General features: G+C 28.3%; 36 protein-coding genes. 13 read left to right on the forward strand and 23 right to left on the reverse strand.

The window, feature by feature from the left end:
- Window positions 1-130: 130 nt before the first annotated feature.
- Window positions 131-1,318 carry a bifunctional phosphopantothenoylcysteine decarboxylase/phosphopantothenate--cysteine ligase CoaBC gene (gene coaBC, locus B5F09_RS09945; RefSeq protein WP_087373915.1) on the forward strand — a complete coding sequence of 396 codons (1,188 nt, stop codon included), beginning with the start codon at window positions 131-133 and terminating at the stop codon, window positions 1,316-1,318.
- Window positions 1,312-2,094, forward strand: a complete 783-nt coding sequence (locus tag B5F09_RS09950) for a type III pantothenate kinase (protein WP_087373920.1) — start codon at window positions 1,312-1,314, stop codon at window positions 2,092-2,094. Before coaBC ends, B5F09_RS09950 begins: the two co-directional genes overlap by 7 nt.
- Before the next feature lie 23 nt (window positions 2,095-2,117).
- On the opposite strand, the gene B5F09_RS09955 is transcribed toward B5F09_RS09950, so the two are convergent.
- The 7 genes from B5F09_RS09955 to B5F09_RS09985 all read right to left on the reverse strand — a co-directional run bounded on the left by B5F09_RS09955 (window position 2,118) and on the right by B5F09_RS09985 (window position 10,053).
- A complete protein-coding gene (locus tag B5F09_RS09955) occupies window positions 2,118-2,813 on the reverse strand; it encodes a DUF421 domain-containing protein (protein ID WP_087373921.1) in 696 nt (231 codons plus the stop codon).
- 80 nt (window positions 2,814-2,893) lie between these two features.
- Window positions 2,894-3,403, reverse strand: coding sequence for a flavin reductase (locus tag B5F09_RS09960; protein ID WP_087373923.1), 510 nt, complete (start codon window positions 3,401-3,403; stop codon window positions 2,894-2,896).
- 16 nt (window positions 3,404-3,419) lie between these two features.
- Window positions 3,420-4,997, reverse strand: a complete 1,578-nt coding sequence (locus B5F09_RS09965) for a WG repeat-containing protein (RefSeq protein WP_087373925.1) — start codon at window positions 4,995-4,997, stop codon at window positions 3,420-3,422.
- Between the two features lie 15 nt (window positions 4,998-5,012).
- Complete coding sequence (gene malQ / locus B5F09_RS09970; protein WP_087373926.1) at window positions 5,013-6,422, reverse strand: 4-alpha-glucanotransferase; 1,410 nt, start codon at window positions 6,420-6,422, stop codon at window positions 5,013-5,015.
- Between the two features lies 1 nt (window position 6,423).
- Entirely contained in the window at window positions 6,424-7,065 is a 642-nt protein-coding gene (locus B5F09_RS09975; RefSeq protein ID WP_087302492.1) for a lactate utilization protein, read from the reverse strand.
- A gap of 177 nt (window positions 7,066-7,242) precedes the next feature.
- The gene (locus B5F09_RS09980; RefSeq protein ID WP_087302494.1) at window positions 7,243-9,699 is read right to left on the reverse strand and encodes a heavy metal translocating P-type ATPase; all 2,457 of its coding nucleotides are present in this window, start codon (window positions 9,697-9,699) and stop codon (window positions 7,243-7,245) included.
- Between the two features lie 12 nt (window positions 9,700-9,711).
- The gene (locus B5F09_RS09985) at window positions 9,712-10,053 is read right to left on the reverse strand and encodes a metalloregulator ArsR/SmtB family transcription factor (RefSeq protein ID WP_087302496.1); all 342 of its coding nucleotides are present in this window, start codon (window positions 10,051-10,053) and stop codon (window positions 9,712-9,714) included.
- A 110-nt stretch (window positions 10,054-10,163) separates the two neighbouring features.
- Between B5F09_RS09985 and B5F09_RS09990 the strand changes: the two genes are divergently transcribed.
- The gene (locus B5F09_RS09990) at window positions 10,164-10,688 is read left to right on the forward strand and encodes a cysteine hydrolase family protein (RefSeq protein ID WP_087373928.1); all 525 of its coding nucleotides are present in this window, start codon (window positions 10,164-10,166) and stop codon (window positions 10,686-10,688) included.
- 19 nt (window positions 10,689-10,707) lie between these two features.
- Here the strand turns inward: B5F09_RS09990 and B5F09_RS09995 are convergent, their stop codons facing one another.
- Window positions 10,708-11,127 carry a PTS sugar transporter subunit IIB gene (locus tag B5F09_RS09995; RefSeq protein WP_087302500.1) on the reverse strand — a complete coding sequence of 140 codons (420 nt, stop codon included), beginning with the start codon at window positions 11,125-11,127 and terminating at the stop codon, window positions 10,708-10,710.
- Between the two features lie 187 nt (window positions 11,128-11,314).
- Between B5F09_RS09995 and B5F09_RS10000 the strand changes: the two genes are divergently transcribed.
- Complete coding sequence (locus B5F09_RS10000) at window positions 11,315-12,379, forward strand: branched-chain amino acid aminotransferase (protein ID WP_087302502.1); 1,065 nt, start codon at window positions 11,315-11,317, stop codon at window positions 12,377-12,379.
- A gap of 31 nt (window positions 12,380-12,410) precedes the next feature.
- Here B5F09_RS10000 and B5F09_RS10005 read toward each other — a convergent pair whose 3' ends face one another.
- Together B5F09_RS10005 and B5F09_RS10010 are read right to left on the reverse strand one after the other, a co-directional pair.
- Window positions 12,411-13,772, reverse strand: a complete 1,362-nt coding sequence (locus B5F09_RS10005; protein ID WP_087373931.1) for a hypothetical protein — start codon at window positions 13,770-13,772, stop codon at window positions 12,411-12,413.
- Window positions 13,773-13,846: 74 nt separating this feature from the next.
- Complete coding sequence (locus tag B5F09_RS10010; protein ID WP_087373934.1) at window positions 13,847-15,184, reverse strand: citrate synthase; 1,338 nt, start codon at window positions 15,182-15,184, stop codon at window positions 13,847-13,849.
- A gap of 181 nt (window positions 15,185-15,365) precedes the next feature.
- Here B5F09_RS10010 and B5F09_RS10015 point away from each other — a divergent pair, with 181 nt between their 5' ends.
- Window positions 15,366-17,735, forward strand: a complete 2,370-nt coding sequence (locus B5F09_RS10015; RefSeq protein ID WP_087373936.1) for an HAD-IC family P-type ATPase — start codon at window positions 15,366-15,368, stop codon at window positions 17,733-17,735.
- A 55-nt stretch (window positions 17,736-17,790) separates the two neighbouring features.
- Window positions 17,791-19,104 carry an amidohydrolase gene (locus tag B5F09_RS10020; protein ID WP_087302510.1) on the forward strand — a complete coding sequence of 438 codons (1,314 nt, stop codon included), beginning with the start codon at window positions 17,791-17,793 and terminating at the stop codon, window positions 19,102-19,104.
- A gap of 46 nt (window positions 19,105-19,150) precedes the next feature.
- Here the strand turns inward: B5F09_RS10020 and B5F09_RS10025 are convergent, their stop codons facing one another.
- Window positions 19,151-19,657: a hypothetical protein gene (locus B5F09_RS10025; protein WP_087373939.1), complete on the reverse strand. Its 507-nt coding sequence runs from the start codon at window positions 19,655-19,657 to the stop codon at window positions 19,151-19,153.
- 100 nt (window positions 19,658-19,757) lie between these two features.
- On the opposite strand from B5F09_RS10025, the gene B5F09_RS10030 reads away from it, so the two are divergent.
- Window positions 19,758-20,210, forward strand: coding sequence for a GAF domain-containing protein (locus tag B5F09_RS10030; RefSeq protein ID WP_087373941.1), 453 nt, complete (start codon window positions 19,758-19,760; stop codon window positions 20,208-20,210).
- Between the two features lie 10 nt (window positions 20,211-20,220).
- Here the strand turns inward: B5F09_RS10030 and B5F09_RS10035 are convergent, their stop codons facing one another.
- Together B5F09_RS10035 and B5F09_RS10040 are read right to left on the reverse strand one after the other, a co-directional pair.
- Window positions 20,221-20,625, reverse strand: coding sequence for a hypothetical protein (locus tag B5F09_RS10035; RefSeq protein ID WP_087373944.1), 405 nt, complete (start codon window positions 20,623-20,625; stop codon window positions 20,221-20,223).
- A 53-nt stretch (window positions 20,626-20,678) separates the two neighbouring features.
- Window positions 20,679-21,872: an Mbeg1-like protein gene (locus B5F09_RS10040; RefSeq protein ID WP_394335299.1), complete on the reverse strand. Its 1,194-nt coding sequence runs from the start codon at window positions 21,870-21,872 to the stop codon at window positions 20,679-20,681.
- 202 nt (window positions 21,873-22,074) lie between these two features.
- On the opposite strand from B5F09_RS10040, the gene B5F09_RS10045 reads away from it, so the two are divergent.
- Window positions 22,075-24,405 carry an HAD-IC family P-type ATPase gene (locus tag B5F09_RS10045; protein ID WP_087373946.1) on the forward strand — a complete coding sequence of 777 codons (2,331 nt, stop codon included), beginning with the start codon at window positions 22,075-22,077 and terminating at the stop codon, window positions 24,403-24,405.
- 8 nt (window positions 24,406-24,413) lie between these two features.
- On the opposite strand, the gene B5F09_RS10050 is transcribed toward B5F09_RS10045, so the two are convergent.
- The 8 genes from B5F09_RS10050 to B5F09_RS10085 form a co-directional block, all read right to left on the reverse strand.
- Window positions 24,414-24,800: a hypothetical protein gene (locus tag B5F09_RS10050; protein WP_087302681.1), complete on the reverse strand. Its 387-nt coding sequence runs from the start codon at window positions 24,798-24,800 to the stop codon at window positions 24,414-24,416.
- Between the two features lies 1 nt (window position 24,801).
- Window positions 24,802-27,372, reverse strand: a complete 2,571-nt coding sequence (locus B5F09_RS10055; RefSeq protein WP_087373948.1) for a translation factor GTPase family protein — start codon at window positions 27,370-27,372, stop codon at window positions 24,802-24,804.
- Between the two features lie 201 nt (window positions 27,373-27,573).
- Complete coding sequence (locus B5F09_RS10060; RefSeq protein WP_087373950.1) at window positions 27,574-28,419, reverse strand: DUF89 domain-containing protein; 846 nt, start codon at window positions 28,417-28,419, stop codon at window positions 27,574-27,576.
- 52 nt (window positions 28,420-28,471) lie between these two features.
- On the reverse strand, window positions 28,472-28,954 hold the full coding sequence (locus tag B5F09_RS10065; protein WP_087373954.1) for a GNAT family N-acetyltransferase: 483 nt from the start codon (window positions 28,952-28,954) through the stop codon (window positions 28,472-28,474).
- 81 nt (window positions 28,955-29,035) lie between these two features.
- Window positions 29,036-29,977 (reverse strand): GTP-binding protein, encoded by a 942-nt coding sequence (locus tag B5F09_RS10070; protein ID WP_087373956.1) that lies wholly within the window; start codon window positions 29,975-29,977, stop codon window positions 29,036-29,038.
- 138 nt (window positions 29,978-30,115) lie between these two features.
- Window positions 30,116-31,006 carry an alpha/beta fold hydrolase gene (locus tag B5F09_RS10075; protein WP_087373959.1) on the reverse strand — a complete coding sequence of 297 codons (891 nt, stop codon included), beginning with the start codon at window positions 31,004-31,006 and terminating at the stop codon, window positions 30,116-30,118.
- 98 nt (window positions 31,007-31,104) lie between these two features.
- Window positions 31,105-31,815, reverse strand: a complete 711-nt coding sequence (locus B5F09_RS10080; protein ID WP_087373961.1) for an acetylglutamate kinase — start codon at window positions 31,813-31,815, stop codon at window positions 31,105-31,107.
- Between the two features lie 44 nt (window positions 31,816-31,859).
- A complete protein-coding gene (locus B5F09_RS10085; RefSeq protein ID WP_087373963.1) occupies window positions 31,860-33,488 on the reverse strand; it encodes a hypothetical protein in 1,629 nt (542 codons plus the stop codon).
- 575 nt (window positions 33,489-34,063) lie between these two features.
- Between B5F09_RS10085 and B5F09_RS10090 the strand changes: the two genes are divergently transcribed.
- The 4 genes from B5F09_RS10090 to B5F09_RS10105 all read left to right on the forward strand — a co-directional run bounded on the left by B5F09_RS10090 (window position 34,064) and on the right by B5F09_RS10105 (window position 38,566).
- Window positions 34,064-35,506 (forward strand): APC family permease, encoded by a 1,443-nt coding sequence (locus B5F09_RS10090; protein ID WP_087373965.1) that lies wholly within the window; start codon window positions 34,064-34,066, stop codon window positions 35,504-35,506.
- A 73-nt stretch (window positions 35,507-35,579) separates the two neighbouring features.
- Window positions 35,580-36,896 (forward strand): M18 family aminopeptidase, encoded by a 1,317-nt coding sequence (locus tag B5F09_RS10095; RefSeq protein WP_087373967.1) that lies wholly within the window; start codon window positions 35,580-35,582, stop codon window positions 36,894-36,896.
- Window positions 36,896-37,549 carry a hypothetical protein gene (locus B5F09_RS15220; RefSeq protein WP_239404314.1) on the forward strand — a complete coding sequence of 218 codons (654 nt, stop codon included), beginning with the start codon at window positions 36,896-36,898 and terminating at the stop codon, window positions 37,547-37,549. Before B5F09_RS10095 ends, B5F09_RS15220 begins: the two co-directional genes overlap by 1 nt.
- Window positions 37,550-37,897: 348 nt before the next feature.
- Window positions 37,898-38,566, forward strand: a complete 669-nt coding sequence (locus B5F09_RS10105) for a Crp/Fnr family transcriptional regulator (RefSeq protein WP_087302702.1) — start codon at window positions 37,898-37,900, stop codon at window positions 38,564-38,566.
- 8 nt (window positions 38,567-38,574) lie between these two features.
- Here the strand turns inward: B5F09_RS10105 and B5F09_RS10110 are convergent, their stop codons facing one another.
- Complete coding sequence (locus B5F09_RS10110; RefSeq protein ID WP_087373971.1) at window positions 38,575-41,025, reverse strand: FAD-dependent oxidoreductase; 2,451 nt, start codon at window positions 41,023-41,025, stop codon at window positions 38,575-38,577.
- 364 nt (window positions 41,026-41,389) lie between these two features.
- Here B5F09_RS10110 and B5F09_RS10115 point away from each other — a divergent pair, with 364 nt between their 5' ends.
- Window positions 41,390-42,232, forward strand: a complete 843-nt coding sequence (locus tag B5F09_RS10115; protein WP_087373974.1) for a CorA family divalent cation transporter — start codon at window positions 41,390-41,392, stop codon at window positions 42,230-42,232.
- A 203-nt stretch (window positions 42,233-42,435) separates the two neighbouring features.
- Here the strand turns inward: B5F09_RS10115 and B5F09_RS10120 are convergent, their stop codons facing one another.
- Window positions 42,436-42,927, reverse strand: coding sequence for a hypothetical protein (locus tag B5F09_RS10120; protein WP_087373977.1), 492 nt, complete (start codon window positions 42,925-42,927; stop codon window positions 42,436-42,438).
- Window positions 42,928-43,125 lie beyond the last annotated feature (198 nt).

Consider the following 43,125-nt stretch of genomic DNA (forward strand, 5'->3'; position numbering starts at 1 on the left):
ATAGATTGATTTCATGGGGAAATTAATCAAAATATATAAAAACCAAGGTAGAATGAGGTTTTAAGTTAATTTATATATAAAATAAACTAACTATTTTTGACACTACCATATACTAAGAGAGGAAGTTAAAATGAAAACTATTGTTGTTGGAGTAAGTGGTAGTATTGCTGCTTACAAAGTCTGTGATTTATTACGAGCATTAAAAAAATTAGATTATGACCTTGAAGTTATTATGACTAATAATGCTACTAAATTTATTAGCCCTTTAACAATCGGAGCCTTAATTAATAAGCCGGTACTACTTGATGATTTTGATGAAGAAGGTTATCAAATTAAACATATTAGCTATGCTAAAAAAGCTGATTGTTTTGTTATTGTACCAGCAACTGCTAATATTATAGGAAAAATCGCTAATGGTATTTGTGATGATATTGTCACTTCGACATTTATGGCAGCAACATGTCCTAAGCTAATTGCTCCAGCAATGAATGTAAATATGTATGATAACTTAGCAAATCAACGTAATATTGAAAGATGCAAGACTTATGGCATCAAATTTGTAGAACCAGGCTATGGTTTGTTAGCTTGTGGCGATGTTGGTCGTGGTAAATTAGCTGATTATCAAGATATTATTACAATGATCGAATATTGTATGAATCCTAAACCATTAAAAAATAAATATGTTTTAATAACTGCTGGTCCTACTCAAGAAGCGATTGATCCCGTAAGATATATTACTAATCATTCAAGTGGAAAAATGGGTTATGCTTTAGCTAAACAAGCATTTTTATTAGGAGCAAGAGTTACTTTGATTACTGGACCTACCAATCTAAAAGTTCCTTATGGTATTAAAAGTATCAATATTACATCAGCTAGAGAGATGTTTGAAGCTGTAAAAGAAAACTATCATGATCAGGATTTTATTATCAAAGCAGCTGCAGTTGGTGATTATCGCCCTAAAGAAACAGCAGTAAATAAAATAAAGAAAAAAGACGATAACTTAGTTTTAGAATTAATAAAAAATGATGATATTTTAAATTATTTAGGTCAACATAAAACAAATCAAATTATTTGTGGTTTTGCAATGGAAACAGAAAATTTGATAAAAAACGCTAAAGATAAATTTATCAAAAAAAATTGTGATTTATTAGTTGCAAATAGTCTTAAAGAATCAGGAGCTGGTTTTAAAGGTGATACTAATAAAGTTACTTTGATTACGGCAGATGAAATTGAAGAGAAAAATATAATGACTAAAGATGAAGTTGCTAAAACGATCTTATACAAATTAATAGAAATTAAAGGAGAAGAAAAATGTTAGTTGTAATTGATATTGGTAATACAAATATTACAATGGGTCTATTTGATGGAGATGAAATTATTGGAAATTACCGTCTAACAACAAAATTAGAAAGAACTTCTGATGAATATGGTTTTATGCTGTTAAGCTTTTTAAATGCTTCTAATATTGATGTTGAACAAATTCAAGATGTTATAATTGCTTCAGTTGTACCTAAAATCATGTACTCATTTACAAATTCAATCAAAAAATATTTTAATAAAGAACCAATTATTATTGGACCAGGAATAAAAACTGGAATTAGAATCAAAATCGATAACCCAAAAGAATTGGGAGCTGACCGTTTGGTTGATGCTGCGGGTGCTTATTATATTTATGGTGGTCCATGTTTAGTGATTGATTTTGGAACAGCAACAACTTTTGATATTATCAATGATCATGGCGACTTTTTAGGTGGAGCTACGGCACCAGGGATTGGAATTAGTGTCAATGCCCTTTCAAGTCAAGCTGCTAAATTACCAGAAATTGAAATCAAAAAGCCAAAAAATATTATTGCTAAAAACACTGTATCTAGTATGCAGGCTGGTATTGTTTATGGTTATATTGGATTAACTGAAAATATAATTTGTGCATTAAAGAATGAATATGGTGATAATTTAAAAGTTGTTTCAACTGGTGGTCTAGGTAGAATTATTTTTAATGAGACTGATTTAATTGATATTTATGATCCTGATCTAACTTTTAAAGGATTAAAAATAATTTATGATATGTATAAAAAAAATAATCAAAAAGCATAAAAGTTGTGGATTTCCACAACTTTTTAAATATATTTTCTTTCAATATCATTAACTGTATATATAATTAAGTTAGTATTATCTTCTTGATACATTAATAAAACATCATTTATTTTTACGCCTAGTACTGCTAACTCACGCTCTAACCATTGGGTATCTCGATTGATCAAGTTTAAGTTTTCATAAATTATTTTTCCTTCTTTAATTAATAAAGATGGTAATTCTATTGGTGTTATTTTTAAATTTAAATCTTCTGCTGTTACTTGTTGATATTGCTGTTTTGGATAAAAACTAAGCCGGCCATTAGTTTCTAAAATCACTAATGCTAATTCTTTTAACTTAAAATATCCTGCAATTCGACATTGCATTAAAAACTCATCAAGATCTAATTTTGCTTTTTTTAATTCTTGATAATATATTTTATCATTTTCATATAAAACAACCGCCTGTCCATCAATTAGTTTTCTTATCTTTAAAGAATTTCTTGTTAATTTCGATAATAAAATAATTAAAATGCCATAAATAAGCATTGCAATTAATGGCTGTAAAAAATCATCAAACTCTCCTATTGCCAGTTCGCTTGCAATACTACCGATTGTTATACCATTGATATAATCATACATATTTAATTGGCTAACCTGCCGATAGCCCATTAATTTAGTTATAATAAATAAAACTGCTAATGATAATAGTGGGAAAATAATAAATTCAACTAATTGCATCTAATCACCACATTTATTTTTAACAGTTTTATTTTAATTAAACAGGATATTAAATTGTTAATATTTAAAACGAAAAAGAATTAATCTTTTTCGTTTACATATACTTCTTCAATTTCTCCAATATAAATATAATGGTAATCATGATTTGGATAATTTTTAATATCTAAATCTTTGTCAATAAATCCTTCAGGTTCGATTTTTCCACGATATAATTTTTTACAAGTAAAACACATTGTTCCTTGTTTAAAAGTAGGCTGATTATTTAACATTTCTACATCAAAACCAACTTCTTTGATTTTATCACCATCACGTCCTGATTTTGATCCTAAGACACCTAATTCCTTTTTATAACCTTTAAAACAAGTAATTGTAAAATAATCTGATTCATCAACAAATTCTCTAGTATAACGTTGTGGACGAATGTAAGCTGTTATTACATTTTTATTCCAGATAACACCAATACCACCCCAAGAAGCAGTCATAGTATTTACTTGATCGCCCTTTTTAGCACTGATTAATAACCAGTCTTTGCCAATTGTTTCAAATGGATTTAATTTTAATTCATTAATATCAATTTTTTTATAACTCATCTAAAAACCTCCCTATTTATTCAAAAAGATACCAAGAATCACCTACACTATCTTCTACCTGCCCGGTTTCTAAATCTACAGTGACCGTAGAATACATAACATTAGCTGTATTGCCACCAGTATAACGAACAACTAGTTGATAAGTATTATTTTCTTTAACACATTCATTTTCAAAAATAACATAATCATCACTGTTTGTTGTTTTAACATAATGATTAATTACTAGCTGACAGATTTCATCTAATGATAAATCTTGTGGGGATCTTTCTTGTTCCTGGTTAGTTTCTTCACCAACTTTAATAATTCCCCATTTACCATCCTGTTCTACCCAGCATTTACCATTATATACTGGTAAAATTTTATCAAATATTCCCGCTGGAATAACAATATTTCCATCAGTATCATTTAATTGCCATTTATCATCTTTTAATAAAGTAACAAATTCTTCACTAGCACTATATGCAAAATCAGAAAAATTATTAATTGTTTCTCTAGGATATACCTCGAACTGATTCCATGAAGCATCATATTCAATCGGTATAACTTCTTTACCTTCGGCATTTAAATAACCCCATTTTCCATCTTTTTTAACTGCGATTAATCCATCACAAAAGCTACCAGCATCTTCATAAATAAAATCCGTTAATTGTTTATCATTTACAAATATTGCATATTTACCATCTTGTTCTAGTTGCCAGGCACTGATATCACCTTCTGGCAAATCATTGACTTGTTGTACTGGATATGGTAAATCTGATTCGATCGACAATCCGCTATCAAGACCATAATTATTAATAGGTATTAATTCATCGTTATAATAATAGATTTCACTTAATGAAGGTAAATATTCATAAAATGGTATTGGTGTTACTGACCTATCAACCTCAAAGAAATTACTATTGTTAAAATTATTATCATAATAATTATCATCAGTTTCTACAATATAAATATCATTAAAATTCGCTAGAACTTCAATACAATCAATATCATCTAAAACATTGCCATCATCGTCAATTAAACCATAACGATCATCTTTTTTTATTACTGCATAATTTTTTAACATCTGTTTTTTAGTAGTATTTAGATAATTTTCAACCGATGAACTTCTTAAATAATAAATATCATCAGCATCAATATCCGGCTCAACTACCCAGCTAAAATCAATATAGTGATCAATTTCATCATGACGATCATTTAATTTATCTTTATCTTCATCAGAAACTTTTTCTTCACCTTGTTCTAGTATCTCTTTAGCTTTATCATAATCATTTTGATAAGTATATACATCTGCTAGTTTTAAATACGGTTCAACAATCTTATCATCAATCTCAATAATTTCTAAATATGTATCTTCGGCTTTTTTATAATCTTTTTCTTCAATATAACGATCACCTTGTACTAACAAATCATTAATTTGTTTTGTATCTAATTGTTTATTAATAAAGATAGCAGCAATTATTATTGCAATTACAGTAATAGTGCTAATAATGATTATTTTCGATTTAGATTTTTTAACAACTTCTAATTTCTTGCCACATTGACTACAATATGTCGCATTTCTTTCATTTTTTGTACCACAATATTTACATTTCATAACATTACCTGATTATTATTTAGATAAGTTTTTAAATAACTCCATTGCTTTTGTTACATCATCAATATTAGCAACTCGATAAGTCCAGTTCGTATCATTTACTACACCAGGTGTATTAAATCTTTGATCATTGTCGACTTCTAGTAAATCCCATATTGGAATAATGACATCACTAGCATCTGACTGTAAACAGAATTTTAAAATAGCTTCGTTTAATGGTAAATCATCATCGACAATTGCTTTTAATTTATAAATATCTTCTTCATTTAAACCACTTATCCAGCCTTTGATTGTTTCATTATCATGTGTTCCTGAATAGAAAAATGAGTTTTCAAGATTATCATAACCGTCATTTAGCATAAATTGAAAAACCTTCATTCCTTTTAAATGGTAATGATCTTTTAATTCAATAACCTCTGGTCGTAAATATCCTAAATCTTCAGCTACTAATTCAACATCACCTAAAGTTTCATATATTTTATCAAAAAGTGCATAGCCAGGTGCATATTGCCATTTACCTTCCATCGCTGTTTTAGCACTAGCAGGTATATCCCAATATGAATCAAAAGCTCTAAAGTGATCAATACGCGTAATATCAAAAATTTCACTAGCCCAGCCAATTCGTTCAATCCAAAATCTAAAATCATTTTTCTCTAAATATTGCCAGTCATAAATCGGATTACCCCAATATTGTCCTGTAGGGCTAAAATAATCAGGTGGCACCCCAGCAACACTAGTTGGATATCCAATACCATCTAATAAAAATGATTTATTATCTAACCACACTTCTACAGAACCATGGTCAACATAGAAAGGCATATCACCAATTATTTTTATTCCTTTATCATTAGCATATTTTTTCAATTTAAACCATTGATTGAAAAATATATATTGTACAAATTGATAATAACCTATTTCTTTACTATATTTAGTTAAATTAACTTGATGTTCTTGAGGATATTTTTTAAATTCATCAGGCCAGCTAGCCCAGTCATAACTATTATTCACTGTGGCAAAAGTACAAAAAATCGCATAATCCAAAACCCAAGGACATTTTTTTAAAAAATTATAATAATCTTCAGTAAATTTAAAATTTTCATATGCTTTTAATAAATAAGTTCTTTTAAATTTACGTACTTTATCATATGGGACTTTTATTGCATCAGGATAGAATTCAGGTACTGAATCTAATAAACCATCAGCAACTAAATAATCTAAATTTATATAAATCTCATCTCCAGCATAAGTACTAACAGCTCGATAAGGCGAGTTAGCTTGTGTTGAGGGGTGAAATGGTAAAATTTGTAAATAATCAGCTCCATTTTTTTCTAATAGGTCAATAACTTTATAGGCATTTTCTCCTAAATCACCAATGCCGTAATTTGAAGGAAAACTAGATAACGGAAATAAAACTCCTGTTTCCATTTTAATATCCTAAATCCTGATTAACTATTACAATTTTTATTCTGCCTACATTTCCCTGATAACCTAATTTTACAAAACTGCTACAAATTCTATCTGGTGATAAACAATCCATACATTCCCCTTTTTTAGTGCATGGCGTATTTTTATTTAATCTAACTGCATTAGCTGGTGCGCTAACTGTTTTTATATGATTAATGGCCTCTGCTTCAGTATTAAAGATTTTATTTTTTCCCGCAATAACAATTACTTCTTTAGGACCATAAATCATTGCTGCTACACGATTTCCGTTTCCATCAATATTGTATAAACATCCATCAGTAGTTAATGCATTAGTACTAGTAATAAATAAATCACTAGTAAAAGCTTTTCGGTAAATTTCCTGCATTTGTTCACGATCTAATCCTTCTTGATAACGATCATGTAAAATTACATCAGAATTATGAATTTGTTCAATTACACCAGTTTCAAATAGGGTCATTGAACCTCCTAGCGCTACTGTCTTTTTATTGCATAAGTAACGACTCAAATAATTGTGTAATTGTTCAAAATCGTCAACAAAATTGATTTGCATATTGTTTTTTTCGAATGCTTTAATCATATCATCTTGTTTAATTTTAATTATTGTTTGTAAATTTTTGTCCATAAAAGCCATTTCCTTTCCATCGTATAATATTAATTATATTATTTTGCTAGCACAAAATCAACAAACTAAATTTTTTTATCTATACACATTATTCACATGTTGTTCACAATGGGAATAACTTGTGAATAATGTGAACAAAAAAATCCTTGAATGATTAATTTCAAGGATTCTTTATATTTATCTTAAAATTCGCATTGAATTTAAAATGGCAATCAATGTTACACCAACATCAGCAAATACACCCATCCACATATTAGATAATCCAAACATTGTTAAAAGTAAAACTCCTATTTTGATAACCAATGTAAAAATTACATTTTGTTTTAAAATAAGATTTGTTTTTTTGGAAATATCAATGGCTTCACCAATGGTATCAATATCATCGTTCATTAAGACAATATCAGCAGCTTCGATTGCAGCATCGCTACCGACACCACCCATGGCAATTCCTAAATCAGCTCGAGCTAAAACTGGTGCATCATTGATACCATCACCAACGAATGCTGTTTTTTTATTATCTTGGATCAATTCTTCAACTTTTGTTACTTTATCTTGTGGTAGTAATTCACTATAAACACGATCAATACCTACTTTACTAGCAATATCATCAGCTACTTCTTTACGATCACCAGTTAACATAACGGTATCTTTTATTCCTGATTGTTTCAATCGTTTAATTCCAGTAATAGCAGTATCTTTGATCTTATCAGCAACAACAATATTTCCTAAATACTCATCATTACAAGTTATATGAACTACTGTTCCAACTGTTGTTGGGTTTGTTACTTGATAACCCATATCTTCAATATAAGATTTATTTCCTAAATGATATAAATCATTATCAATCTTTACCTCAATACCTTTACCAGCAACTTCTTTAAAATCTGAAATTCTTGATTGATCAATTTCTTGACCATATTTTTCAACAATACTTCTAGCAATTGGATGATTAGACATTCTTTCACCATAAGCACCAATCATTAATAAATCATCAGAACCATTGACTTCGACAACTTCAAAGCTACCTTCAGTTAAAGTTCCAGTTTTATCAAATACTATAGTATCAATATCTTTTAATAGTTCTAAGTAATTGCCACCTTTAATTAATGCCCCAACTTTACTAGCTTTTCCTAATCCGGCATATAAACCTAACGGTATTGAAATGACTAAAGCACAAGGACATGAAACAACTAAAAATGTTAATGCTCGATATAACCAGTCAGTAAAGACTGCATCTTTAAATATCAACATTGGAATTACTGCTAAAGCAACAGCTAGAAAAACTACTGTTGGAGTATATACTCTAGCAAACTTAGTTATAAATTGTTCGATTGGAGCTTTTTTACTAGCAGCATTTTCAACTAAATCTAAAATCTTAGATACTGTTGAATTTTCATAAGCTTGAGTTACCTTGATTTTAATAACGCCTGTTAAATTTACAACACCAGCTAAAACTTCATCATTAATATCTACATTTCGTGGTAATGTTTCTCCTGTCAAACTTGATGTATCTAAGCTACTATTACCATTAACTATAATACCATCTAATGGTACTTTTTCTCCTGGTTTTACTAATATTATATCATTGATTTTAACTTCTTCAGGAGCCACTTGTTTTACTGTATCGTCAATTACTAAATTAGCATATTCACTTTTAATATCCATTAATGAACTAATAGAAGTTCTTGTTTTATTAACTGCATATGCCTGAAAAATTTCACCAATTGAATAAAATAGCATTACTGCTATTGCTTCTTTGTAATCACTGATACAAAAAGCTCCGATTGTTGCAATACACATTAAAAAGTTTTCATCAAATATTTGACCTCTTTTTATATTTTTTAAAGCTTTAAATAAAACTTTATAACCAATTAATAAATAAGCAATACCAAAGATAAATACATCATATTTTGTACCACCTAAAATAATTCCAATTATATAAATTATTGTTCCAATAATTAATTCCACATGATCTTTACAAACAAATAGTTTTGGTTTTTCTATAACTTTAATATCTTTTTTCATTGATAAAGTAATTCCGCTTTCTACTTTATCAATTACATTTTTCAAACGTTTTAATAATTCATCATCACTCATTTCCCTATTCAACTTAACTTTTAGTGTTTCAGTTGAAAATATTATCATTGCATCTTCAACTTCATCCATCTTATTAATCTCTTGTTCAACTTTCATTGCACAATGTGCGCAATCAAGTCCATTAATATTAATATTGATAGCATTTTTTAAATCACCATGGTGCATTGTTTCTACATGTTCATCATGATGGTCGTGATGACATCCACAACCACATTCATCATGGTGGTGTTCATGATTGCAATCGCATGAATGGTGATGATGATCATGGTCACAATCACATGAATGGTGATGGTGTTCGTGATCATGTTCGTTGTGTGTTGAATTTTGATTAACTAATTCAACATCTGGTTCGATACTACAAACAACTTGTTTGATCTTTTCTTCATCAAAACTATTTTCATCAACATCTAAAAACAACGTCGTAGTTGCAAAAGCAATATTACATTCATTGACATAATCTAATTTATTAAGCTGATCTTCTATTTTTTGAGCACAATGAGCACAATCCAATCCCTTCAAACTATACTTTAGTTTCATAAAAATCCTCCCTTATTTATTTAAATGCATAATATGTTTATATCCAGCATCAAATATCTGTTTTACATGTTCATCATCAAGTGAATAATAAATTAGACGGCCATCTCTTCTTGATTTTACTAATTTTGCCTGTTTTAAAATTCTTAATTGATGAGATATTGCTGATTGAGTCATATTTAAACATGCAGCCAAATCATAAACACACATTTCTGCCTCAAACAAAGCACAGATGATTCTAACTCTAGTAGTATCACCAAAGACTTTAAAAAGCTCGGCAACATCATATAATATTTCTTCTTGTGGCAATTTTTTACTTACTCTTGCCACTGTTTCTTCATTAACTATCTTTTCCATATCACACCTCTTTATATGAATACTTATTCATATGTTAATATAATTATATATCGTTATATTTACATTGTCAATTACAGATGTTAAAATATTAAAAAAGGCTGGTGAATTAAATGAAAAAATTATTAATAGTAATCGATTATCAAAATGATTTTGTTAGTGGCAGCTTAGGTTTTGACCAGGCGGTTAATTTAGAAGAACATTTAGTTTCTTTAATTAATACATACCATGAAAACAACGATGATGTTATTTTTACTCTTGATACTCATCAAGAAAATTATTTAGATACTCAAGAAGGACAAAAATTACCAATTGTTCACTGTGTTGAAAATACTGATGGTTGGCAGTTATATGGAAAAGTTAGAGATTTGGCTAAAGATGATAAAAAAATTCTAAAAAACACTTTTGGTTCTTTAGAATTAGGTAATTATTTAAAAAATAAAGATTATCAAGAAATCACATTAGTGGGCGTTGTTTCTAATATTTGCGTTATCTCTAATGCAATAATTGTTAAAGCAGCACTACCAGAAGCTAAAATAACTGTTGATTATCAAGGAATTGCAAGCAATGATGAAACCTTGCAGCAAAAAGCTCTAGATATTTTAAAGAATTTACAAATTGATATTATTGGCTGTTAATATTAAACAGCCATTTTTATTATAGTTCACCATCAATTTTATAATAATGACGATAAGCGTTACCCCTTGTAATTCTTAGTAAGTTTTCTTCATTAGGAAAATGAACGGGATTAGTTTTATTTTTCTGATATAGTTTTATAACATCCTTAGCATCGGTTAAAATTTCCTCTAATTTCATTAAACCATACATTTTGGGTGGCAATAAATAGATTGGAATATCAACATTTGTTTTATCTATAAATTGTTCAACATATATTTTTAAATGCGGACAGCACATGATGATATCTACATTTGATAACTTATCTTCAACAATAGCAAATGGATAAAACTCAATATTTACCTCATTTTCTAAATTTTTTTCAACTATCTCCTTTTTCATTCTCTCTGTTACATAACTTGAAGAAAAACCCCCACCACAACAAATCAAAATCTTAAGCATTATAAATCTCCTTCTTATATTGATATAAAAAATATTATAATTAATATTAACTTTTCTAGCAATAATTAATAAAATTTATTATTATTTTGCATATTTTTATGCAATTATGCTTTGATTAGCTAATTTCTATCTTGTATCGCCTATAAAATAAGAGTATACTATTAGTAAATTAAGGGGGTTTTTGATAATGGAAATCAAAATTGAAAGAGCTGCGACTCTAAAAGAGAAACCAGATCAAAATAATTTGGGATTTGGAAATTATTTTACTGATCATATGTTTATGATGGATTATACTGATGGAATTGGATGGCATGATGCACGTATTGTTCCATATGCACCTATTCCAATGGATCCTGCTACAATGGTATTACATTATGCTCAAGAAACATTTGAAGGATTAAAAGCATATCGTGATCCTGATGGAAACATTACACTATTTAGACCAGAAATGAATGCTCGTAGAATGATTAATTCAAATAAACGTATTTGTATGGCAGAATTACCTGAAGATATGTTTGTTGAAGCTGTTGAAGCAATTGTAAAATATGAACAAGATTGGATTCCAACAGCAAAAGACACTTCTTTGTATATTCGTCCATTTATGTTTGCAAGTGAAGCTGGTGTTGGGGTACACCCTGCTAAAACTTATACATTTGTAATTATTTTATCACCTGTTGGTAATTATTATCCTGAAGGTGTAAATCCAGTTAAAATCTGGGTTGAAGATGAATATGTGCGTGCTGTAAAAGGTGGTACTGGATTTACAAAATGTGGTGGTAACTATGCTGCTAGTATTGCTGCACAAGTTAAAGCTGAATCACATGGATATACTCAAGTTCTTTGGTTAGATGGTGTTCATCGTAAATATGTCGAAGAAGTTGGAACAATGAATGTAATGTTTGTTATTGATGGAAAAGTTATTACTGCTCCATTGGAAGGATCTGTTTTACCTGGGGTAACTCGTGATTCAATTATCCATATCTTAAAAGATTGGGGATATACTGTTGAAGAACGTGAATTAAGCATTGATGAATTAATGGAAGCTGGTAGAAAAGGTACTTTAACTGAAGCATTTGGTACTGGAACAGCAGCTGTAATTTCTCCAGTTGGTCAACTTTATTATAAAGGTGAAGAAGTAGTAATTAATGATTTTAAAACTGGTGATTTAACACAAAAATTATATGACACTTTAACTGGTATTCAATGGGGACGTCTAGAAGATAAATACGGTTGGGTACGTCATATTAAATAGATAAAAAATAGCATCTGCAGATGCTATTTTTTTATTGACTAGATTCGATTTCTAAATATGATTCATTAAATTCACCATTTACAAAACCAACCGTAAAATCATTTTCAACATATGATTTCGTTTCTACTGAAATATCTTTCCCCTTATATAATATTTTAGCTGGTGAAAAACTGACTATAACCGTTCCCTCATTATCCATTACTCGAGCAATTATATAACTTTCAGTTAATATTGTTTGACTATTTGAATAACTATCAATAATTTTGCCATCTTCTTCATAAATAGATAAAATATGATAAGTTGGCATTATTGAGACAATCTTTTCAGCTGTAGAACCGTCACTGTCAAAGTCTTGATTACTACGTGCTAAACCAATATGCCAGCCATTTTGATTAAATTCTAATATTGTTTCTACATGGTCTAAGTCATCGTATTGTTCATTAACATATTCTTGCATTGAATTATATGTTTGACTCGTAGATGAAAGAGCCTGATTAAAGATAAAAATAATAATTCCAAAATAAATAATTGCTATAATTAGTGTTTTTCTTACTTTTCTAGATTGAATATGATTGTATTGTACTTGATTTTTTGTTAGTTGTTGATAAAGATCAATATATTTTTTATCATATTTAATTTCATCATGTTCTAATATTTTAATCACTGTATTATAAATAGGAACATGCTTTTCTTCTACGTAGTTATCTAAGATTTGTTTATCTTTATTAATTTGATATTTAGTAACTGCTTCGATAAAATCTCGAAATTCATAAAAATGTACATCATCAATTTCTTTTAACAAATCTAGTATTTGTTGATAGTCTTTTTGATCAAAGGCTTCTTTTATTTTATTTATCACTTTATCAGGTTTATTATTATTTGAAAATAATCGTTGTAATTTTTTGGTTTCTATTTTTGTATTTAGTGGGAATTCTTTATAAAAATAGATATTTAACAATTCTAAAATAACTTTAGCATTATTACTGTTTAATTCTTTTTGATAAATTAAAAAAGCATCTATCAATTCTTCAGGCGACTCATTACATGCTAATGAAGTTAAATATAGTGTTAATTGAATCTGACGATCTTTATGTTTAGGAAATTGCATGCAAATTGAATTTAAGATTTGCTGAGTTTCCTGATAATTATCATAATCAAATTTTAAACTTGAATATAATTTGCTAAGGCTGTTTAAATAAATATTAGTATGCACAAGTGTGAATATAATAAAACATATAAGTGATAAAATAAGCACGTATATTAAATATTCTCTAATAGATATGCAAGCAAGAAGCACTATTATATTAACTATATAATATAAATAGTTAATTATTCTATTTTTTAAGTTAATTTTATCATAGTTTATTTTATACTTTTCGATAAAATTTTCCATTTTCTTTTACCCCTCTTTTTATATAAACGAATTAAAAGTAAGCAGTAGATTATACTTGCTTACTTTAATAATAATTATCGATTTTTTAAAGGAACATATTCATGAGTTTCCCCTACATATTTAGCTGCAGGACGAATAATCTTATCGGCATATAATTTGTTTTCAATATTATGAGCTAACCATCCTACTGAACGTCCTACTACAAACATTAACGTATATAACTCTCTTGGTATTGATAACATATCATAAATCAATCCACTATAAAAATCGACATTAGCACAAACATGAATTTTTTTTCTGCTTTCAATTGCAGCAATTGCCGCTTTTTCAAAGCGATAATAGAAATTAAATTCAGCTTCTCTCCCCTTTTCCTTGGCTAATTCTTTACATTGTTGTCTTAAAATTTCACATCTAGGATCGCTTAAAGTATATACAGCATGACCAATACCATATATTAAGCCACTGTTATCATTAAAATTCTTATCTAATATTTGTTCAATAATTTGTTTTATTTGTTCATCGGTTGCATCTAAACCAATACAATCAATAACTTTTTGCATTTGATCCATAACTGCAAGATTAGCACCACCATGGCGTGGTCCTTTTAATGAACCAATTGCTCCAGCAAAACTAGAATAAATATCAGTTCCCGTTGAACTAATTACAATATTTGTAAAAGTAGAGTTATTTCCACCACCGTGATCAGCATGTAAAACTAAACACATATCTAAAACTTCAGCTTCTTTAGTAGTAAACTTTTTATCATCTCTAAGTAAATACAAAATATTTTCAGCAATTGAATAATCTGGTCGTATTTGATGAATATATAGACTCTGTTTATCAAAATAATGAACTTTACTACGATAAGCATAACATACAATCGATGGTATTTTAGCAATCAGATTTAATCCTTTATACATAGTTTCTTTAGGTGATGTGTTGTCAGGATCATCATCATATGAATAAAGCATTAATACTTCTTGCTGTAATTTATTCATTAAGTTTTTTGAAGGAAATCCTAAAATTTTAGATTCCAAATAATGTTTAGGTAATTCATAACGTTTAGACAACTCAGCTTTAAATGTTTCTAATTCATCCTTGTTTGGTAAATAACCAAAAATAATTAAAAAACATGTTTCTTCAAATAAAAAACGTTGATGTGGTTCTCTTTTATTAATTATGTCAGAAACAGCAATTCCTCGGTAATATAACTCACCACGACAATCTATTTTTTTGTTATTTTCCCTTTTATAGCCTACTACATCAGCAATTTTAGTTAATCCAACTAAAACCCCGGTACCATCTTCATTTCTTAATCCTTTTTTTACATCATATTTTGTATACAGGTTATTATCGATGTTATTATCCCCATCTCTAGCCTTTTCGATAAATCTATCAACTAGTACACTCATATAAACACCTCCTAAAAATATAAGTAGGTTTATTATAGCACTTATTATAGAAATTGTATACAATAATTGTATACAATATTTTTTTAAGTTATTCTTAAATAATTCTAAATAAATCTAAATTATAATTGTGCTTATTGTTTATTTCATTTTTTTAAGCTACAATAATAAAAAGGAGAATTATATGAAAATAAATAATCATGAATATCATGGATTAAGTAGTAAAGAAGTTGCTCAACGAATTAATGAAGGCAAAATTAATGAGATTGATAATCGTATTACTAAATCCTATAAAGAAATATTTTTAAACAATACAATAACATTTTTTAATATATTAAACATCAGTTTATTTGCTTTAATAGTTTTTGTTGGTTCATATAAAGACACTTTATTTATTTTTATTATTATTATTAATACTATTGCTGGTATTTATCAGGAAATTAAAGCTAAACGAACTTTAGACCGGCTATCAATTTTGACAGCATCTCATGTTGATGTAATTCGTGATAATGAGATAAAAAAAATTGGTATTGACCAGATTGTTTTAGATGATTATCTTGTTTTATCAACAGGATTGCAAATTCCAGCTGACTGTGTTTTAATTGATGGTCATATGGAAACTAATGAATCATTATTAACTGGAGAATCTGATCCGGTATTGAAATTAAATGGTGATAAATTATTTTCTGGAAGTTTCATTACTTCAGGACAAGGAATTTGTAAAGTGACTCATGTTGGTGAAGATAGCTATATGAATCAAATTACAAAAGAAGCAAAAAAATTAAAAAAACATAATTCAGAATTAAATCGTTGTTTAAATAAAATTTTAAAATATATTAGTATTGTAATATTGCCAATTGGAGGCCTACTATTTTTAAAACAATTTTTATATGCTAATCAGCCATTCGATGATGCTGTTGTTAGTACCGTTGCAGCTATTATTGGAATGATACCTGAAGGACTTGTTTTATTGACTAGTGTCGCTTTAACTATCAGTATTTTAAGGCTAGCTAAACAACAGACTTTAGTACAAGAGTTATTTTGTATTGAAACATTAGCTCGAGTTGATGTTTTATGTTTAGATAAAACCGGAACTATTACTGAAGGTAAAATAAAAGTTGAATTTGATATTAAATTTGATGATGTAAATATTGAAGAAATAATTGGAAATTTAATGTATTCGTTAGATGACGATAATGTCACATCTCAAGCTTTAAAAGAGCATTATCCACCACAAAATACATTTAAACCTTATTTTGTAATTCCATTTAGTTCTGATCGAAAATACAGTGGTGCTTCATTTGAAAATATTGGAACATATTATATCGGAGCATATCAATTTTTATTCCCTGGTGGTCATGAAATATTAGATGAAAAATGTAAAGATTATGCTAGCCAAGGATATCGAATTTTAGCTTTAGCTCATAGCGATCAAGTCGTTTCTGATTTGTCATTACCAGATGATCTAGTCCCTACTGGTATCATAGTTTTAAGTGATATAATTAGGGAAGATGCCAAGGAAACTCTTGCATATTTTTATGATCAAGGAGTTGACTTAAAAATTATCTCTGGAGATGATCCAATTACAGTTTCATCAATCGCTAAACGAGCTGGATTAAAAAAAGCAGACTATTATAAAGACGCTTCAACTATAAAAAATATGACTGAAATGTCAGAAGCATTAAAAAAATATTCTGTTTTTGGTCGGGTTACACCACAGCAAAAAAGAGAAATGGTAATTTTACTTAAAAAACAAGGTCATACTGTAGCGATGACTGGTGATGGTATCAATGATGTTTTAGCATTTAAAGAAGCAGATTGTTCAATTGCAATGGCTTCAGGTAGTGACGCTGCTAAGAATGTAGCAAATCTTGTATTATTAGATAATAACTTTGATGCAATGCCGCATATCGTTGATGAAGGACGTCGAGTTATCAATAATATTTCAATGTCAGCTTCTATGTTTTTAATAAAAACAATTTTTTCAACTTTATTGGCAATAACTACTATTATTTTTGGGCAGACTTACCCTTTCGAACCAGCACAGCTTTCTGTAATTAGTGCTTGCGGGGTTGGAATACCAACGTTCTTTTTAACTTACGAAGCTAATTTTGCTCGAGTTGAAGGCAGCTTTTTAGAAAAAGTCTTTAATAACGCCTTCCCTTCAGCATTTACAATAGCTTTAGGCTCAACTTTAATTACTAATATTGGTTTAGCGTTAAATTATAATGCAGAAATGCTATCGACGATATGTATTTTATTTACAGGATGGAACTATACTCTTGCTCTATTAAAAGTATATCGACCTTTAACAGTTTATCGTAAAATTATTATTTATACTACTCAGCTTTGTTATTACATAGCATTGATCATTGGTCAAAAAATCTTAGAACTAACAAGTATTAGTTTTAACTGGATGATTGTTTTATTAGCATTAATGGCCTTTTCACCTGTGCTAGTAGAATTATCAAGTTATTTAGTTAACATTATAAAATATGTATATCGTAAACTACAAAGATATCATTTAAATAAAATATCAAAGGTTAAGGAGTAAAATTCTTAACCTTTTTTCATTAAAATGTTAAAATAAAATAAAGGAGAAAGGGTTTATGTATGACAAAATAAAAGAACTTGCTAAACAATACTACTTAGAAACAGTAGAAACAAGACGCGATTTTCATAAGTATGCTGAAAGAGGCTGGCTTGAGCTAAGAACAGCTTCAATTATTGCAAGAAAACTTGACGATTTGGGGTATCAGGTTTTAGTAGGTAAAGAAATCATGCGTCCTGAAGGAAGAATGGGGATTCCTAGCAAACGAGTTTTAACAATGAATTATAAACGGGCTTTATCTCAAGGAGCTGATCCTTATTATTTAGAAAAAGTTAAAGATGGTTTTACTGCTGTCGCTGGTATTATCGAAAATGGTCCTGGTCCTGTTGTAGCAATTCGTTTTGATATTGATGCTTTAAGTATAGTTGAAGATGATTCTTGTGAACATATTCCAACTAAAGAAGGTTTTGTTTCTTGCAATTTAGGAGCAATGCATGCTTGTGGTCATGATGGTCATGCAGCAATGGGATTAACGGTTGCAAAAATTTTAGCTGAAATAAAAGATAATTTACACGGAACATTAAAACTAATTTTCCAGCCAGCTGAAGAAGGAGTTCGAGGTGCTAAATGTGTATGTGAAAGTGGCATTTTAAACGATGTCGATTACATTTTTGCCGGTCATATCTGGACATATGAAAACGAACATGAAGATACTGATTTGTTTTTAGGAATGAATGAAACATTTGCTACCACTAAATTAGATGTTACTTATCATGGCGTTTCTTCTCATGCTGCTGGAATGCCACAGTTTGGTAAAAATGCCCTTTTATCAGCTGCATCATGTGTTTTGAATTTACATTCAATCCCTCGAAACAGTGATGGTTGTACCCGTGTTAATGTCGGTACTATTCACGCTGGAACCGGTCGTAATGTTGTCCCAGAAACTGCTAAATTAGAGATTGAAGTTCGTGGTGAAACAACCGAACTGAATACTTATATGGAAATATATGCCCGTGATATTATACATGGTTCAGCTTTAATGCATGATACAATTGTTGAAATCAAAGAAATGGGTAAAGCATATTCCTTAGAATGTGATAAAAAAATGATGGATATTATTCGCCAGGTATGTAAAGATCATTTAAAAGAAATTAAAGTGGCTAAAAATGATTTAAGCCCACTTGATGGCAGTGATGATTTTTCATACATGCTGGCAACCGTACAAGCTCATGGCGGTATTGGTACCTATATGAAACTTACTACTAATCTTGCTGCTGCCCCACATAATACTACTTATGATTTTAATGAAGAGGTCTTGTTAAAGGGTACTACGATTTATAGCACTATTGCTTATTATTTATTAAATCAATAAAACTAAAAGATAGAGTCTTTTATCTAAACTCTATCTTTTATATTTTTTAAAAGAATTTCATAAACTCATCTACAAATGAGTCAACACCATTTTTAAAGTCATTTTTGAAAGTATTAAATTTTTCTTTACCTTCTTCAATAATATTATCTACTTCATCATCACTAGCATTATAGACATTTTTAGCATATTCCTTAGAATTAACAGCTAATTCTTTAATTTTATTAGAATCATCAACATTACCTTGAGTTGCTGCTGTTTCTAGAAATAAACTATGTTCATAAATATTTTTAGCAACATCTTTATCTTTAATATTGTCAATATTTTCATTAATGTAAGTAACTGATTCACTAATATCTTCTTGACTTACAGTATAATCACCATTAAATCTTTCTTCCACTTTACTATCAATTTTTGCTAATTCATCATCGTTAGTATTATCAGTATCTTCCATTGTATCTGTTTCATTACTTTGATTTTCAGAACATCCTGATAAACTAAATGAAAGAGTAAATAAAAGTGTCATACAACATAATAATTTAAAAAATCGTTTCATTTTAATTCTCCTTTTATTAATCTAATCATATTTTTACCAAAATTAAATATTTTAACCACTAATTGCATAAATTGTTGTATAATATAAAACGGTGATTAAAATGAGTGAAAAACAATTAGATAGCTTATTAGAAAATATTAAATATGAAATATCATTACTATCAAATAGTGCTGCTTTTATTTATCAAACATTAAATGATGTATCTTGGGCAGGATTTTATTTATATCAAGATGGTCAATTGATTTTAGGCCCATTTCAAGGTAAAACAGCCTGTACAATTATTCCATTAAATCGTGGTGTCTGTGGTGCTTGTGCAACTGATCAAAAAGTATACCGAGTAGCTAACGTTCATAACTTTAAAGATCATATTGCTTGTGATAGTGCAACAAATAGTGAAATAGTTTTACCAATCATTATTGACCAAGAACTATATGGTGTATTAGATTTAGATTCTACTAGTTTTGATCGTTTCAGCAAATCTGATCAGCTATTACTAGAAAAATATATTCAAATTATTATTAAACATCTAAAACGATTAAAGGAAGAACAATAAATGTTCTTCCTTAGCTTTTTTTATCAAATTTATTTGCACATTTAGGACAAGTAATTGTAATTTTTCCACGACCACGTGGCACTCTTACCATTTGTTTACAACTTGGACATAAAAAATATTTATGTGCTCTATCATTATGATTATTTTTAATTACTAAATAACGCTTTTTAATTGGACTTATTAATGATAAGAATTTTTCATTTTCAATTCTTCTTTGATAAATATTACGAGAATACGTACGGAATATTTCATATATTAATATAATCCAAACAATCCATGATAAAATTTGATTTCCAAATATAAATATATTCAAAAAAATTAAAACAATGGCTAGTACCAGCAAAAACATATTAAGCTGATCAGAACCATATCTTCCTGACATAAATCGATATAATGACTCTTGAAATCTTTTCATCTTAACCCTCTTTTCAAAATATAAAATTAGTATAGTGACTAAATATTAATTCTTTATGAATTATCATTATCACGATAATATTTCCGATAATAATTGTTGCTTTCAACTAATAAAGTTTTAAAAAAATGAATTATTGCATCACGGGTATCATTTTGAAGATTTTTAAATTCTTTTAGGGCAGTAACTAAATGTGAAAATGATTTTTCAGTAAAATCATCAACTGTTTTAATATTGGCACTTTCTAAGATAGTAAAGATTGCTTTTATTGCACTTTCACGTGTTTTTAAATCAACCTTTTCTAACCATGATTTAAAAGCATCGGATAAAGCCATACTTTCTTTACTCAGTTTATCAACAGTATCAAAATCTTTTCCAATAATTTGCCAAGTAAATCCATTATGCTGCATTAATCCTTTAGCATTACTTTTAATAATTTTTACTGTTTCTAAATTTTCCAACATTATTCCAAAAACAGAATTTTCTGGTATAAATTTTTTAATTTTATCAACTATCATTTTATAATTCGTATGTTGAATCATTTCTTCAGGAAAACCAGGACCATCATAGTTATATATTTGAATGATTTTTTGAGCATCTTTATCATCAATTGTACTAGCTGCAAAAACTGCTAAATTGCCTCCTTTAGAATGGCCCCCTATTCTTATAATTGGTTTTTTTAATCTTCGTTTAAAAATGTTTGAAAATTTGTGTTCGTTGATTATTAAAGAAATTTTACTTTGATAAAAATGTTCAATAATACTCTTAAGATAACTAGCTGCCTGGATTTGTGATTGAACTGGATATTTATAGGTCATCAAAAAATCTTCTTTCCAGCCCAAAATCGTATCATCAGTACCTCGATAAGCAACAAAAATACTATCATCTTCTAATTGATAAGTTATTGCCGCAAATTGTTTAGCGTCATTATAATTTAATTCATTTACATAATTTGATAGTTTAATGTTTTTAAATCGTTGGCAAGTAGATAAAACTTTTAATAAATTGATTGATTCTTTGATAAAAGAAAATCTATTCATTAATACCGACTCATCATTTTTTAAAAAGAAGTCTTTAGCCACATCCTGTAAAGAACGCGATTGGTTACTTAAAAAAGATGGTACTGTGTCTAAAAATTCTACATAGACTAGTTCGCTTAAAATTAATGCATCGATATCATTAAATGGATCGACCGTCATTAAAAGATCACCACGCCATTTTAAATAGTCATATATATTACTCAAGTACATCCCTCCTTGAATATGTTTGGATTATACCATAGACAATCAGCTATATACAATTAAATATCCATTTCTTAAAAATATATTTAAACTAATAGCTTTTTAAGAAAAATTAAGTTATTATTTAGAAAAAATATAGTAGTATTTTTAAATAATCATGCTATTATAATACTAATGGATTAGAAATGATAAATGCAAATGAGGTTGATTTATGAAAAAAATAAAAGGATTAACTTCAATTGAAGTTAAACAGAGAATTTCCGAGGGAAAAGTCAATGTGGCGTATAAACCCAAAGTTAAAAGCAATTTTGAAATTATACTAAGTCACATATTTAACTTATTCAATGCCTACAATTTTATTATAGCTGTAGCTTTGATAGCTGTTAAAGCTTACTCAAGCTTATTTTTTGTCGTTGTAGTTATTTCAAATATCTTTATTCGTGCTCGTCAGGAAATACAATCTAAAAACATGGTTGCTAAACTAAACTTAATTGTGTCACCAAAAACCAAAGTAATTCGTGATGGCAAAGAAAGTTTAATTGATAATGAGGAATTAGTTCTAGATGATATTGTTTATTTTGAAACAGGAAATCAAATCAGTGCCGATGCCGTAATTATTAAAAATAGTGTTGAAGTTGATGAGTCACTATTAACTGGTGAAGCCGATCCGGTCTATAAAGAACCAGGTGATCACCTGCTTTCAGGAAGTTATATTTTAAGTGGTGGCTGCTATTGTCAAATTGAACATGTTGGTAAAGACAATTATGCCAATAAAATCACTGATCAGGCTAGAACTAGAAAACCAGTTGATTCAGTATTATTAAATACTTTTAATAAAGTTACTCGTTATACTAGTTATTTAGTTTTACCACTAAGTATTTTAATGCTTTATCAAGCCTATGTTATTCGTGATCAAAGTATTACTAGTACAATTGTTAATACTGCAACTGCTCTATTAGGAATGTTACCTAAAGGGCTGGTTTTACTTACAAGTGTTTCTTTAGCAGCTAGTGTTGTAAAACTTGGGAAATCAAACACATTAGTTCAAGAAATGTTTAGTATTGAAACATTATCTCGTATAGATGTCTTATGTTTAGATAAAACTGGTACATTAACAGAAGGAAAAATGGAAATCGAAGAAGTTATTAATTTAAAAAATTCACTAAATCTGGAATTATCCCAGATAATGCCTTCTTTTGTAGCTGGTTCGCTAGATAATAATATTACTTTTAAAACTCTTAAAAATTACTTTAAAGGTGAAGCCAAATATGAAACTCTTGATCGTATTGCCTTTTCTTCAGCACGTAAATGGAGTGCTGCTAAGCTAGATGAAGTAGGAACTATCATTGTTGGTGCTCCAGAAATTATTAGACCAGATTTTATCTTAGATAAAAGAATACTTGAAATGCAAAAAGGCGGTGCCCGAGTTTTACTTATTGGACATCATCAAGATTTAGCTACATTATCTGATACTTTAAATACTACTATTCCAATTGGTCTAGTTATTATTAAAGATCCAATTCGTAAAGATGCTCACTCAGCTTTGAAATTCTTTAGTGATAATGATGTTGCTGTAAAAGTAATATCTGGTGATAATCCAGCCACTGTAAGTGCTATTGCTAGTCAAGCAGGTGTAGCTAATGCAACAAAATATATTGATGCTTCTACTCTAACTAGTGATGAAGACTTGGAAAATGCGATATTAAATTATAATGTTATTGGTCGTGCTAGTCCATTTCAAAAACATAAAATGATTTTAGCTTTGCAAAAACATAAATTAAAAGTAGCAATGACTGGTGATGGCGTTAATGATGTTTTAGCTTTAAAAGATGCTGATGTTTCAATAGCAATGGGTTCTGGTTCTGATATTGCTCGTCAAATATCACAGTTTGTAATAATCGATGGTAAGTTAGATACTTTAGTTGAAGTTGTCCGTGAAGGTCGTTTAGTTATTAATAATGTTACTAGATCAGCTTCAATGTATTATTTAAAAACTATCTATACTATTTTACTTTCTATTTTGTCAATTTTAATGAATATTCCATATCCGTTTATTCCTTTCCAAATGACATTATTAGATATGTTTATTGAAGGATTCCCTTCATTTATGATTTTATTTGAAAGAAATATTGAAAAACCTAAAGAATCAATTGGTAATCATGCAATGCGTTTTTCTTTACCAAATGCTTTAGTAATTGTTTTATCAGTTGCTGGAATTCGTTTACTAGCACCTGTATTAGATCTATCATTATCGGAAACATTTACCATTTTATATTTTACAACAGCATTTATTTCTATTCATATGATTTATCGTATTTACAAACCATTAAACTGGTATCGTGGTGGTGTTTTAATTATTGATATTATTGGATTCATTCTTTCAACACCAATTTTCTGGCCATTGTTAGAAATGCATCCACTAAATTCAAAATTATTACAAATCATCTTTATTACGATTCTAGTTTGTATTCCATTTTTGGTAATTATTACTAAAAAAGTTGGTCAATATTTGGATAAAAAAAGAGATACTGAGCTATCTTAAAAAGATTCTCAGTATCTTTTTTTCCTTGTTTTATTAGTCGCATTTAATAGATTTTCATATGCTTTTTTTATTAAAGTATCATATTCTTCACCAAATAAAATTGTTTGATTTTTTAAAAAGATAACTAAACAATAATTTAATTTACGATTATTACGCAAATCGATTAAAGAAACCTGATCAACCAATGTTCTTCTTACAATATCAATTGTCTCTTTTAAAAAATTTATTTCACCATATTTGATATCAACAATTTCATCAAATAAAAATTCTTTACTTTTAAAAATACCACTAACTGCAAAACAATCTTCTTTAATATTTAAAGTATACATCGCTCGACGGCGATATTCTTCAATACCACTGATATAATATAAATTATATTTACTTATATTTGCCATATTATTCTCCTTGGTTCGAATTATATTTTTTTATATCCGCTAATAAATAATCATGTCCTTTAGGTTGTTTGCGACGATATTCTTCAAGTTTTTCTTGATCTAATCTAGTTGCCTCTAAATACAACTCTCGTGAAGAAATTCTTTTAGCCCCCTGCCCTAGAACTATTAATTGCTCAAGAGCATCAGAAGTAACAACCGTAATATTATATTTACTAGCTAATTCATGGGTAGTTCGTTCAATATACATATCTGCAGTCTGAGCCTCTTTTGTATATACAACATAGATATTATGGTATTTTTCACTTGTTCCTAAGTTGTTTTTAACTTTATAAGCGTCAAAAACAAGTATTAAAATACATTTTTTATATCCCTGATAATTACACATTAAGTCCATTAATCTAAAACGAGCAGCATCTAGATTATCTTTTACAAGTTCTTTTAATTCAGGCCAGGCATGAATTACATTATAGCCATCTACTAAGATACATTCTGGTTTAGGTTTATAAACCGGTTCCTTTATTAAAGGTTTAGCTTTATGAGTCGATTCACCACGTTGTTTTAATGGTCCATATGTTTTAGTAAAAATTGCTTCTAATTCTTCATCTTCATCTTGATAGCGTTCTTCTTTGTAATTACTTACCATTGGCTTAGCAGCTTTTTTTGTTTGATATGGAATATGTATATATTTAGGCACTTCATCCCAGCTTACATTAAATCCTGCTCCATGACTGCAAAAAACAGAGCCGGTAGGATTATTTAGATCAGCTTCACTATCATAATTTATTTGTTCAATAATTTTGTCTTGCTCTTGACAAGGCTGATAGCAATCTAAACGATAAATTAAACGCCCTTTACCTTTAGTATAACTAATAACTTCATTTTGATAATTTTGCATTTTACTAACTGGTGCCTTGCCAGATAAAATAACTTTATCAGCTGTCTGGTCTTTTATTTTAAATTCACCATTCATTAATTCAATATCATAAATTGCTTTACTTAAACTTTCGGCCGGTATTTCTAATGAAAAAGCAAAATATGGTTCTAATAGAACTGATTTAGTCATTTTTAATCCTTGGCGTAAAGCACGATAAGTTGCTTCACGGAAATCGCCACCTTCAGTATGCTTTTGATGAGCCTTACCAGCAACAAGGGTAATTTTCATATCGGTAATTGGTGACCCTGTTAAAACACCTAAATGTTCTTTTTCTTGTAGATGGGTTAATACTAAATGTTGATAATTAATAGGAAGTTGTTCTTCTTTACAATTTAAAGCAAACTGTAAACCACTATCTTTAGGTCCTGGTTCTAATAAAAGATGAACTTCACTATAATGACGTAATGGCTCATAGTGACCAACCCCCTCAACTGGTTCTAAAATTGTTTCTTTATATAAGATTCTTCCAAAATCAAAATCAACATCAATATTAAAACGTTCTTTTATAATATTTTTTAAAACTTCTATTTGAATAGCCCCCATTAACTGAATGTGAATTTCTTGTGAAGAACTATCATAAACAATATGTAATTGTGGATCTTCTTGTGCTAATAACTGTAAGTTAGCTAGCATTTTATGTTGATCACAGTTATCTGGAAGAATAATTCGATAATCCATATAAGAAGATAAAACAGGTGAAATTTCGTCTTTTTCAAAACCTAAGCCTTGTCCAGCCTGAATATTTTTAAAACCTTTTATTGCACAAACATTACCAGCTTCTATTTTATCAACTGTAGTAAATTTGTTTCCCGAATATATTCTAATTTGATCAACTTTTTCATCTTTGTTAATTAAAGATTTTACTTTCAATAAACCACCAGTAATTTTTAAATGGGTCAAACGATTTCCTTGATCATCATGACTTATCTTATACACTCGAGCACCAAAATCTTCTGGATACTCTTTAGTAGCTATATATTTTGTAAACTGATCAAGAAAATGTTCTATTCCAGACATTTTTAAAGCCGAACCGAAATAAACTGGAAATATATTACGTTTAGCAATTTCATCAACAAGCATATTATCTTCTAAGGTTTGATGTTTTAAATAATAATCTAATAAATTTTCATTATTTAATGCTACATTTTCGAAAAAATCAGTATCTAAATTATCAAAATCATAACATTGTTCGCTAAAATTCTTTTTTAAATCCTCTATAAGCTCATGCTTATCTTTTAAGGAAATGTCCATTTTATTTACAAAAACAAATGTTGGTATTTGATAGTGCTTTAACAAATGCCAAATTGTTTCACTGTGTGCCTGAACTCCATCTAAACCGTTAATTACTAATATTGCATAATCTAAGACCTGAAGTGTACGTTCCATTTCTGTTGAAAAATCAACATGGCCTGGTGTATCTATCAAAGTAATCTTACAATCATTATATTCAAAAACTGCTTGCTTAGAAAAAATTGTAATCCCACGATCTCGTTCTTGATTATTATAATCTAAGAAGGCATCACCATGATCAACGCGACCATATTTTCTAATTGCCCCACTTAAATAAAGCATACTTTCTGTTAATGTAGTTTTTCCTGCATCAACATGGGCTAATATTCCTAAAACTATATTTTTCATTTATAATCATCCTAATTTCTTAATAATAATAATTTAATTATAATAAATATCTAAATAAATACAACTTTATTTTACCACTAATAAAAAAAGCATGGTGATAAATTATATCATCGCATGCTTTTTTTATTGTTTATTAACCTTTATGCACAATCAATTCACAATTGTGAAATTTGTGAATTAACTGTGAATATTATGAATAACTTATTTACAATAACAAACTAATGATTTTTCTGGAACATTGATATACTTTGCAATAACACCGCATTTTACCATTAACAAAAAATAAATCTTTTTATTTTCCTCTGATAAACTTTCAAAATTAGCTTGTCCTTTGGCAATAACAAAATCACAATTTTGGTAAATCTGATTAAACTGAGCACTTGTTCGTGATAAAATTGTACCTAATGAATTATCTCCATTACTGATTATTGAAGCGTATTCATCAATACCTACTTCATAGGCATCACTTTCAATAGAATCATTTACAACTGGTTTCCCACGAACACCAAAATATATTTTTAAACTGGGATTAAGCTGTTTTATTCTTTTTAACAGCAATTTATCTAAACAAATTTCACCACAATTATCACCTAAATATAAAATAATTTTAGCTTTTTTTATATCATTAATCAACTTATCAACATGATCTATAGTTAGTGATAAATTATCAATATTATCGAACCAGTCATCTATTTTTGTTATTTCTTGATTATTAATAGGACTAAAGTCAATGATATTACCAATAATTGCATATTTAATAGCTGTTTTGAAAGAATTAATTTTTTTATCAAAATCATCATAGCTTTGTAAAAATAAATTATTATAATATTGACGAATTTCCTGATATGGATCTTCGTTATTTAAATGTTTTTTAACTAATTCGAATATCATTCCGATTATTTCTGGATTTGATTTATTAAAATCAATCTTACTTAATTGTTCAAATACCTGATGATATAAATCATCACGATTAGAACAATTAGTTATATTAGCTACTTTTATCACCTGATTAATTAAACAAGGCAAACACTTCTCATTAATCTTCATCTGTTAATCTCCAAGTTATTTTTATTAAAAGTTATTCACATTATTCACAAAACTATTTTTCAGCTAGTGCTTTTAACCCTTCTTTATCTAAACGATAAGTAGTCCATTCATCTAATGGTTTAGCATTTAATGATAAATAGAAATCAATACTTGGCTGATTCCAATTTAAACATACCCATTCCATGCGACCACAATCTCTTTCGTTGGCAATTTTAACTAGTTGTTTAAAGATTGCTTTTCCATATCCTTTACCACGATATTGAGGCCAGACAAAAATATCTTCTAAATATAAGCCTGATTTACCGACAAAAGTTGAAAAATTATGAAAGAACAAAGCAAAACCTACTTCAACATTATCAACAATGGCAAAAATAACTTCTGCTCTTTGTTTTTCAAATAAATATTCGTGTAGTAATTCTTCTGTTGTTTCAACTTCATCAAGCATTTTTTCATACTCAGCGATACCTTTAATAAATTTTAAAATTAATGGTACATCTTTTTCAGTTGCAAATCTAAATGTTAATTGTTTGTCCATAAATATCCCCCTTTTATTGCATAAATAGTATATCATTATTTGTCATTTGTTACTAGTAGCTATTATTTTGGTATAAATTTATTATTGAGGATTATTTAAGTATTGTTCAATAACTTCTTGATCAAGTGATTCACCAATAACAATTATAATTTCTTGTCCTTGATTTATTGGTTGAATGTTGATTTCATTTTTAGTTGCATTTAACTGATACCAGTTATTGTTTTGATCTTGAATAAATCCTTTAACCCGAAATACATGACCACATTTAGGATCACTTATAATCTTATTTACCTGCTGTTTTAAAATATCAATATTAATTTTTACATTCATAAAATATAGTGATGAATAGGTTTGATTTTGATTAAAATGTAATTTTTGATAGCTTGTAACAACATAACCAGTATCTACAATTGCTCTAAAATCTTCATCACTAAAATCATTCCAGTTTTTACAAATAATCGCATCATCGATTATCCGTTTACAAGAAACAGCTTTTAAAGCATCATTAATATGATTAACAGTATTGCTGATAGCCATCTTAGAGGCATCTTGAACGCGACTAAAGATAATTTTACCAGCATTTGCAACTTGTGAAGCTAATAAAAAATTAGACTCCTTAGACAAGTTTTCTTCTAGTGAGGCATCAACAATTGCAATTACATTGCCTATTTCATACCAGTTTTGTAATGGGTCTTCATATAAAAGATCAAAAAAATCATCTACATCAAAAATTCCTGAAGGTTCAATTAAAACTCGATCATAGCCAACCATTTTCATTGCAATCAATTTAGTTTTAAAACGACGACGATAGGTTTGTAAATCACTACCGCCAGAAATCATTTCTAAATCACAACAGTCCCCAACATTTTCTTGCAGTAACATCATATCAACATTAACTGCTCCAAAATCATTTTCAATAATGCCAACTTTTAAATTCTGTTTTACTAAATATTTAGCATAATTTATCATAAATGTTGTTTTTCCAGCTCCTAAAAAACCGGTAATTAAATCTATTTTTATCATTTAAAACTACTCCTTTTTACTTTGATATAATTATAAACAAAACCGCTAAATTATTAAAGAAAAGTAATAATATTTACATTGATCTTAATCAAAATAAAAACATGTTATTGCATTAATAATACATAACATGTCTAGTAATTATAAATTTTTTTCAATAATATCTAATATATAAGCATAAACTTCCTGACAATTCTTTTCATGAAGAATATCATGACACATATTTTCAAACAATTTTATCTTTTTTATATTAGCTCCCTGTTTTAATAATAACGTTGCCGCTTTATTTACGCCTTTACCAAATTCACCAACTGCGTCATTTTTACCTGATAATAAATAAACAGGACATTGCAAATATATTTTAGCTTTAGAATCATTAGTAATGATCATCCCATTCAATAATTCTCTAAATAATCCAGCACTAACATGTTTTAAACATAACGGATCATTTATATATTGTTTTCTTGCTTTTTTATCTTCGAGTAGCCAGTCAGCATTACTTGAAGCATCTTTAAATTTTTTATTATAATTTTTAAAAGCTAAATTATCTATTAATGATGTAGAGTGCTCTTCACCAGCTTTTTTTCCGTTTTGTTTAACAACCAATTTTACCATTTTTAATAAAATTGGTGATTGATAGCCAGTCCCTAATAATAAACAAGCATTTATTTTTAAAGAGCGATTTTCAATCATTAAATTCCTAACAATAAAAGAACCTAATGAAAATCCTATCAAATAATAAGGTAAATCAGGATATTTTTCTTTTATTTGTAAATAACTATTATAAACATCATTAACAACATTTTCCCAGCTACCTTCTTTACCAAAATAACCTTTAATATGCCCCTGGTATAATGATTTACCATGACCTACTAAATCAATGCCATAAACAATAAAACCATGATTTGTACAATAATTAGCAAATTCTTGATACCGTCCCATATGCTCTGTTATTCCATGGACTATTTGGATAATACCTCTGATTTTTCCTTGGGGTTTAAAAATGTATGAATATATTTTTGTATCTTGCATATATTTTAATCATCTCTTTTCTATTTCAAGATTATCAAATTTGTATTTTCACTAGATATTAATAGGCAAAATTCAAAATTGTGTATTAGAATATCATTTTATTGTTGTTCGTGTTTATATAAATTATCTAAGCTATCTAAAATAGCTGTCCCAATTCCTTCAATGCTAAAAAGTTCTAATAAAATACTATGTTCCATTAACCCATCAATGATATGAACACGATGAACTCCGCCATTAATAGCTTTAATAGCATTTTGCACCTTTAAATTTAAATACCCTTTTTGTTCATGATACTTATTATATTCAATTAACGTAGCTAATGACATAATTGGAAGCATTTGACCATTATCATCAAACAATCCTTTATCTTTAGACATAAAGATCAATTTATCAGCCTTTAGTTTAACAGCGATTTCTCTTGCAGTATCTTCAACAAAAATATTTTCACTTTCAGTTTGAATATCATTAGGAATCACAACTGGTATATATTGATTATCAATCAATATCCTAATCGTTTGTAAATCAATCCCACAAATACCAATAGCTTTTAAATTATTTGTTTCTAATAATGCTGCTATTCTTTTGTTTTCTCTAAAAATATCGACACCACTTTTATTAGAATGAACAACTACTGGATGTACTCCTAAAAAATGTAATAAAGATATATCCTGCATAATTCTTCTTTCTTGTTCAGGTGATGCATAATTATTACAACTATATTGAATAACCATTATTTTTCCTTCAAAATCTTGCATATATGGCAAAGCATCAGTTAAAATATCAGCTTTTATTTTATATGAATCATTCATGGTCCTCACTCCTTTATTTAAATATCCAGAACTATTAATACTTGTTAATAATTATTATTTAAATCTATGATTTGTTGACTAGCAAGCATCAATTCGCTTTTTAACTTAGCTGAACATGAATATTTTGTAAGATATTCTTGAATATAGGTTTCGATGTTTTCAATTTCTTGATTACTATACAAAACTTCTGCTAAGCCGACAATTAAACTAGCCAATTTTTTATCTTTATTTACATAATTTTCTTTGTACATATTATCAATTATTATTGATTTTGTTAGCCAATTAATTAATTTTTCTTTTTGAATTTCATTAATATTGATAGATTGTTTCCAAAGTTTAAGATATTTTTCAAAATTATTTTTATCAAAATCAGAAATATCGAAATAATTTTCTAATTCTTCTATAATGTTTTTATCAGCAACAAAATTTAGATTATGATCTTTTAATAACATTATTGATAAAAACATAAATATTTCTTTAATATCCAAAGATTCAATTTCATCTAGTTTTTCAATTATATCAAAATCATTTAATAAATAATTAATAATTTGCCTTTGATAATTATTGAGACAATTAATTGCATATTCTTCAGCTTGGCTGCTAAAAATAACGTTATCATCTTGATAATTTATCTGTTTAAAAGTTTCTTTTATATAATCAAAATCACATTTTTCGCTATACAATCGTAAACAATTAAATACAGTTGGATTAGATAAAAATGCTACTTCATAAAGAAAGGCTTTATCACTATAATATGGTATTAGTGTCTTAGCAATGTTAGCTCTTGCAATAAATTGTTCAGGTATTTTAGTAATTGCTTGTAATCCAATTTTTACTGCCTGGTTAATATCATTTTTCTTTAAGTATAGATTAATTGTTTCTTGATAAAGTAATGGATGTATCTCACCAATCTTAGTAACTGTAGTCGTTAATTTATCAATACCCCCATCTAAATAGCAGGCATCTTTTATTAAATTAGCCGCTAAATCACCTGGTTCATTTTCTAAAAAATCAATCCAGTTTTGATAAAACTGATGATCAAATTTTAATTCCTGACTGCCAAAAGCTAATAGATCACTAAACACTAAATCTTGTTTTCCATATTGTTTAAAAATTAGATATATCTCTTCAATACTTTTGTTAATATTAAATGCTACATATAAAAAATTTTGATAATACACATATTTTACAACCCTTATTAAATTTCGATCATATAGATCATTTAAAGATAGCTCTTCAACATATCCATACTCATTATTAGTCACTACCATCAGTTGTGATAATTTATCTAAAATCTCAAATCCTATTAAATAATCTTCATTTTCTATTAATTTAATTGCTGTAGATATATAATTATTTAAAGCTATTAATAATTTACAGTTAGTTAAATAAACTGTGTTACTATTATAATCATGAACAGATTCATCGTAGTATTCTTCTTCCCGACTTTCAATCCATAATTCTTGATTTTCTACTTCATCAATAAATTGATCAAATTCATCTTGGTTAAATTGAACGTCTTCAATTGTTTTTGAAGTAAGTGATTTTAATAAATCATGCCAATTACTCTTATTACAAGTTCTTGCATAATTATATATCCAATCTGTTTTTTCTTGTTCACTCATGTTTTTAATTAATTTTTTTACATCATCAATATAGTCTTTATATTCCATATTAGTCCCTCTATTTATTAAATATTTTAAAGCAGCTTTTAATAATATTCTATTTTATAATTATATTGCATATTTCAGATTACAACAATATTTACAAAATAACAAAATTTAAAAAAATTACGAAAACCGCTAATTATTAGCAATAATCACATTTTTTTGTTATAATGAAAAAGTTGGTAATTGTACAAATGTTTAAACATTAATACAATATTATCAGATAACTAAAAATTTAACTGTTATAGATAATACCTAATAATTTGTTATTTTCTATAATTTTACATCAAATAATCAAAAGCAATATTTAACTTACCCCAATAAAACAAGTTATTGTTTTAAAAATGATAATAAATGATTTGGTTTTATAGCTTGATAAAGTATTTTGTAATAAAATTTTGCCAAAATATTTTATAATGATTATTAAAAACTTTTTTAGTTAAAATGATTAAAACCAATAATATAAACTTAACTTTCTTTTTATTAAAGTATTTAAGTTTATTGATAAAACCTGAATAGCTGGGGTTTTCCAATTAAACGATTAATTGGTTTAGACACTATAAATTATTAAGGAGGAAAATATGGAAAATTCTAAAGAAAATTCTAAAAAAATCGTTTGGTATAACCTGGCGTTTATGGCATTTTCTACTGTATGGGGTTTTGGAAATGTTGTTAATGGCTTTGTTTATTTCAACGGAATTCAAGTTATTTTCAGCTGGATTTTAATGTTCGCTCTTTATTTCGTACCATATGCTTTAATGGTAGGTGAATTAGGATCAGCATTTAAAAATTTAGGTGGTGGTGTAAGTTCATGGATTCATGAAACAATGGGACCAAAACTTGCTTATTATGCCGGTTGGACTTATTGGGCATGTCACATTACTTATATTGCAAGTAAAGGAAGTGGTGGTTTAAAGGCATTAAGCTGGGCTATTTTCCGCGATGCCGAAACTTATGATACTTTACCAACACTTGGTATTCAGCTTGCTACTTTAGCAGTCTTTTTATTTTTCTGCTGGGTTGCTAGCCGTGGATTAAATCCATTAAAAAAACTAGCTACTATTGCTGGAACTAGTATGTTTGTTATGTCTATTTTATACATTATTATGATGTTTGCAGCACCAGCAATTAACCCAAATGGTGGTTTTGTTTCACTGGATTTTAGTTGGGATAAAATAATCCCTCAGTTTAATTCCAATTATTTTACATCGCTGTCCATTCTAGTCTTTGCAGTTGGTGGTTGTGAAAAAATATCACCTTATGTAAATAAGGTAGAAAATCCTTCCAAAGGATTTCCTAAAGGTATGATTACTCTAGCAATTATGGTTGTAGTTTGTGCTATTTTAGGAACAATTGCAATGGGTATGATGTTTGATCCAGCAGTTATCAATGCTAGTGAAGAATCATTTAATTCATATGTATCTAATGGTGCTTATTGGGCTTTCCAATCTTTAGGTGAATATTATCATGTTGGTGATGCTTTAATGATTATTTATGCATTATGTAATATGATTGGACAATTTTCAACTTTAGTATTAAGTATCGATGCTCCATTAAGAATGTTATTAGATAACGAAGATGCTCGTCAATTTATTCCTTCAAAATTATTGAAGAAAAATAAATACGGTGCATATATCAATGGTATTAAAATGGTTGTAGTTTTATCAGGATCTATTATTTTAATTCAATCATTTGTTCCAGGCGCTGCTGCAGTATTAACACAATTAAATAAGTTAAATTCTGTATGTATGCCACTTCGTTATTTATGGGTATTTGTTGCTTATATTGCTTTACGAAGAGCTATTGAAAAATTCCCTGCTGAATATCGATTTGTTAAAAATCAAGCAGTAGCAAAATTCTTTGGCTGGTGGTGCTTTATTGTAACGGCAGCATGTTGTTTATTAGGTATGTATTCAACTGATACTTTCACTATGCTTTTAAACGTTATTACCCCAATTATTTTAACAGCATTAGGATTAATTATGCCTGCTATTAAAAAACGTGAAAAAGAAGCAATTGAATAAAAAATCAGACATATCCTTTTGGTAACCCAGGAGGATATGTTATGATATACAAAAAAAGGAGGTATCATAATATATGTATAAAGAGATTTCTCGAGAATTATTAGATTTTCTTCAAAAAAGTCCAACTGCATTTCATGCTGTTGAAAACATTAGAAATGAATTATTAGAAAATGGATTTGTAGAAATATTAGAAAGTCAACGCTGGGATATTAGACCTGGTGGTAAATATTTTGTAACAAGAAATAATTCAAGTATCATTGCATTCCATGTTGGAACAAAATTAGATAACTATGGTTTCAATGTAGCTGCTTCACACACTGATTATCCAACTTTTAAAATTAAAGAAAATGCTGAAATTGAAGTAAAAGGAAAATATACTCAATTAAATACTGAAGGTTATGGTGGCATGTTATGTGCAACCTGGTTTGATAAACCTTTATCTATCGCTGGTAGAGTTTTAGTTAAAGAAGGAAATCAATTTATAACTAGATTATTAAATATTGATCGTGACCTTGTTTTAATACCTAACATGGCTATTCATATGAACCGCGGAGTAAATGAAGGTTATGCTTATAATAAGCAAATCGATATGTTACCTTTGTTTGGTGGAGCTCAAACTAAACCTGGTGATTTTAAAAAATTAATTGCTAATGAATTAAATGTTGATGAAAAAGATATTTATGGTAGTGATTTATATTTATATAACCGTACTGCTCCATCAATTTGGGGTGCTAATGAAGAATTTATCTCATCAGCTCATCTTGATGATTTACAATGTGGATTTACATCACTAAAAGGATTCCTTGCCGGTTATAATGATGAATCAATTAATGTTCTAGCATGTTTTGATAATGAAGAAGTTGGTTCACAATCAAAACAAGGTGCTGGATCAACATTCTTATATGATGTATTAAAACGTGTCAATGCTGCGCTTGGAAAAACTGAAGAAGACTATTATCGAGCTCTTGCTTGCAGTTTTATGTTAAGTGCTGACAATGCTCATGCAGTACATCCAAATCATCCAGGTAAAACTGATGTTGCAAACTGTGTTTATATGAATGAAGGTGTTGTCGTAAAATCACATGCTGGTCAAAAATATACTAGCGATGGTGTTAGTATCGCCATTTTAAAAGACTTATGCCAAAAAGCCGATATTCCTTTACAATTCTATGCAAACCGTTCTGATGAATTAGGTGGTAGTACTTTAGGAAATATCGCTATGTCACAAGTATCAATGAATAGTGTTGATATTGGTTTACCACAACTGGCAATGCATTCAACATATGAAACTGCTGGTGTTAAAGATACTTACTACATGGTTCAATTAATGAAAGCTTTCTTTAATTCACATATTAGTGAAGTAAGTCATTCTATTTTGAAGGTTCAATAATGAAGAAAAAAGAGAAAAAATATGATTTATATGATGAAAATATTGCTTTAATTAAATCATTAAATGATCAATATTTTAATTGGTATCAAGAAATTGAAGCATATGTTTTTAGACATCAGTCTAAAAGCTTAAAAGCAAATATCATTATATCCGAAGTTTTAAATCAACTTTTAAAACATCAGGAAAATATAAATGATATCTCAAAATTCACTCGTTTATCAACTAAAAACTATGTTCAACAAATCGAAAAGAACATAAATTTCAAAGCTAAAATTAAAGAGATGAAATATAATGATGAACAGCGATATACGATATCTGGTCTTTGGATTACGATGTGTGGTTATATTGTTTTGATGTTTCTCAAAGAATTTTTGACCGATCATTATTTAATTCATATTTCTATTGATTTTCTCGTTGCTGTTTTTGCATTTTATATTACGCTTCATCAATTTATTAAACAATATCGTATTATAAAACGCTACCAATTAAAAATTCAATCGTTTTCTATTCAATTGATTGGTGTTATTGTATCAATATTTGTAATTGTATTAACATTAAAGAGTCCTTTTGATATTTCTTTTTTAATCATGGTAATTGCTTATATAACTAGTCAAAGAATCATGAAAAAAGAAATTAATCTTAAAAGACTATAACGCGTTAAAATAACTAATTGCGTTTAATTTCAAACAAAAAGCACATACTCGAATGAGTGATGTGCTTTTTTTTAAACAATTAGATATAAGTACAATTGAAATTTTAAAATCTAATCATTTTTCCTTAGAAAATAATCTTTTTATTTCATTAAATATTTTAAGATTCCTCAGATTATCATTAGTAACTAGGAACAATATATTTTAATAATTATTTTTCAATCATCAGCTTCTTCCCTAAAAAATATTTAATTACCCGATGACAATAAATATATTGTATTAAAGAATAACATATGTTTTATTATTACGGTATTTAAGTTATAATTATTTTATAATTCAAAGGAGAATAGTATGTTAAAAGATTATCATTTATTAAAACAAACTTTACCTTTTTGGCAACATCTTAACCAAAATGAAAAAAATATTTTAATTAATAATGCTTCAATTATCGAATATCAAAGTGGGCAATTAATCCACCATGGTAAAAATGATTGTGTCGGAATCTTAATTATCGTTAGTGGCAAACTTCGCACTTATATGATTTCTAATGAAGGCAAAGAAATTACCTTATTTTATTTACAGCCACATAATGTTTGTGTTTTATCTGCGGCTTGCATTTTAGATTCTATCGATTTTGAAGTTTTAGTGGAAGCAAAAACAACCTGCCAAATAATTCAAATTAGTTCTGCGGCTTTTTTACAACTGTCAAAACAAAATATATACGTCGAATTATTTTCATATAAACTGGCAACAGAACGTTTTTCCGATGTAATGTGGGCGATGCAGCAATTATTATTTATGAGTTTTGATCAGCGCTTAGCTGCATATCTAATCGAAGCAAGTGATCGTACTAATAGTCTGGATATTAAAATAACTCATGAACAGATTGCCCAAGATTTAAACTCTGCACGCGAAGTAGTTTCTAGAATGTTAAAGCATTTTGCAAAAGAAGGCTATGTTCATTTATCAAGAGGAAAGATCCACTTAATCAACAAACAAGCCTTAGCATCGTTAAAATAATAATTTTGTTAAATAAATAGATTTACATTGCCTTCTTCTGCATCTCCTAAATAACTAGCGACACCACCAAATTCTACACCATCGATTAATTCGTCTTTAGTAATTCCCATAATATCCATTGACATTGTACAAGCAACTAATCTTACTCCGTTGGCCATTGCAGTTTTCATTAGGGTTTCTAAAGAATCAACATTTTTGTCATTCATAACTTTTTTAAGCATCGCTGTCCCCATTCCTGCCATATTCATTTTTGATAATTTTAACTTCTGACTTCCTCGTGGCATCATTAAGCCAAATAATTTATCAATTAGTGGCTTTTTCACTTTTACATGTTCACTTTTACGTAACGCATTTAATCCCCAAAATGTAAAGAACATGGTCACGGGACGATTCATTGCTGCTGCACCATTTGCAATAATAAATGATGCTAATACTTTATCCAAATCTCCACTAAATACTACTAAGGTTTTTCCTTCTTTAACTTCTGATTTTTTTACTGTCGAAGCCGTTCCTTTTTTAATATAGGCAATATTTTCTTGAGCAACACGTTCACTTTTTAATAATGTGTTGCCTGTTTTATCACACCATGAAGCAACATCTTTTAAAAAGCCCATATCACTAGCAGAAACTTTTAAAATTTCATCATTTTCCATCTCATTTAAAGTTTCGTTTACTTTCATAATTGGACCAGGACACTGTAATCCACAACAATCTAAAATTTTCATCTCCTGATCACTATTAATATTAGGATGATCATTAGAACTATTTTTCTTTTTAGTTACTTTTTGTTGATAATGCATTGATTTATAAAAACTTGTTCCTCCAGATAAAATCGCAACTCGTTTAAATCCATTTTGCATTAAAATTCTAGCAGCATTATAAGAACGAACCCCAATTGCACAGTATGGAATAATTAACTTACTTTTATCTAATTCATTTATTCGTTGACGTAATTTTCCAAGTGGAATATGGTACGAATCTTTGATTGCAAAAACCATTCGTTCCATTTCTTCAGTAACATCTAAGATGACAAAATCATCTTTTTTATCTTCTAAAAGCGCATCAACTTCATCCCATTCAATGAATCTTGCTTTATGACTTAAGATATTTTCTGCTACGTATCCTAACATATTAACAGGATCTTTTGCTGAAGAAAAAGGCGGTGCATATGATAATTCCAATTCCATTAAATCATAAATTGTTCCCTTTAATCTAATCGTTGTTGCTAAAGTATCAATTCGCTTATCAACTCCATCTTGGCCAACTATTTGAGCACCATAAATTTTACCATCAGCATCAAAAATCATCTTTAGAGTTAAATTAGTAGCACCAGGATAATAACCAACATGAGACTTTTGATTAATCAAAGCGGTAAAATAATCTTTATTTTTAACTTTTTTCATAGCTTTTAGTTGTTTTTCATTAATTCCCACACTAGCTGCATTTAAATCAAAGACCTTAGCAATCGCACTTCCTTGACTACCATGATATTTTTTTTGATCACCACATAAGTTATCAGCTAAAATACGGGCTTGTTTATTAGCCGGTCCAGCTAAAGGAATCATTGTTTTTTCTTTTGTGATAAAATTGTCAACTTCAATTACATCACCAACTGCATAAATATGATCAGCTGATGTTTTTAAATATTCATCGACAATTATTCCTTTTTTAGCGTTCAAAGCTAAATTAGCTTTTGCAGCTAATTCACTATTAGGTTTAACCCCAATTGACAAAATGACCATATCAACAATAACTTCCTGACCACTTGTTAAAATAATTTTAATCTTTTCACCAGCATCTTCAAAAGCTTTTACTCCATCATTTAAAATTAAATCAACACCGTTAGCAATAATATTTTCATGAAGCAAATTTGCCATTTCTAAATCAAGCGGTGCCATAACTTGATTTTGCATTTCAATTAATGTAACTTCAAGATTTGCGTGGTCAAGATTTTCAGCCATTTCTAAGCCAATAAAACCACCGCCAATTACAGCTGCACTGCTTATTTTATTTTCATTAATGTAACTCTTAATATTATCCATGTCATTAACGTCCCATAAAGTAAAAATATTTTTATGATCAATGCCTGGAATTTGTGGTTTTAATGGTGATGAACCAGTTGCAATCACTAAGTCATCATAACTTTCTTCATAAGTCTTGTCTGTTTTTAAGTCTTTAACAATTACTTTTTTCGCATCAGGATCAATCTCTAAAACCTCGTTTTTAATCCTAACATCAATATTATATTTATCTTTCATCGCTTCTGGAGTTTGTAATAGTAAAGCATCACGACTTTTGATTGTATCACCAATATAGTATGGCAAACCACAATTGGCATACGAAATATATTCTCCTCTTTCAAATACAATAATTTCTCTATTTTCATCACGTCGACGAAGCCTTGTGGCAGTTGTTGCCCCACCGGCAACACCACCAATAATTAAAGTTCTTTTATTCATAATCTTTCTCCTTATCATACCTAATTCATCAATATCATAACCGTTTTAACAAAATAGTTCTGTAACTAAATCACATAACTAAATAAAAAAATGGTATTAAGACTACTTAAAACAATTATTTTATTTTCATCAATCGTTAAATAAAATCTTTGCCAATCTTCATTAGTAAAAACAACTTCAGTTTCTTTAAAATCATGAATAACAATAATGACTTTTTTTGACTACTGTTAATAATTACACATAGATATTATCACCTAGGTAAATTTATCTTATTATAAATTTGAACTTATTTTGATTAAACTAATAATTTTATCGTAATTAATCATATCTATGGTATTATTAATTTAAGGCTAGGTGAATTATAATGAACAAAATATTTAAATTTGAACAAATAAATAGCAATGAATTAAATATAAATACTATAAATATATTAAACGAACATCTAACTAAACATAATGCTACTGTTTTTGAGGTCTATGAAAATTATATTTTAGTTAGTTTTGATTACTTTAATAGTAAATCACGAATTGGTAAACAAAAACGAATTCTACTATATTTTGATTTTAATAACTTATTAATTTTTATCGAAGATCATAAATTATTTAATAAATTTGATCAATTATTTAAAGAAAATTTTCATCGCAGTAATCAAGAGCTATTACGGTTATTTTTCATTGAATTAATTAGTGAAGATATGGAAAATATTGATGAATTTGAAAAAATAATAACAATTGCTGAAGACAATGCTATTAAAGACAGTAAAAAAGATTATTTAAATAAAATTATTAAATTTAGAAAACAGCTGTTAAATTTAAAACATTATTACAATCAGCTTCAAGTAATTTTTGATGGCTTTTTAGAAAATGAAAACAAATTTTTTGATGATGAAGCTTTGCGAAAATTAAATATAATTCATAATCGGATTGATCGTTTACAGCTTGGTGTTTTAAATTTACGTGATTATGTTACGCAGATGCGTGAAGCTTATCAGTCCCAAATTGATATTGAACAAAATAATCTAATGAAAATATTTACTTTGATTACCGCCATTTTTTTACCACTTACCTTAATGGTTGGCTGGTATGGCATGAATTTTAAATATATGCCCGAATTAAATAGCCTTTATGGTTACCCAATCTTTATCGCTGGTAGTATTATCGTCAGTATTGTGTTATTGATATATTTTAAAAAGAAACACTGGTTTTAAAAAAATCGCCATTATGGCGATTTTTATGCCTATTCAATTGTTATTTTGTAATGAAAACATGAGAATAACTCGATTTCAAAGTTTTTTAACAATTTAACTACTAATAAAAAACCGTAATAATAACAAGATCTTCAATAATTATATAAAGTAATCATCTTTACTATTTAATAAAATTTATTATTCGTTTCCATCAACACTTCACCTTATAACAGAAAAAACAAGATAATTAAATTAATGATCAAAGTAATTAGTCCTACAACAAAAGCATAAATAATTTTTTGATATGGTCGTTTCCCCTCTTCTCGAGCCTGATTAATTTTATCAAGCTGTTTTCCATCCATAAAAGACAGGATTTCTTTATATGTTTGAATATTTAATCTTTTTTTCTCTTTTTCTGCTAATATCGATATATAGAACGTAGCTGCAAAAATTAGTAACCAAATTCCTAATCCAAGATATGATAAATAATGGACTAATGGAATTGGTGTAATAATTGTAATCAACATCATTACCGCAAAAATATTACTCAGATACCCAAATTTTCTAATATCATCTTGATTAATTTGTTCTTCCATCATTTCAATATCTTCCTTTATTAATTGATCGATAGTAACATCTAAAACCTGACTTAATAAAACCAGACTATTAATATCAGGATAACTTTTATCTTTTTGAATTCCGATATCGGAATTCAAGATTATATCCCGACTTTCTAAAGATTCCGATAAATAAAAACATAAGACCAACTATCTTTGATGATAATTGGTCTTTTTTGATATGAACCGATTAAAATGTCGGAATCTTTTATAGACCAAACATTGCCTTTATTATCGCTTCTTTTGAGTATTTAGCTTCTTCTTCGATGTACAGCATATCCTTTCCATTCATTGCTT

The sequence above is a fragment of the Erysipelatoclostridium sp. An173 genome (assembly GCF_002160495.1).
GTDB classification, from domain to species: Bacteria; Bacillota_I; Bacilli_A; order Erysipelotrichales; family Coprobacillaceae; genus Thomasclavelia; species Thomasclavelia merdavium.

What these genes read in the sequence shown, in the direction of transcription:
- B5F09_RS10020 (WP_087302510.1), top strand. Translation starts at nt 17,791, where the DNA reads ATGTATGACAAAATAAAAGAACTTGCTAAACAATACTACTTAGAAACA.
- B5F09_RS09975 (WP_087302492.1), bottom strand. Translation starts at nt 7,065, where the DNA reads ATGGACAAAAATTTACAAACAATAATTAAAATTAAACAAGATGATATG.
- B5F09_RS09950 (WP_087373920.1), top strand. Translation starts at nt 1,312, where the DNA reads ATGTTAGTTGTAATTGATATTGGTAATACAAATATTACAATGGGTCTA.
- B5F09_RS10045 (WP_087373946.1), top strand. Translation starts at nt 22,075, where the DNA reads ATGAAAAAAATAAAAGGATTAACTTCAATTGAAGTTAAACAGAGAATT.
- B5F09_RS10000 (WP_087302502.1), top strand. Translation starts at nt 11,315, where the DNA reads ATGGAAATCAAAATTGAAAGAGCTGCGACTCTAAAAGAGAAACCAGAT.
- B5F09_RS10095 (WP_087373967.1), top strand. Translation starts at nt 35,580, where the DNA reads ATGTATAAAGAGATTTCTCGAGAATTATTAGATTTTCTTCAAAAAAGT.
- B5F09_RS09980 (WP_087302494.1), bottom strand. Translation starts at nt 9,699, where the DNA reads ATGAAACTAAAGTATAGTTTGAAGGGATTGGATTGTGCTCATTGTGCT.
- B5F09_RS10105 (WP_087302702.1), top strand. Translation starts at nt 37,898, where the DNA reads ATGTTAAAAGATTATCATTTATTAAAACAAACTTTACCTTTTTGGCAA.
- B5F09_RS10085 (WP_087373963.1), bottom strand. Translation starts at nt 33,488, where the DNA reads ATGGAATATAAAGACTATATTGATGATGTAAAAAAATTAATTAAAAAC.
- B5F09_RS10025 (WP_087373939.1), bottom strand. Translation starts at nt 19,657, where the DNA reads ATGAAACGATTTTTTAAATTATTATGTTGTATGACACTTTTATTTACT.
- B5F09_RS10075 (WP_087373959.1), bottom strand. Translation starts at nt 31,006, where the DNA reads ATGCAAGATACAAAAATATATTCATACATTTTTAAACCCCAAGGAAAA.
- B5F09_RS09985 (WP_087302496.1), bottom strand. Translation starts at nt 10,053, where the DNA reads ATGGAAAAGATAGTTAATGAAGAAACAGTGGCAAGAGTAAGTAAAAAA.
- B5F09_RS09955 (WP_087373921.1), bottom strand. Translation starts at nt 2,813, where the DNA reads ATGCAATTAGTTGAATTTATTATTTTCCCACTATTATCATTAGCAGTT.
- B5F09_RS10090 (WP_087373965.1), top strand. Translation starts at nt 34,064, where the DNA reads ATGGAAAATTCTAAAGAAAATTCTAAAAAAATCGTTTGGTATAACCTG.
- B5F09_RS10035 (WP_087373944.1), bottom strand. Translation starts at nt 20,625, where the DNA reads ATGAAAAGATTTCAAGAGTCATTATATCGATTTATGTCAGGAAGATAT.
- B5F09_RS10040 (WP_394335299.1), bottom strand. Translation starts at nt 21,872, where the DNA reads ATGTACTTGAGTAATATATATGACTATTTAAAATGGCGTGGTGATCTT.
- B5F09_RS10050 (WP_087302681.1), bottom strand. Translation starts at nt 24,800, where the DNA reads ATGGCAAATATAAGTAAATATAATTTATATTATATCAGTGGTATTGAA.
- B5F09_RS10060 (WP_087373950.1), bottom strand. Translation starts at nt 28,419, where the DNA reads ATGAAGATTAATGAGAAGTGTTTGCCTTGTTTAATTAATCAGGTGATA.
- B5F09_RS10030 (WP_087373941.1), top strand. Translation starts at nt 19,758, where the DNA reads ATGAGTGAAAAACAATTAGATAGCTTATTAGAAAATATTAAATATGAA.
- B5F09_RS09965 (WP_087373925.1), bottom strand. Translation starts at nt 4,997, where the DNA reads ATGAAATGTAAATATTGTGGTACAAAAAATGAAAGAAATGCGACATAT.
- B5F09_RS10070 (WP_087373956.1), bottom strand. Translation starts at nt 29,977, where the DNA reads ATGATAAAAATAGATTTAATTACCGGTTTTTTAGGAGCTGGAAAAACA.
- B5F09_RS10015 (WP_087373936.1), top strand. Translation starts at nt 15,366, where the DNA reads ATGAAAATAAATAATCATGAATATCATGGATTAAGTAGTAAAGAAGTT.
- B5F09_RS09995 (WP_087302500.1), bottom strand. Translation starts at nt 11,127, where the DNA reads ATGCTTAAGATTTTGATTTGTTGTGGTGGGGGTTTTTCTTCAAGTTAT.
- B5F09_RS15220 (WP_239404314.1), top strand. Translation starts at nt 36,896, where the DNA reads ATGAAGAAAAAAGAGAAAAAATATGATTTATATGATGAAAATATTGCT.
- coaBC (WP_087373915.1), top strand. Translation starts at nt 131, where the DNA reads ATGAAAACTATTGTTGTTGGAGTAAGTGGTAGTATTGCTGCTTACAAA.
- B5F09_RS10010 (WP_087373934.1), bottom strand. Translation starts at nt 15,184, where the DNA reads ATGAGTGTACTAGTTGATAGATTTATCGAAAAGGCTAGAGATGGGGAT.
- B5F09_RS09990 (WP_087373928.1), top strand. Translation starts at nt 10,164, where the DNA reads ATGAAAAAATTATTAATAGTAATCGATTATCAAAATGATTTTGTTAGT.
- B5F09_RS09960 (WP_087373923.1), bottom strand. Translation starts at nt 3,403, where the DNA reads ATGAGTTATAAAAAAATTGATATTAATGAATTAAAATTAAATCCATTT.
- B5F09_RS10065 (WP_087373954.1), bottom strand. Translation starts at nt 28,954, where the DNA reads ATGGACAAACAATTAACATTTAGATTTGCAACTGAAAAAGATGTACCA.
- malQ (WP_087373926.1), bottom strand. Translation starts at nt 6,422, where the DNA reads ATGGAAACAGGAGTTTTATTTCCGTTATCTAGTTTTCCTTCAAATTAC.
- B5F09_RS10115 (WP_087373974.1), top strand. Translation starts at nt 41,390, where the DNA reads ATGAACAAAATATTTAAATTTGAACAAATAAATAGCAATGAATTAAAT.
- B5F09_RS10110 (WP_087373971.1), bottom strand. Translation starts at nt 41,025, where the DNA reads ATGAATAAAAGAACTTTAATTATTGGTGGTGTTGCCGGTGGGGCAACA.
- B5F09_RS10055 (WP_087373948.1), bottom strand. Translation starts at nt 27,372, where the DNA reads ATGAAAAATATAGTTTTAGGAATATTAGCCCATGTTGATGCAGGAAAA.
- B5F09_RS10080 (WP_087373961.1), bottom strand. Translation starts at nt 31,815, where the DNA reads ATGAATGATTCATATAAAATAAAAGCTGATATTTTAACTGATGCTTTG.
- B5F09_RS10005 (WP_087373931.1), bottom strand. Translation starts at nt 13,772, where the DNA reads ATGGAAAATTTTATCGAAAAGTATAAAATAAACTATGATAAAATTAAC.